Here is a 56,988-nt window from a genome sequence, read left to right on the forward strand (position 1 = left end):
TCGTGGGCAGCCTGGCGCCGTCCACCTGGGCGGCCTCGATGATGGAGACAGGGACGTCGGCGAGGAAGGACTGCAGCATCCAGACCGCGATCGGCAGGTTCATCGAGGTGTAGAGGATGACGAGGAGCCAGATGTTGTCCAGCATCCCGACGTTCTTCGCGAACAGGTAGATCGGCAGCAGGCCCGCCACCACCGGCAGCATCTTCGTGGAGAGGAAGAAGAACATCACATCCGTCCACTTGCGGACCGGCCGGATGGACAGGGCGTACGCCGCCGGAAGGGCGAGCACCAGGACGAGAACCGTGGAAACCAGGCTCGCCGTGGTCGAGTTGATGAGCGAGGGCCACGGGTCGGCGCCGCCGCCCGCGCCGAAGAACTTCTTGTAGCCGTCCAGGGTGAGCGCCGCGCCGAGCGAGGGCGGGTTGGTCGCCGCGTCCGGCTCGGAGTGCAGCGAGGTCAGCACCATCCAGGCGACCGGCAGGCAGAAGAGGATGCCGGCGCACCAGGCGACCACCCCGAGCCCGGCCGAGCGGCGCCGTGCCTTGCGGGCGGCGGGCGGGAGCGAAGCCTCGCGTACGGAAGGGCGTGCGGGGGCGAGCGCGGTCATCGGCGGGTCACCTCTTCGTTGAACAGGGACGAGACCACCCGCAGCGCGAAGGTCGCGATCACGATCGTGCCGATCACGACGAGCACCCCTGCCGCAGAGGCGAGACCGTACTCGTGGGCCTGGTAGAAGGTCTGGTAGATCGTGTACGGCAGGTTGGCGGTGCCGAGGCCGCCCGAGGTGATGGTGAACACCGCGTCGAAGTTCTGCACGATGTAGATCGAGCCGAGCAGCACACCGAGTTCGAGGTAGCGGCGCAGATGCGGCAGCGTCACGTACCGGAACATCTGCCAGTCGGAGGCCCCGTCGAGACGGGCCGCCTCCATCACCTCGGCCGGCCGGCTCTGCAGCCCCGCCAGCAGGATCAGCATCATGAACGGCGTCCACTGCCACACAAGCGCGCCCACGACGGCGAGCAGCGGCGAGTCCGAGATCCAGTCCGGCTGCGCGGGGGTGTCGTCGCCGAACAGGCCGGCGACCCACGTCCACGCCCCGTTGAACAGACCGTACTCGGGGTTGTAGAGGGCGTGCTTCCACAGCAGCGCCGCGGAGACCGGCACCAGCAGGAAGGGCGTGATGAGCAGGGTGCGGACGAAGCCCCTGCCCACGAACGTACGGTCCATGAGCAGGGCGAGCAGCAGCCCGAGGACCACGGACGCCACGACCACGGAGGCGGTCAGCACCATGGTGGTGAGGACCGACTCGCGCAGGGCGGGATCGGTCGCCACCGTCGCGTAGTTGCCGAACCAGCTGAGGCTGCGAGCGTCCGGGTCCAGCGAGTTCCAGTCGAAGAACGAGATCACCAGGGTTGCCACGAAGGGCAGTTGGGTGACCGCGATCAGGAACACCAGGGCGGGCAGCAGGGGCGCGCGGGTCGCCCAGGCGGAGGGCCCGCCCTTCCTCCCCGAGCGCTTCGCCGGGCCGGTACGGCGTCGGGGCGGGCCCGCCGTCGCCGGTGGGGACGTGCTGACCGAGGTGGTCACCGGTACTCCTCCGCGACCTTCTCGGCGAACGCCTGGCTCTTCTCCAGGGCCTCGTCCACGGACTGACGGCCCGCGATCGCGGCACTGATCTCCTGGGAGACCTTGGTGCCCAGATCGGTGAACTCGGGGATGCCGACGAACTGGATGCCGGGTGCGGGGCGCTCCTGGACACCGGGGGCCTCGGGGCGCGCGGACTCGATGGCCTTGAGGGTCACGTCCGAGAAGGCCGCGGCTTCCTTCTTGTACGCGGGGTTCTGGTACGTCGAAGCCCGCTTGCCGGCCGGGACGTTGGCCCAGCCGATCTGCTCGCCCACCAGCTCCTCGTACTTCTGGCTCGACGCCCAGGAGATGAACTTCCAGGCGTTGTCGGAGTTCTTGGAGGCTTTCTGGATGCCCCAGGCCCACGTGTAGAGCCAGCCCGAGCTCTCGGTCCTGTCCACGGGGGCCTGGACGTACCCGATCTTGCCCTTGACGGGGGAGTCCTTGGCCTCCAGGGACCCGGCCGCCGCGGTGGCGTCGTACCACATGGCGGTCTTGCTCTGGGTGAGGTTGTTGAGGCACTCGGCGTAGCCCGCCTGCGGGGCGCCCGCCTCGCCGTGCTCGCGCACCAGGTTCACGTAGAACGAGGTGGCCTTCTTGAACTCGGGCGAGGTCAGCTGCGGCTTCCAGTCCTTGGTGAACCAGGTGCCGCCCATGGTGTTCACGACGGTCGTCAGCGGGGCCATGACCTCGCCCCAGCCGGGCAGCCCGCGCAGACAGATGCCCTTCATCCCCGGCTTCGCGCCGTCGGCCTTGGCCGCGAGGTCGGCGACCTGCTGCCAGGTGGGCCGCTCCGGCATGGTCAGGCCCTTCTCGGCGAAGACGTCCTTGCGGTACATCAGGAAGGACGATTCACCGTAGAAGGGTTCGGCGTACAGCTTGCCGTCGGCGGCGGTGAGGGACTTCGTGAGGGGTGCGAGGACGTCCTTCTGGTCGAAGGCGGTGTCCTTCGCCACGTAGTCGTCCAGGGAGTGCAGCCAGTTGTTCTTGGCGTAGATGGGGACCTCGAAGTTGCTGATGGTCGCCACGTCGTACTGGCCGGCCTGGTTGGAGAAGTCCTGGCTGATCTTGTCGCGGACGTCGTTCTCCGGGAGCACCGTGAAGTTGACCTCGATGCCGGTGTCCTTGGTGAAGTGCGCCGCGGTGAGCTTCTGCAACTCCACCATCTGCGGGTTGTTCACCATCAGGACGTTGATGGTGTCGCCGCCGGAGGAGGCGGAGCCGCCCGCGCCGCTGCAGGCGGCGAGGAGCGCGCCGGCGGCGCCGGCCGCCGCGACACGCGCCCCGACGGCACGGCGTCGGCGGCTCCGGGGGACGGCAAGGGAACGGTTCTGGACAGACATGGCTGCCTCCTGCGGGTGACTGCTGCGGGTTGAGGTGAAGTGAGGGGTGCGGGTGATGGGTGTGTTCACACCCGGATGACCTGCGGGCCGAGCAAGGAGTAGCGCTGGGCCTCGGCCGACGGCAGGCCGGTGTCGGTGACGATCGCCTCGACGTCCCGGATCTCGGCGAAGCGGCAGAAGCTGACGACGCCGAACTTGGTGTGGGCACCCACGAGCACCCGACGCCGGGAGCCGCGTACCGCCTGCTTCTTGACCTCGCCGACGGCCGGATCGGGCGTGGTGAGCCCGTACTCGCGGGAGATGCCATTGGCGCCGATGAAGCACAGGTCGATGACGAGGCCCGCGAGCATCCGGGAGGCCCAGTGGTCGACCGTGGCCAGCGTCCCGGGCCGTACCCGGCCGCCGAGCAGCAGGACCGTGGTCTGCTCCGCGTCGGTCAGGGTGTGGGCCACCGCGAGGGAGGCGGTGACGACGGTCAGCGGACGGTCGCGGGGGAGCGCGGCGGCGATCAGCTGAGGGGTGAAACCCTCGTCGATGAAGACCGTCTCCGCCTCGCCGAGCAACTGGGCGGCCGCCGCGGCGATCCTGGTCTTCTGCGGAACGTGCTGGGTGGTGCGCTCCACGAGGGTCGTTTCGAAGCCGGCGCTCTCCACGGGCCGCGCACCCCCGTGGTTGCGGCGGATCAGTCCCTTACGCTCCAGGGCCTTCAGGTCGCGGCGGATCGTCTCCCTGGCGACGGTGAACTGAGTGGCCAGATCCGACACTTCCACGGATCCCGAGCTGCGTGTGATGCGCAGGATCCTGCGTCGGCGCTCGTCCGTGTCCACGCCACACCTTCCACCAGGGGTCTGTCACTGCCTGCACTGCCTGTCGCTGCCCGTTCGGGCCCGTGGTCCGTTTTTACAAGGGCTTCGACTGAGGTGACCAGGCTGTTCGCTGTGTGGATGCTGCCCGTTCATGCCCGATTGCCCGCCGCCGTTTCCGCTGATCAGCTGGCCGACGGCGGTGGGAGCGGCCGGTGCGCCTGTCCGTTGGAGGGGTGCGCGGGGCCCATTCCCTGCCCGAATCGCCCGGGCGACCCGCTCCGACGTGCGGCGGCAGCCGTAGATTCTCGGTCATCCTGCCGATGTCCCCGGCGTTCCGCGTGTCACATGATGGTGCGCGGTTGGGCCACGACCCGGGGCCTCCCTAGCGTCGAGGTGGTGAGGGCTGTGACAGCCGAGGACCGTCGCCATGCGATTCTCACGGCCGCCCGCCGTGAGGGAGCGGTGCAAGTGGTCTCCCTGGCGGAGAAGTTGGCGGTCTCCCTGGAGACCGTCCGCCGTGATCTGCGGGTCCTCGAGGACCACGGGCTCGTCCGCCGCACGCACGGCGGGGCGTACCCGGTGGAGAGCGCCGGGTACGAGACCACCCTCGAAGCCCGCACCGTGCGTCACGTGGCGGAGAAGGCGCGGATCGCGCGGGCCGCCGCCGAACTGCTCGGCGAGGCGGAGACCGTCTTCGTCGACGAGGGCTTCACGCCTCAGTTGATCGCGGAGGCCCTGCCCCAGGACCGTCCGCTCACCGTCATCACGGCGTCGCTCGCGACCGCCTCCGTGATGGCGGCGCGGGACCGGGTCCAGGTGCTGCTGCTCGGCGGGCGGGTGAGGGGCGGCACGCTCGCCACGGTGGACCACTGGGCCACGGAGATGCTGGCCGGTTTCGTCATCGACCTGGCGTACGTGGGGGCCAACGGGATCTCCCGTGAGTACGGGCTCACCACCCCCGACCCCGCGGTGGGCGAGGTGAAGGCGCAGGCGGTCCGCTCGGCCCGGCGGCGGATCCTGTCCGGGGTCCACACCAAGTTCGGGGCCGTCAGCTTCTGCCGGTTCGCCGAGGTACGGGAGTTCGAGACGATCGTGACCGACACCGCGCTGTCCTCGGCGGAGGCGCAGCGGTACTCGTTGCTCGGGCCTCAGGTCATCCGCGTGTAGCCGCGCCTCGCCGCGCGGCCTCGCTACGCGGAAGGCGCCGCCCCGCGCGAAAGCGCAATCTTCGCGTAACTCCTGAATCCTGCTTGCTTGTTAAGTAGGTTGGTCCGATGCTGGGTCCGACGAATCCAGGTGGGATTCACCGCAGAAGGAGGCCTCCTCATCAACGCCATACCTCGCTTCGCGGAACTGCTGCGCCGGCATCGGCACGCCGCACGCCTGACGCTCGAGCAACTCGCCGCACTCTCCGGAGTCAGCGGCCGCACCCTGTCGGACATGGAGCGCGGCCGCAGCAAGGGGCCCCAGCACCGGACCGTCACCGCCCTCGCGGACGCGCTCGCACTGGAAGGGCCCGACCGCAAGGAACTCATCGAGCTGGCGCGCGACGGGCGCCTGCGGGACCACTGGAAGCGCCCTACCGGCCTGTGCGAACTACCGCGGAACATCGACGACTTCACGGGCCGCGCGGCGGAGCTGGCCTGGACGCGGAGCCTCGTCCGCGACGAGGACACCGAGGCCGTCGCGCAGGTGGGACTCATCACCGGTGCCGCCGGTCTGGGCAAGACCGCGTTCGCCATCCACGCGGGCCACACCCTGCGCCCGGACTTCCCTGACGGGGTGTTCTTCCTCGACCTGTTCGGCATGTCCTCGCGCCCTCTGCCCGTCGACCAGGCCCTGGCGCTGCTGCTCCGCGCCCTGGGCGTTCCGGACCAGCAGATCCCCGCCGACCTCGCCGAAGGCGCGTCGCTGTACCGGTCGCTGCTGAGGGAGAGACGCGCGCTCGTCGTGCTCGACAACACCGCGTCGGAGGAGCAGATCCGCCCCCTGCTGCCGGGGGGAGGCCAGGGCAGAGCCCTGGCGACCAGCCGTCGGCTGCTCGCCGGCCTGGAGGGCGTACGCCGCCTGAACCTCGGCCCCCTGCCCCTCCTCGACACCACCCACCTGCTGAGCGGGATCACGCGGGACCGAGGCGCCTCGGACAGCGAATCCGTGCTCAGCGAGCTCGCGCAGCTGTGCGGCGGCCTGCCCCTCGCGGTACGGATCATCGGCAACCGGCTGGTCAGCCGCCCCGCATGGAGCGCCGCCGAACTCATCGCCCGGCTCGCCGACGAGGAGCGCCGCCTCGACCAGCTCAAGGCCGGCGACCTGAAGATCGCCAACGCCTTCGGGATGTCGTACGAGCAACTAGCCCCGTCCGCGCGCAAGCTCTTCCGCCGGCTCGCCCTGGTGACCGGGCACGACTTCGACGCCGCCCTCGCCGCCGTGGTGGGCGAGATCTCCGTCGAGGACGCCTGGAACACGCTCGACGAGCTCATCGACCTCGGCCTCCTCCAGGACAGCGGGGCCGGACGCTACCGCTTCCACGACCTGGTCGGGCTGTTCGCGCGCGAGCGGCTCAAGGCCGAGGACCCGGCGGACGAGCGGGAGGCCCTCGGGAGGACGATGACGGCCTGGCTGCTGCGGAAGGCCACCGTCGCCGGGCGCTGGTTCGAGCGGGATCGCGGCCGGCCCGAGCAGTCCTCCGGCGCCGACTTCGCCGACCTGACCTCGGAGGAGGAGGCCGACCACTGGCTGCGCGTGAACGTGGACAACTGGCTGGGCGCCCTTGGCGCGGCGGTGAGCGACGGCCGGTACTCCGCCGTCCTCGACTGCTCGGAGTCCCTGCACTGGTTCTCCGACCGCTGGATGCACGCCCCGCACTGGCACGAGGTCTTCACCCTCGGTGTCGAGGCCGCCGGAGCCCTGGGCGATCCGGCCCGGCAGGCCGAGCAGTACAACCTGTTGGCGTGGGTCCACCTGGTGCCGCGCGACGACCCGGAGACCGCCCTGCGGTACGCCGGCCAGGCGATGGACCTCGCCACGCGGAGCGGCGACACGCAGAACACCGCCTCCGCCCTCCACAACGCGGGCGGCGCGCTGCGCAGACTCGGACGGCTCGACGAGGCCACCGCCTCGGAGACCCGGGCGGCGGAGCTGTTCAAGGCCTGCGGTGACATCGACTCGTACAGCCAGTGCCTCGCCGCACTCGGCACCTGCCTGCGCGACGCCGGGCACCATGCCGAGGCGCTGCGGCGGTACCTCGACGTGGAGGCGCTCCTGGACGACCCCGCGTCGGGGGTGCGGCCGAGCGTGGCCGCGTTCACCCGGCCCATCGTGCTGGCCCGGGTCGGCGCGTGTCTCGGCTCGCTCGGCCGCCGGTCCGAAGCGATCCCCAAGCTCGTCGAGGCGATCGGCCTCATGGAGCAGGCCCAGTTGCCCTCCCAGCAGGCCCCCACCCTGGAGACACTGGGGTCCCTGCTCGCCGACGAGGGCCGGCGGCACGAGAGCGGCGACGCGTACGCGAGGGCGGCCGAGGTGTTCGAGGAGCTCGGTGACGCCGAGGCCGGCCGTCGTTGCCGTGACCTGGTGTCCACCGGTCCCTGAGGTGTCGAGCGGGTTACGGCACGCAGAACTCCGCGTGCTGTTCTGCGTGCTGTTCTGCATGGGCTCCGGACCGCCGTGAGCGTTGACTGGAGGGAGTCGGACGGGCCTGTGGGGGCCCGTCCACCCACTCCGGGAGCGCCCATGTCGACCATCGGGAACATCGTGCTCGTGCACGGTGGCTTCGTGGACGGGTCCGGCTGGCGGGGCGTCCACGACGAGCTCGCCCGGGAGGGCTTTCGCATCCGGATCGTGCAGAGCCCGACGCGGTCGCTCGAGGGTGACGTCGCCGCGACCCGCCAGGTCCTCGACACGCTCGACGGTCCTGCCGTCCTGGTCGGCCACTCCTACGGCGGGGTCGTCGTCACCGAGGCGGGTACGCACCCCAACGTCGCGGCCCTCGCGTACATCGCCGCCTTCGCCCCGGACACCGGGGAGTCGGCCGGCACGCTCATCGCCGAGGCGGCGCCCGGGGCGCCTGTGCCGCCGCTCCTGTCGCAGGGGGACGGCCTCCTCTTCCTGGACCGCGACAGGTTCCACGACGCCTTCGCCGCCGATCTGCCCGTACGGCAGACCTCGTTCATGGCCGACGCCCAGGTCCCCTGGGGCGTGGCCGCCCTCGGCGGGGCGGTCACCGAACCTGCCTGGAAGCACAAACCCAGCTGGTACCTCGTCGCCACCGAGGACCGCATGCTCCCGGCGGCGGCCCAGCGGGCCATGGCCCGGCGCACCGGCGCGACCGTCGTCGAGGCCATCGGCAGCCACGCCGTCCACATCTCGCAGCCCGGCGCGGTCGCCGGCCTCGTCCGCGAGGCCGCCACCGCCTGACCGCAGGAGCCGCGCCTCTCGCGTCTTCCACCGCCGCTCGCAGGGGAAATCATGACCACTCTTCTCACGTCACACTCCGCCGGCGGCTCCGCGACTGCCGCCCCGTCCAACGTCGTCCCCCTGGCCGAGCACGCCCCCGCTCAGATCCAGCTCCAGGGCGGCACGAGCGCCCTCGTCGGGCGGTCGGCGGAACTCGCTCTGGTGGACAGGCTTTTGGCCGAGGCGGCGCACCGGAGTGCCTCGCTGTTCCTGACCGGAGCGGCCGGCGTGGGCAAGAGTGCGCTGCTCGACGAAGCCGCGCTGCGGGCGGAGCGGGATGGATTCCGCGTGGTGCGGGCCGCCGGCGCCCGCTTCGACCAGCACGTCGGCTTCGCGGGGCTGAACCAGATCCTGCTGCCGCTGGCGGGCGAGCTCGCCTCCCTGCCAGCCCGGCAGGCGCGCACCCTCGAAGTGATCCTCGGCCTCGCGGCGGGCGAACCGGAGGAGCTGTCGACCGTCGCGTACGCGGTACGGGAGCTGCTCTTCCGCACCGGTACGGCACGCAGCCCGCTGGCCCTCGTCGTCGACGACTACGAGTGGCTGGACCGGCCCAGCGCGGTGGTCCTCGCGACGGTCGCCCGCCACGCGGGCATCGGGCGCGTCGCGCTGCTGGCCGCCTCCCGGCGGGGCGAGGCGTTCATCCCCGGTACGGGGACCCGGACCCACAAAGTCCCGCCCCTCGACGCGAAGTCGGCGACGAAGCTGGTGGCGGAGCGGTTCCCGGACATGACCTCCGCGGTGCGCCGACGGCTGCTCGCGGAGGCCGGAGGGAACCCCCTCGCGCTGCTGGAACTGCCCGTCTCGCTCAGCCTCGTACAGCAGACGCGGGTACGTTCCCTGCCGGCGGTCCTCCCGCTGACCGAGCGCCTGCGGACGATCTTCTCCGAGCGGGTCGGAGCCCTCCCGGACGCCACCCGGAAGCTGCTCCTGCTCGCGGTACTGGACGACACGGGCGACCTGCACGTCCTGCGCGGGACCGGCGACGCGCCGGCAGGGACGGGCGAGGCAACAGGGACCGGTGAGGCGCCGGCAGGGATGGGTGAGGCAACAGGGACGGGCGGGGCGGCAGGGACCGGCGACGCGCCGGGGACGCACCCCGAGCTCGTCCCCGCCGAACGCGCGGGGCTCGTACGGGTCGACGCCGCCGCCGGGCGCCTGGTCTTCCGGCACCCGCTGACCCGCTCGGCCGTCATGGAGCTGTCGACCGGCGCCGAACGCCGCTGGGCGCACCGGGCGCTCGCCGACGCGCTCCCGGAAGGGTCCGAACGCCGAGCGCTGCACCTGGCCGGCGCGACCGTGGGCCCGGACGACCAGGTGGCCGCTCTGGTGCACGAGGCCGCCTACACCACCCTGCGCCGCGGCGACTCCGTCGGCGCCGTCTCCGCCCTGCTGCGCGCCTCGGAGCTCAGCGGCTCCGGTACGGCCAAGGGGCGGAGGCTCGCCGAGGCCGCCTGCCTGAGCGCCCACGTCACCGGCGACCTGCGCGCCGTACGCGCACTGCTCGACGATGCCGCGACCGTCGACCCGTCGAGCGCCACGTCCCCGGCCGCCGCCGCGGCGGCGGCGGGGGAGCTCCTGCACTGGGACGGCGACGCGGACGGTGCTCACCGGCTGCTCGTCGGAGCGATCAACGACCACACGCCCGGGAGCCCGGCCGACGACATCATGCTGCGCGAGGCGCTCCACACCCTGCTCCTGGTGTGCGCGGCCGGCGGGCGGCCCGACCTGTGGCAGTCCTTCGACGCGATCCTGGCGCGACACGGCGCCCACACCCCCGACCCCCTGCTGCCGGTCCTGCGCGGCGCCCTCGGCGACCCGGCGCACGCGGCGCTGCCGGTCCTGCCCCGCCTCGACGAGCTGGTCGCCGGGCTCCACCGGCAGACCGACCCCACGGTCATCGTCCGTACGGCCGCCTCCGCAACCTACGTCGACCGCCTCCCGGGCTGCCGGAGCGCCCTGCTGCGCGTGGTCGACAACGGCCGCAACGGAGGAGCCGTGGCCTCGGCCATTCCGGCGCTCCTCCTCCTCGCCGACGACGCGTACGCCGGGGGACGGTGGGACGAGGTCGCCGAACTGACCGACGAGGCGCTGCAATGGTGCGCCGCCCACGACTACCGGCTCCACGCCTGGCGGGTCCGCCTGCCGCAGGGCCTGCTGGCCGCCGCGCGCGGTGACGACGAAGGCGCCCGGAGCCTCGCGGACGGCCTCGCCTCCTGGGGCAACCCGCGCGGCCTTGCCGCGCCGCGCGTCCACGCGGCCCACATCAACGCCCTGTCCGCCCTCGGCCGCGCCGACTTCGAGAGCGCGTATCGGCACCTGGCGCCCGTCAGCCCGGCGAACCGGCCCGCGCCGCACGTCCCGCACGCTCTCAGGCTCATCTGGGACTTCACCGAGGCGGCGACCCGTACCGGTCACTACGTGGAGGCGGCGGCGTTCCTGGCGGCCGTCCGGGACGCCCGCATCCCCGCCCTCTCACCGCGCCTTGCCATGATCACCGAGGCGGCGACCGCGCTGGCCGACCCGAACCGCCTCGATCGCGATCTCTTCGACAAGGCCCTCGCGGCACCCGGCGCCGAGCAGTGGCCCTTCGATCTGGCCCGGATCCGCCTCGGCTACGGCGAACGACTCCGCCGCGCCCAGGCGAGCGTCGCCGCCCGCCCGCATCTCGAAGCCGCCCTGCACACGTTCGAACGCCTCGGAGCCGCCCCGTGGAGCGCACGCGCGTCCGGTGAGCTGCGGGCGAGCGGCCAGGCCCCGGCCGCGCCCCTCACATCCGTAGCGGGTGCCGAGCCGCCGCTGACTCCGCAGGAGGGGCAGACCGCCCAACTCGCCGCCACAGGGCTGACGAACAAGCAGATCGCCGCCCAGCTCTTCCTGTCCCACCGCACGGTGGCGGCCCACCTGCGAGGCGCGTTCCGCAAGCTGGACATCACGTCCCGCGGCGGGCTGCGCGACGCGCTGACCGGTCTCGGTCAGCTGCCCGTGGACAGCCCCGGACGGCGGGCCGTCTGAGACATCTCCTCAAGAGGTGAGTGACGTGAAGCGAATGACATGGAGGCACATCGCCTGGCTCTACGAAGCGGCTGACGACCCGTCAGCATGCTTGAACACGTGGGCGAGCGACCCCCGGGCGCCGTATCCCCTGCCCACGGGTCGCACCTTCGACGTGGTGTCGGTCGACCAGCGGCTCGGCCTCGAGGCGCTCGGCCAACTCCTGCACCGCAGGCTGCCCTTCGGCCCGATCGTCCTCGACCACCGGGCGCGACGAATGGGCTTCCTTCTGGCCCCGCGCAGCCGGCAGGCCTTCACCCGCCAACTCGGGCGGGAGGAGCGAGCGGTTCCCGCGTACCGCTACCTGAGTCACGGCTCCGTGGTCGTCGTGCCAGGACCCCGGCACGTGTGCGGCGACCGCTACGAGTGGCTGCGCGCCCCGACGCGGCGACCGCCGACCGGGCCGTACCTCCCGGTCGCCCTGGCCGCCGCGTTCGTCGCCTCCGTCGAGGCACTCACCTGCGCGGACCGGTACGGCACTTTGCTCAGCCCCCTGTATGGCGCAGCCTGATCCAGGCGCTCTACGGTCAGGTGACCGGTGCCTGAAGGGAACGTGGGATGCGGGACGCAGTCGAGGCGGCGCGTGTGGAGGATGCGATGCTCACGCGGGCGGCGCAGGCCGGTGACATCGCCGCACTGGGGTTGCTCCTTGAACGCCACAGGGCGGGCATGCGCGCGGTGGCGTTGAGCCTTCTGGGGCCGGGCGCGGACGCCGAGGACGTGATGCAGGACGCGGCGCTGACGGCGCTCCGGCGGATCGGGGACGTACGTGACCCGGGGGCCGTCGGCCCCTGGCTGCGGATGATCGTGCGCAACGCCGGCCGGTCCCTGCTGCGGGGCCCGGTCGCGGCGCCCCAGCTGGTGGACGAGCTCCCTCTGCCGTCGCCGGAGGACGGCCCGGAGCAGTGGCTCGAACGCAGCGCGGTACGGGACTGGGTATGGGAGGCGTTGGAGCAGCTCTCGCCGCTGCTGCGCCTGCCGTTGGTGCTGCGGCACTTCACCACCGTGGTCACCTCGTACGAGCAGATCGCCCGCGTGTGCGGCGTCCCGGTCGGCACGGTCCGCAGCAGGCTGAGCATGGGCCGGGCCAAACTGGCCGCCGCTCTCGCCGCCACGGCCGACTCCGCGCACGGTGACACCGAGCAGCGGGTGACGGCCAGTCGCACCGAGGCCCGCGAGACGCTCGCCGCCGCCGAGAGCGGACACTTCGGCCGCCTGATGACGGAACGCTGGTCCCCCGACATCTCCCTGCTCCGAGGTCTCGACCGGGTGGGCGGCTGGGACCTTCTCGTACGCACCATGGACGACGACGTCGAGGACGGCGTGCGGCAGCGCCTCGTCCATGCCGTGTCCTCCCGGTCGCTCACGGTCTGGGAGATGGACATCATCAACCCACCGGACCACCCCGACCACTGCCCGCCGTCCGTGGCCTGGCTCATGACCCTGGACGCCGCCGGCCGCGTACGACAGCTACGGCTCGCCCACCCCCGCCCCGTACAACGCCTGGACCTGCTGCCCGCCGCCTGAGGCAGGCCGGTGCTACGTCACCCCCCCCTGAGCTGCCACTAGGTCATTCGACCGAAGCGCCGCAAGGGCGCCGCTGGCTAGTTTCAGCTGCATCGGAGGTTCGTCACAGATCACAGGAGCCATGACATGAGCCCCCTGAAGAACGTCGTCCTCGTCCATGGGGGCTTCGTCGACGGTTCCGGCTGGCAGGCCGTGCACCGCCTTCTCACCCGCGATGGCTTCCAGGTCAGCGTCGTGCAGCACTCGACCCACTCCCTCGACGGCGACGTGGAGGCCGTGCGGCACGTCCTCGACGCACAGGACGGGCCGGCCGTGCTCGTGGGCCACTCCTACGGTGGCGTCGTGATCACCGAGGCCGGTCGGCACCCCAAGGTCGCCGCGCTCGCCTACGTCGCCGCCTTCGCGCCCGACAAGGGCGAGTCGGTCAGCGCGCTGATCGCCGACCCGCCGCCGAGCGCGCCCGTTCCGCCGATCCTGCCGCCCGAGGACGGCTTCCTCTTCCTCGACCGCGACAAGTTCCCGGACTCCTTCGCGGGCGATCTGCCGCTGGAGGACGCGCTGTTCATGGCGGACTCGCAGGTGCCTTGGGGCGTCGACGCCCTCAACGGCGTGGTGGGGGACGCCGCTTGGCGGTTCAAGCCGAGCTGGTATCTGGTGGCGACCGCCGACAGGATGATCCCCCCGTCGGCGCAGCGCGCGATGGCGGAGCGGGCGGGAGCCACCACCAGCGAGGTCCTCGCGAGCCACGCCGTCTACATCTCCCGCCCCGACGCCGTCGCGGAGCTGATCAGGCATGCCGCCGCGTGAGCGCGTCCCGTAGTCCGGCGCGAGAGGTGACGTTCAACTTCGGGAAGACACCGCGCAGATGGGCGGCCACGGTGCGGGGGGACAGGAAGAGCTGGGCCGCGATCTGCTTGTTGGTCAGCCCGGTGGCGGCCAGCTGTGCGATCTGCTGCTCCTGAGGGGTCAGCGGCGAACGGCCGTCCTCGGCCGATGCCGCGGCCGGGGCGTGGACGTTCACGCCGCTCGCCCGTAGTTCGTTCGCGGCGCGTGCGCACCAAGGCTGGGCCCCCAGACGCTGGAACGTGCTGAGCGCGGCCTCCAGGTGGACCCCGGCGGCCCCTCCTGCCTTGGCCCTGCGCAGCCTCTCCCCGTAGGCGAGGCAGATCCGTGCCCAGTCGAAGGGCCATCGTTCGGCGCCGGGGGTGGCGATGGCCCGCTCGAACAGCTCGTGGTCGACGGCGTCCGGGTTGGCGACGGCCTCGGCGGCGTCGGTCAGCATGGCCAGGCGCGGCGAGATGGACGGGACACCGGATGCCCTGACCGCCGCGATGTGCTCGATCGCCTCGGCATGGTGCCCGGTCCGGGCCGCCGATTCGGCGAAGTCCCAGAAGAGCGCGAGGGCATGGGGCATGTGCGAGGGGAGCAGACCCGGCGTGCCCAGGGACCTCAGGCAGCGGTACGCACCCTCGAAGTCGGCGCCGCCCAGCGCGGACAGCGCCCGAATGTGGGAGGCGTAGACGTGCAGCATCCCCAGTCCTCTGGGGTTCCCCCACGAATCGAGCCGATCGGCGACGTCGAGGGCCGTACGGTCGTCACCTCGCGCGGCTGCCAGGATGCCCCGCAGGAACTGTCCCGAGCAGCCGAGCAGACGGTAGTTGTGCGTCTCGCACCAGCGCAGACCTTCGTCGGTGAGGTCAGGGACGTCGTCCCACTGCCCGCCGGCGTAGGCGTCGTTGGCCAGCAGGAAGTGGGCCTCGATCGCCGTGGCGATGGCTCCTCCGTTGCGCCCGTCCTCCGCGACACGGCGCAGGGCGCTGCGGCAGTCGGGCAGCCGGTCGACATAGACGCCCGCGATCGCGGTCCGCACGATGCGCCGGGGGTCGGTCTCCCGGGTGAGGCCGAGGATGAGGTCGTCCAGCACGTCCAGGACCGCCACCGCGGAGTGGGCGGGATCGCCGAAGGCGGCGCGCACCACGCTCAGCAGGGGATCGGGCGCGTGCCGCAGCACATCCGCCACCGCGCTGTCGAAGGCCGGCCAGTGGTCGGCCCGGCCGCTGAAGAAGCACACCATGAGCAGTGTGTGCAGGGCCTCGCGGAGAATGTTCTCGTCCGTCAGGCCGGGTTGGGCATGGCTGCGGATCGCGCCGACGAGAAGCCGGTGGGCGGTGTCCGCGTCGCCTTCGCCGTTGAGGAGCTGACTGGCCGCGGCCGCCGCCACCGCCGGCGAATCCGCGCCCACGGGATCGGCGGACATGGCGTTGTCCAGCAGGGACCGTACGTTGCGCAGATCCCCCGTGATGTTGGCGCCGAGGACCGCCGCCTCGGCCAGCATGCGCCCCTTCGTCGTCCCCGAACCGCTCAGCTCGGAAGCCCGGAGCAGGGTGGTGAGGGCGCCGACGGCGTCGCCGCGGCGCAGCGTCCGATAGGCCACGTCGTGCAGGAGGGCGGCCACCTGGTCGTCAGGGCCGCCGGCCGCGGCGGCCAGATGGCGGACCCGGCGCTCCGAACCCTCAGGGAACTCCTCGGCCAGGTCCAGGTGCATCCGCTGCCGCTCGGCGCGGGTGGACAACTCGATGACCGCGGAACGGGTGAGCGGGTGCCGGAAGACCAGGCGGCCCGTCAGGGAGTCCACCCACACCAGGCCTGCCCGCTCGGCGGGACCCAGTCTGGTGAGGACGTCCGAGCCGGCCAGGGCTCGTTCGAGTACGTGAAGGTCACCGGAGCCCTCCAGGACGGCGAGCAGGAGCAGCTCCTGCGTCGCGCGCGGCAGGCCACCCACCCGTACGGAGAAGATCTTCTTGAGGCGCTCGGAGAGCGGCAGCACGGCCGGCAGCGGCCCCCGTTCCGTCTGCTGGGCCTCGTTGAGGGGGACGGGCAGTTCGAGCAGGGCCAGGGGGTTGCCGGCGGCCTCCGTGACAAGACGCTGCCGAACCCGGGGCGTCATGGCGGGGAACCGTTCCGCCACCAGCGCCGTCGCGGACGCCTCGTCCAGCGGCTGAACCTCGTGCGTGGGTATCCCGGTGCCGCTCAGGAAGGACTCGTCGCCGGTCCGGGACGCCGCGAGCACGACCAGAGAACCGGCCCTGACGTGCCGGGCGACGGTGCCGAGAACCATGGCGCTGGGGCGGTCGAGCCAGGCCGGGTCATCGATGACCAGCGTGAGGGGGCCACGCTTGGCCGCGGTCCGGGACAACAGGACCTGTACGGCGTTGGAGATGGTGAGCAGCTCGGCCGGCTGCTCGTCGGAGAGGCCCCGCACCGCCTGGAGGGTCTCCGCCTGCCGGGCCGGCAGAGCCGGGATCTCCTCGGCCAGCGGCTGGAGCAGTTGGGCGAGGCCGGAGAAGCTGACGTCCTGCCCGAACTGCGAGCCCACGATCCGCACGACGGTGAACCCCGCCTCGGACGCGCGCTCCGCGGCGATGTCCAGCAGGGCGCTCTTCCCCACCCCTGCCTCTCCCGTCAGCATCAGCGCGGTGCCCCGGGACGCGGGATCGAAGAGATCGTCGACGAGCGCCTGCTCCACCGACCGCCCGACGAGGCCGTTCGGGGCTGGTGACATGGGGATCGACATGAGGACCTTCCAATCTGCTCGGGCTGGATCAAGGGCATGACGGAAGGGGCAGCCGGAAGTTCGCTCGATGGGACGTGAGCCGCATCACACTGCCAGATGTCGTGTCGTGAGCCAAGACCCGAGGTCGCCCGTCAGGCGACGCTCCCTTACTACGTCGTGACCAGCCCCGGAGGACGGTTGTGCCGGAACGCGCCCTTGATGAAGGCGAGTTCGTCGGTTCGTGCGGTCGCCCGGGTCAGCTCGTCCACCGTAGTCGCGTCCAACCACTCAACGGCTTTAGTGGTCTTAACGGTCTCGGCGGTCTCTCCGGTCTCTGCGGTCTCTGCGGTCTCTGCGGTCTCTGCGGTCTCGGGGGTCTTGGCGGTCTCCGCGGTCTCGGCGGTCTCCTGGGGAAACATCTCACGCATCATCACGCGGGACCCACGGCCGTCGACCGTGTCGACCACCTTGAGGACCTTGAACCGGGTGCCGGGAGTGAACACCAGCCGTCCCGGGGCGTAGGGATCGACGGAGTCCGTACGGCGCCCGGTGAGCGACCACACCAGATACCCGGGCCCACCGGCGCCGAGCGCGGCCGGGGACGAGGACGCGTGCCAGAAGCCCTGGTCGACGACCACGGGGTGCTGCCGGTACCACCTCACCAGACTGCCTGCCACACCGGTGCGCACGATCGCGGGTCCTCGGTACGCGGGCAGCCTGCGCAGCCCTGACGCGACGCAACGCGCGAGCGGCATGTGCACACCGGGTTCCCCGGCGAGCATCAGCGGATCCACCCAGGCCCACTCCTCGTCCAGGTAGAGACGGACGGCGGCCAGATCGGCGCGAGCACTGACGTCGAGGCCGCGCCGGCCGGGCAGGGCGGCCTTCGGAAGTGCGCCACCCACATCAGACATGGCCCGCCGGAATGGATGGCCGTACTGACTCGACAACTGGAGCCGATCCCGGGCGATTCCGCGCCCGCCGGTGGAGACGATCCGGGCGGCTGCGCGCGGGGTGGGCTGCGCGCGGACAGAGGGTTCGGTCCTGGGTTCGTACGGGACGGCTGTCTTGGGCGGATTCATGGCGTCGCTTCTCCCTGGGCCGCGGAGGATGGAGGAGTCGGCAGGAGCGCTGCGCTGCGTCAGTGTCTTTGTCGTCTTTGTCGAGGACTGTAGGAATGCCAAGGGGCCCGGCAGTCAGGCGTGAGCCACGTCCGCGCGAAAGGGCACCGACGCTTCCTGTTCGTACCGACAGGTGAACTAGGCGATGCCGGCAGGGCCTTGGGGAGGCAAGGTGAGCTCACGGGGTGAGGAGCGGGGCCATGTGGTCGACGCAAACCGCCCAAACCAGATCAACCAACCTCAAATCCTACTGGGTCATTTGACCGAAGCTGCGTCACCGGCGGTCGCCGTACTGTGCCGATACGGCTCGAACTCCACTCGCACGGGGTGGGGGTGTAGAGCGGGCATGTCGGTTCTAGCTGGGGATTGCTGAAGTGACTCTGACTGTGACTCAGACGGGTGGAACGGGATCCGCGACGCTGGCTGATCCGATCCGAGTTGTCCTGAGGGCGAGCGACGCCTTCCTGGAACATGCGACCAGCGCCTACCTGCAGTCGCGTTCCGGCGTGAACATCGTCGCCCAGCAGGGACTTCCCGACGCGGACGTGTCGGTCATGCTGCTCCACTCCCTGAACGACGACTGGCTGAGGGTGCTGCGGCAGGATGCCGCCCGCGCCGGCGGCGCGCCGGTCCCCGTCGTGGTGATGGCGGATCGCGTCAGCGAGCAGCAGCTCACCCAGGCGGTCGAGTACGGGCTGACCAGCTTCCTCTACCGGAGCCGCTCAAGCCTTGAGCACCTGCTCGACGCGACCGTCGCGGCGAGCTCCGGTCGCAGCCGCTTCCCGAACGAACTGGTGGGACATCTGATCGCCGAACTGGGCCACCAGCAACGGCAGCAGACGCTCGCGCAGTTGTCGCGGAGAGGCGGCCTCGCGGCGCGCGAGATCGAGGTGCTCCGCATGCTGGCCGAAGGCATGAACACCCTGGAGATATCGGAGAAGATGAGCTACTCGGAGCGGACGATCAAGGGCATCATCCACGAGACGGTGAAGCAGCTGAACTGCAAGAACAGGACGCAGGCCGTCGCGCGTGCGGTCCGGACGGGCCTTCTCTGATGATGGAACAGCTGCTCGCCAACTGCCGTGACTACTGGCTCGGCTGGGGCTCCGCCGAGCGCGTCGACGGTCAACTGGCCTACTACCGGAGCGGGCTGGCGAACGGCCAACTCAACGGAGTGCTACGACTGGGCGACATCGACCGGCTGGAACAGTCCCTCAAGGACGCCGCCGAACGGTTGGCCGGAATCCCGTGGATGTGCTGGGTGGGCCCCGACAGTGCCCCCGGCACCGCGGAGAGACTTCCCGGCCTCGGTGGTGTGAAGCTCGGCGCGATGCCCATCATGGCCATCGACACGAAGGACGTGGTTCCTGCCGAAGGGCCCGCGGACCTGGAGATCGAGACGGTGCACGGCCTGGCCGCGCTGAAGGAGTGGGTACAGACCTACACGCCTTCCTTCGGCGTCCCGCCGGAGCTCCTCGACGACGTGCTGCGCAACGAGCTGGACCGCCGTGACACCGCCCGCGTCGTCCGATTCATCGGTCGCCGCGCGGGGCGCCCGGTGGGCACGTCGCTCCTCTACGAAGCGCACGGTGTGGCCGGCATCTATGTCGTCACGACCGCGGAGGACCAACGACGCCAGGGCATCGGCGCGGCACTCACGGTGGCGGCCCTCGAAGCGGGCCGCGAACGCGGCCTACCCGTCGGCACCCTCCAGTCCAGCCCGGCCGGCTTCCCGGTGTACGAGCGCCTGGGCTTCGAGACCGTCGCCACGTACGAGCTCTTTCAGCTCGCACCGGCCCATCCGTGACGAACGGGTCGTTCACGGTCCGGGCGGAGTGCCCAGGGCCGTGTTCAGGAGCGTCTCGGCGGCCTGCCGGGCGTCCGTGAACGCCTGAGCGTCGTTGCAGGACGCGGCCAACGCGTTGGCGCCCTCGAAGACGACAGCGAGCTGCCGGCCGAGCGCCTCGGGGTCGGCAGCTCCGGCCTCCGCGGCCGTGGCCACCAGACGATCGCGGAAGGCCCGCTTGTGCCGCTGGGCGAGGCGGGCGACCTCCGGGAGCTCTCCGGCGCCCTCGATGACGGCATTGTGGAAAGGGCATCCGCGAATGAGCGCCGAGGAGCGTCCCCCGAAGGGGCCGAAGATCGCCAGCAGACGCTGAGCCGGGCTCAGGTCGTCGCGCTCCAGCTCCGCTTCGGCGGCGATCGGGTTCTCCGCTTCGAACCGGCGGAGGTACTCCTCCACCAGTGCGTTCTTGGTCGGGAAGTGCACGTAGAAGGTGCGCGGCGAGACGTGCGCGGCTTCGATGAGCGCCGCCACGCCGGTGGCGTGGATGCCGTGCGCGTAGAAGAGCTCCGCCGCGGCCCGCAGGATGCGCTCACGCGCACCGCGCCCGCCACGAGGCGCCCCGGTGGTCGATGTCGATGGCGATGCCCCCATGGCTCAAGTATAGCGAACGCTTTACATGCGCTCGGGACGGGCGTAGCGTGAGGTGAAAGGTAAAGCGATCGCTATACTTTTGAAGGTGTCCAGGTCGTCCCCCGCCCGCCGTCATGGCGAGCCACGCTGGACGCCTGACCGCACCGAGTCACGGGAGAGACCATGTCGACCACCAGTGACATCGCCTATGACGTATTCGTCGCGGACCCGCTGCCGATGAGCGGTCCCGGGCCGCTGCCCAACGGAGAGCCGCGCGCCTTCCAGCCGCTCGCGGTCACGCTGATCCACGGCCACCGCGACGCCGTGCTCGTCGACCCACCGCTCACCCGGGCGCAGGCGGAGCAGGTCGCGGACTGGATCGAGGCGAGCGGGAAGCGGCTGACGCACATCGTCGCCACCCACGGGCACGGAGACCACTGGTTCACGGCCGGTGTACTCGCCGAACGGTTCGGCGCCCAGGTGGTCGCCTCGGCCGGCGCCGTCGCGCAGATGTCGAACAACGTCCAGGCCCGGGAGGTGCTGTGGGACGTGCTGTGGCCGGGCCAGATCCCGCCGTCCCCGGTCACGGCCGTCACGCCACCCGGCAACCGCCTCTCCCTCGAAGGCCACGACCTCCACATCGTGGACGTCGGACACGCGGACAGCGATGACAGCGCGGTGCTCCATGTGCCGGATCTGGGCCTGGTGATGGCCGGCGACGCCCTCTACAACGGCGTGCACATGTACCTCGCCGAGTCGGCCGACGGCGACTTCGGCCCCTGGCGCAAGGCCATCGACACCGTCGCCGCGCTGGAACCCCGCAGCGTCGTGGCCAGTCACCAGAACAGCAAGCTCGACGCCGACGCCGCACGGCTCATCGCCGAGACCCACCGCTACCTCGACGACGCCGAGGCCGCCCTGGCCGTACACGAAACCCCGGAGCAGTTCTTCGACGCCATGCTGGCCCACTACCCGGACCACCTCGGCCCGACCGTCCTCTGGGTCAGCGCCCGCGCCCTGTACCTCGCACGCGAGGGCGGCGACCCCGTGCGGAACCTCGTCGCTGCGTGGCGCGGGTGAGTCGAGCGGCGACGAGGCTCGGCCGACGTTGAGCGGAACCGGAGGTGGAGGCCGGGCGTGACAGGGAAAGTAGGGGAGAGACCAGGGGAGTTGGGGACCGGCGGGGGAGTGTTTCGAGATGCCCGACGAAAGTACGTTGCGCGAAGCGCGGCGCGAGGCCGCCGAGTTGCGGGAACTCGCCCGTGCCGAGCCGGCGCGGTATCTGCCCCGGCTCGCGGTGTGTCTGCACGGGCTGGCTTCGGTGCTCACCGAGTCTTCCGAACGGCTCGAGGAGTCGGCCGAGGTGCTCGGGGAGGCCGTTGACGTCTTCCGGCAGCTCGTCGAGCTCGATCCCGAGGGCCACCGTCCCGGTCTCGCCGCCACGCTCGGCCGGCGCGCGCTCGTCCTCGGCCTGCTCGGGCGGCGGGCGGAGGCGTGCGACCTCGCCCGCGAGGCCACCGGTCTGCTCCGGGAACTCGCCCGTCGGGAGCCCGACCTCCATCTGCCCGATCTCGCCTGGTCGCTCACCAACCTCGGCAACCACCTCGCGGAGCTGGGGCGCCACCACGACGCCCTGGAGTCGATCCGCGCGGGTGTCTCCATCCGGCGCCGGTCGGGCGACCGGGACGGCCTCGCCTCCGCGCTCGGTGACCTGGGCATCAAGCTCGGCGAGATGGGGCGCAAGGACGAGGCGGTCGTCACCCTCCGCGAGGCCGTCGACCTCTTCCGCGCCGCCACGCCCCACACCAGGCCGGGGGAGCACTACGCGACGGTCCTCGCCCTCATCCACGAACTGCACCAACTCGACCGCGAGGCCGAAGCCGCCCCGTACGTGGCCGAGTTCGAGGCCCTGCGTACTTCCATCGCCGCAGCCGATGCTGGCCAACTCCGCCTCATGGAAGCCCTGTTACGCAGGTACGGGTACACGGTCACCGCAGAGGGCCGGTTCCGGCGAAACCAGTCGACGACGGGATCGACCACCCCCACCCCCACGTCCCCCTCCCCGCTCGACCGCGTGCACGCCATGAACGACCAGGCCCTACGGCTCGTCTCCGCCGGTAACCTCGACCTGGCCGCCGAGACCCTGCGCGACGCCGTCGTCCTGTGCCGTACCTCTCCCACCATGACCACCGACCGGGCCCTGGCGCTCGCCCGGTCCCTGCACAACCAGGGCCTGACCAACGGCTGGCTCGGCCGTCACACCGAGGCCCTCGGCTCCGCCGACGAGGCCGTCCACATCTACCGGCGGTACCTCAAGGCCAACCCGGGTCGCATCCGGCCGGTTCTGGCCGACGCGCTCGACAGCCTCGGCAACCGGCTCGCCGCCCTCGGCCGCCACGCCGACGCGCTCGTCGCGGCCGAGGACTCCGTCGTCCTCTTCCGGCAGCTGGCCGAGGACGACCCCGCCACCCATCTGCCCGGTCTCGCCCGGGCGATGAACAACCTAGGCATCCGCCTCACCGACACCGGCCGCCACGACGACGCCCTGCGCTCCTCGCGGGAGGTCGTGGCGATCTACCGCATGCTGCGCGCGTACGACCCCGAGAAGTACGTCTACGGGCCGATCCACGCCCTCTCCAACCTCGCCCTCCGGCTGGCCCGCGCCGAGCGCGAGGACGAGGTCCTCGCGCCCACCATGGAGGCCGTCGACCTCCTCTTCGACGCCCGAGGCCCGCACCACGCGAGCAACGACGTCGCGAGCCTCGCGGAGTCCCTCACCTGGCTCGCCTGGTACCTGAGGAAACACGGCCACCGAGGCGAGGCCCGCACGGTACGCAGGGCGGTCGACGCGCTGCGCCGCTGAGGGGCGGAGAGCCAGAGGGCCCGGCATCATCCCGCGGGCGGGCCCTAGCCCTGTCTGCGTACCATCTCGTTGATCCACACGGGTGCGTACGGAGACGTGCACCCAGGAGACGTCGGGTAGTCCTTGAGGACCTCCAGCTCCTCGCCGATGCCGAGCGCGCGGCCGCGGTACTCGGGGTGCTCGATCCCGATCTGGGCCAGGCACATGTTCATCGCCCACTGCAGGCGGTCCGGGGCGTCCTTCATCTCCGTCTCGATGACGTCGAGCAGCCCTGCGAGGTCGAGGCCCGCCGGCTTCTTCACCACGCGCTCGGAGGTCAGCGCCCAGCCGGCGCTCGCGACCGCGGGATTCGGATCGGCGGACCAGGCGACACGCAGCTCCTCGGCGTGCGGGTTCTTCTTCACCACGTAGTTCACGAGCCAGTCGTGCACCTTGGGGGCGCGCGCCTCGCGCACCATGGTGTCCAGTTCGTCCCGCCCGTACGCCTTCGGGTGGCTGATCAGGATCGCCAGCAGCCGCGCCGCCGTGTCGTCCGTCTCCCAGAGCTCGCGCGAGAGCTCCTGCTGCGTCTTCAGCCGCTTCGCGACCGCCCGCAGCTTTCCGAGGTTCACGCCGTGATCGTCACCGTGCTTCTCGTTGACCGCGCGCGCCTTCGGGTCTTCGAGCGCGGCCAGCTCGGCCATCACCTCGGCGACCGTCGTCCCGTCCGAGCCTGTCCCGGCCACCTCGGCCTCCTCTCGCCACCTGCCCGATCAGCCTACGACGGAGGTCCGACAGCGGGCGCCCGTGACCCTGCTGACAAGGAGGCTACTCTCCAGTAGGGTCGCGGCAGCCGAAGAGATGAGGGGGCTGCCATGGCCGTGGCCGACTACACCGGACTGGCCGAACAGGCAGAGCAGTTGAGAGAGGGCACGGTCACCTCGACCGCCCTCGTACAGGCGGCCCTGGACCGCATCGCGGCCACGCAGCCCACCCTCAACGCCTTCCGCTGCACGCGGCCCGAGGCCGCCCTCGCCGAGGCCGCGGAGGCCGACCGCAGGCTCGCCGCGGGGGAGCGGCTGCCGCTGCTCGGCGTCCCGATGGCCGTCAAGGACGACACCGACGTCGCCGGGCTGCCCACCCGCTTCGGCTGCGCAGGAGACATCCCCGACGCGGCCGAGGACGGCGAGGCGGTACGACGGCTCAAGGCCGCGGGCGCCGTGATCGTCGGCAAGACCAACTCCTGCGAGCTGGGCCAGTGGCCGTTCACCGAAGGCCCGGCCTTCGGCGCCACCCGCAACCCGTGGCACACCGGGCACACCCCCGGCGGGTCCTCCGGCGGCTCCGCGGCCGCCGTCGCCGCCGGGATCGTGCCCGCCGCGCTCGGCTCCGACGGCGCGGGCTCCATCCGGATACCCGCCGCCTGGACCCATCTGGTCGGCATCAAACCGCAGCGCGGCCGGGTCTCCGTCCACCCGTACGACGACTGCTTCCAGGGCCTCACCGTCAACGGACCGCTCGCCCGGACCGTCGGCGACGCCGCCCTGCTCCTCGACGCGGTCGCCGGGCCGCATCCCGGCGACCGCTTCCAGCCGACCGTCGTGGACGCCTCGGCGGCGGCCCGCCGGGAGCCAGGACGGCTGCGGATCGCGCTCGCCTGGCGGGCGCCGTTCACCGCCACGTACAACCCGCTCGACCGCTCCATACGCCGCGCCGTCGCCGATCTCGCCGACGCGCTCACCGGGCTCGGCCACACCGTCGAGGAGGCGCGCCCGCGCTACGGGCTCATCGGGCTGAGCTTCCTGCCGCGCGCGACCGCCGGCATCGCCGAGTACGCCGACCGCCACCCCCAGCCCGAGCTGCTCGACCCGCGCACCCGCAGCGCGGCCGGCAACGGCCGCCGCCTCGCCGGGCGGGCCCTGCGCGCGGCCCGCGCCCGAGAGACCCGCCAGCACCGCAGGATCGGCGCGCTCTTCGACACGTACGACGTGCTGCTCGCCCCGACGACGGCCGTGCCGCCGCCCCGGATCGGCACCTTCGACACGATGCCGGCCTGGCGCACGGACCTGACGATGGCCTCCGCCTGCCCGTACGCCTGGCCCTGGAACGTCCTCGGCTGGCCGGGCGTGAACGTACCCGCCGGCTTCACCCCCGAAGGCCTCCCGATAGGCGCCCAACTCCTCGGCCCCGCAGGCAGCGAGCCACTGCTGATCTCCCTCGCGGCCCAACTGGAGTCCGACCAGAAGTGGTTCGCCCACCGCCCGCCGGAGCCGGAGCCGGCCGTCTAGCTCTCCGCGTCCGGGGCCCAGCCGGGAACGTGCTCGGCCACCGCCGTCTCCCAGGCCGGTACGCCGCCGGGCAGCGGCCAGGCCCTCGTGCGGTCGGGAGCCGTGGCGATGCTCCGCAGGGTGTCCGCCAGGCGACGCGACTCCGCGGAGGCGCGCACAGCCGCCAAGGGGCCGTCGAGGGCCGCGACCTTCTTCTCGTACTCCAGCACCGGCCGCTCGGCGCAGAGGGCGATCCAGGCCTCGTCCACCGCCCGCGCCAGCTCCAGGACGCGAGGCCGGGACCCCTCGGCGAGTGCGGCGGTCAGCCGGTCGTGACCGTCGAGCACCACAGGGGAGTTCAGGCCGCTGATCCACCAGACGAAGACCGGCGGCAGGATGCCCTCGCGGTGCTGACGGCGGTACGCCTTCACCCGCGGCGCCTCCCGATGCGACAGCGCCCGCAACGGCAGCAGATCCCGCGCGTCCTCGACGGGATCGCCGTAGCCGAACCAGGTGAGATGGCCCCGATCGGGGTCGTGGGAGAGGAGTTTGGGCCAGTTGACGTCCGCGAACCAGCTGGAGGATCCAGGCGTGATGTGCCAGTCCCCTTGATGGAGAGGCCCGTTGGCGGCCGTACGCAGTCCCGCCTCGGCGTACGCCGCCCACCGCTCCGTCCACGCCTCGCTCCCCGGCGCGGCGAACTCTCCGAAGGTGCGGGCCTGTTCGGCACGCAGCGGCCCGAGCGGGGAGACGTACCTGCCGGTCCTCGCGTAGTGCAGACCGCGGAGAGTCGCACGCTGCCGCGCGAAGAGCACGGGAACGTCCTCCTGGAACAGCACCAGCCGCCGGTCGTCGGCGCACTCCATCCGCAGCCCCGGCCGTACCGGGCGTTCGACACGCATGGCCCAAGCCTACGGACCCCGTTCTACGGCACCCGGGCCGTCCACTCCCGCGTCGAGAACTTCGCCGCCGCCAGCTCCTTCGCCCGTGCCAGCTCCTCCTCAGTGACCCGGCCCTCCGAGAGGCCGTAGCGGTCGCGGAAGGAGGTGATCATGCGGGCGATGACCGCCTCGCGGGGGAGGCCCGTCTGCCGGCGCAGGGGGTCCACGCGCTTCTTCGCGCTCTTCGTGCCCTTGTCGGAGAGCTTCTCGCGGCCGATCCGCAGGACCTCCGTCATCTTGTCGGCGTCGATGTCGTACGCCATCGTCACGTGGTGCAGGACCGCGCCCTCGCCCGCCACCACGCGCTTCTGCGCCGCGCCCGCGATCTTCCCGGCGTCCGTGGCGATGTCGTTCAGCGGCTGGTACCAGGCATTGACGCCCATGTCGCCCAGCGCGCCGAGCACCCAGTCATCGAGGTAGGCGTAGCTGTCGGTGAAGGACAGGCCCTGGACCAGGGCGTCGGGCACGGAGAGGGAGTACGTGATGGTGTTGCCGGGCTCGATGAACATCGCGCCGCCGCCGCTGATCCGGCGCACCACCTCGATGCCGTGCCGCTCGGCCGCCTCCGGATCCACCTCGTTGCGCAGCGACTGGAAGCTGCCGATCACCACGGCCGGCGCGCCCCACTCCCAGACCCGCAGGGTCGGCGGGCGGCGGCCCGCCGCGACCTCGGCGGTCAGGACCTCGTCCAGGGCCATGTGCAGGGCGGGCGACTGCGGCGGCTCGTGGATCAGCTGCCAGTCGTAGTCGGTCCAGTCCGTGGCGTGCGCGAGGGCCCGGCGGACCGCCACGCCGATGCCCTCCGTGGTGAGCCCGTACATCTCCGTGCCCGGAGGCAGCGCCGCGTCTATCCGGGCCGCGAGGCCCGAGGCGTCGGTGTCCACGGGGGCGCCCTCCAGGGCGCGGTCGATCGCGAGGATCGCCTCGTCCGGCTCCAGGAAGAAGTCGCCCGCGACCCGCACGTCCGCCAGGACCCCGTCCCGCGCCTCCAGGTCGACGACCACCAGCTTTCCGCCGGGAACCTTGTACTCGCCGTGCACGGACCCTCCCTCGCGACCGCTCACCTGTAAGGGGTGAACCGGTCAAAAGCGTACTCCGCGGGTGAACGGAGGGTTACGGCGGCGACGCTTCGGGTGTCAGACCGCCGTGCTTAGCTGGACGCATGACTGCAGTGACTGGACGCATGACCGAAGAGTTCCTCGACCACGTCCTCGCCGGTGGTACGACCGAGGTGGAGGAGGCGATCCGCAAGGCCGCCGCCGCCGAGATCACACCCCGCTTCCGACAGCTCGCCGCGCATGAGATCGACGAGAAGAACGGGCCGCACGACCTCGTGACGGTCGCCGACCGGGCCGCCGAGGCACACCTCACCGCCTCCCTCACGGCGCTGCTCCCCGGCTCCGTGGTCGTCGGCGAGGAGGCCGTCCACGCCGACCCGACGGTGTACGAAGCGATCCAGGGCGACGCCCCGGTGTGGATCGTGGACCCCGTCGACGGCACCCGCCAGTTCGTGCGCGGCGAGGCCGGATTCTGCACCCTCGTTGCCCTCGCGGTCCGCGGCGAGCTGCTCGCCTCCTGGACGTACGCCCCCGCGCTCGACGAGATGGCGATCGCCGTGCGCGGACGCGGCGCGACGCTCAACGGCGCGCCGATACGGTCCGGTTCGCCGACCCCCGGGGCCACCCTCGAGGTCGCCGCCTCCCACCCCGACTACACCACCGACGACGAGAAGGCCGCCCTGCTCCGCCTCGACGTCGAGGGCGTACGGCCGCGTCCCTGCGGCTCCGCCGGACTCGAGTACCTGGCCGTGGCGCGGGGAGCCCTCGACGCCACCGCCTTCTCCTGGGAGTACGCCTGGGACCACGCCGCCGGACTGCTCCTGGTCGCCGAGGCGGGCGGCGCGGACACGACCGTCGCGGGCGAGCCGTTCCGTATCACCGGAGGCAACGCGCTGCCGTTCACCGCGGCGCGCGACCAGGCCACCGCCGAGCGGATCCGGACACTGCTCAGGGGTCGGTGAACGGCGCCGACGCGCCGGAATATCCTGGAGTCTTGGCCACCGGCTGACCGACGAAGGAGTCCAAGGTGCCGTCGATGCTCGATGCCGTCGTCGTGGGGGCGGGACCCAACGGACTGACGGCCGCGGTGGAGCTCGCCCGACGGGGCTTCTCCGTCGCCGTGTTCGAAGCCAAGCCCACCGTCGGGGGCGGCGCCAGAACCGAGGAGCTGACCCTCCCCGGCTTCCGCCACGACCCCTGTTCCGCCGTGCACCCGCTCGGGATCGGCTCGCCCGTCTTCAAGACGATGCCGCTCGACCGGTACGGACTTGAGTGGCTCCACCCGCGCCTGCCCATGGCCCACCCGTGGGACGACGGCACCGCCGCCGTGCTCTCCCGCTCCGTCGCCGAGACCGCCGCCTCCTTCGGGCCGCGCGACGCCGGCACGTACCGCCGCCTGGTCGCCCCGTACCTCGGCAAGTGGGACACCCTGACACGGGACTTCATGTCCCTGCCGCTCACCGCGCTGCCCCGGGACCCCGTCACACTGGCCCGGTTCGGCCTCGACGGGCTGCGTCCCTCGACCTGGCTCACCCGCCGCTTCCAGGACGACAAGGCGCGCGCCCTGTTCTCCGGCCTCGTCGGCCATGTCATCGCCCCGCTCGACGGCTTCGCCACCTCGGCCGTCGGCCTCGTCTTCGCGCTCGCCGCGCACGAGGGCGGCTGGCCGCTGCCCCGGGGCGGCTCCCAGTCCATCTCGGACGCCCTCGCCGCGTACCTGAAGGACCTGGGCGGCGCGGTCCACACCGACTACGAGGTCAAGCGGCTCGACGACCTCCCGCCGGCCCGCGCGTACGTCTTCGACACCTCACCCACCGCTCTCGCCCGGATCGCCGGCTTCGGCGGCTACTACGACCACTACCGGTACGGCGCCGCCGCCTTCAAGATCGACTACGCGCTCGACGGCCCCGTGCCCTGGACGGCCGAGGAGGCCCGCGACGCCGGAACCGTACAGGTCGGGCCCACCAGCGGCGAGATCGGCACCGCCCTGCGCCAGGCCTCCTCCGGCACGGCCCCCCGGACCCCGTTCCTCATCACCTCCCAGCCCAGCCTCGTCGACCCCGGCCGCGCCCCCGAGGGCAAGCACGTGTTCTGGGCGTACGGCCATGTGCCGAACGGCTGGGACGGCGACCTCACGGACGCCATCGAGCGCCAGATCGAGCGCTTCGCCCCCGGCTTCCGCGACCGCGTCCTGGCCCGCGCCACGGCGGGCCCGGCGGAACTGGCCGCCCGCAACGCCAACTACGTGGGCGGCGACATCGCCTGCGGCGCGGCGCGCGGACTCCAGCTGGTGCTTCGCCCCAAGCTCTCCCTCTTCCCGTACGCGACCCCGCACCCGGCCGTCTTCCTCTGCTCCTCCGCGACCCCGCCGGGCCCGGGCGTGCACGGCATGTCCGGACACAACGCGGCGAAGGCGGTCTGGCGCAGGCTCCGGGCGACCGGGCGATGACGGGCGAGGTCGGGGATGACGGGCCGGGACGGGCGAGGTCGGGTGATGACCGCGATCACGGTCGACGACCGGGAGATGATGACCGTATGACGACACACCCGGGCATCGTCCTCGTCTTCGGCGACATCACGGACCAGGACGCCGACGCCGTCGTCAACGCCGCGAACTCCTCCCTCCTCGGCGGAGGCGGCGTCGACGGCGCGATCCACCGCAAGGGCGGCCCCGAGATCCTGGCGGAGTGCCGCGCGCTCAGGGCCGGCCACTACGGCAAGGGCCTTGCCACCGGTCAGGCCGTCGCCACGACGGCGGGCCGACTCGCCGCGCGCTGGGTGATCCACACGGTCGGCCCGGTGTATCAGGCTTCCAGCAGCGACCCGTCGCTGTTGGCCTCTTGCTACAGGGAGTCCCTGAAGGTCGCCGACGAGCTGGGGGCGCGCACAGTGGCCTTCCCGGCGATCTCGACCGGCGCGTACGGGTGGCCCATGGCCGACGCCGCTCGCATCGCTGTCGAGGCGGTGCGGGACGCGATTACCAGCGTCGAGGAGGTCAGGTTCGTCCTTTTCGACGAGGAGGCGTACCGGACGTTCGCCCAGCGGATCCGCTCCTCTTAGTTCGGTTCAGTTGCGAAGGTGTTCCACAGGATCTGTCCGTGGTCGCGATCGCGGCATTTCTGTAGGGGCACTCCGCGTGCGGGACCGGCACCGGCGACGAACTTGTAGCCGGCCCCCCGCACTGTGACGATGCTCGCCTGTCGGAAGGGTCTGTCGATCTTGCGGCGCAGGGCGCTGATGTAGACCTCCACGATGTTGGTCCGCCGCGGTGACTGCTTCTCCCAGATCCGCTCGATGATCTCGGGCTTGGTGACCACCCGGTCGGCCTCGCGGGTCAGGCATGCGAGAACGCTGAATTCCTTCGCCGTCAGCCCGATCTCCACCCCGCCCCGCCACACCCTCATGGAGACCGGGTCCATCCGCAGATCGCCCACCTGCCAGCCCGCCGACGTGTGCAGCCCGCTCCGGCGCAGCAGGGCGCGCAGCCGGGCGACGAGGACCGGGAAGGCGAACGGCTTCACGAGGTAGTCGTCAGCGCCGCTCTCAAGACCTTCGGCGATGTCGTGCTCGCCGTCCTTGGCCGTGAGGATCAGGACCGGGGTGGTGCGGCCCGCCGCGCGGATCCGCGCGCACACCTCGTAGCCGTTCAGGCCGGCCAGGAGGACATCGAGCACGATCACGTCGTGGTCGCCGTCCAGTGCCCGTCGGAGTCCCGAGCGCCCGTCGGGGGCTCTTTCCGTGTGGAATCCCTCTGCCGCCAGCTTCTGCCGCAACGTATTCGCGAAACGGGCACGGCGTTCGATCAGGAGGATGCGCACGGAATTCCCTTCGGAGTGGGGGTGACTTCACCGCTCTTCTAGGGCAAGAAACTAGACCGGAATCAGTGCCCGCCCGGCCGCCACTCTCCCGATCGGATGCTTTCGGTCACTTTTTGTGGACGGAGGTGAATTACCCGGTGGCCTCGTTCACTTTCGTCGCCGCGATCCCTGGCGATGGTGAACGGTGTCGACGAAAGTGAATGCCTGGCGTTGAAGCTCCGCGATGTGGCCCGCGTCACTGATTGGTCTAGTCCTCTCTGGTAGGGTCTGCCGCTCTTCTGGTGGAATCACACGAACTGAACAAGGACCCTTGTGACTGCCCTCGCCGCTCCGGACGCCTTCGAGCGCTGGTACGCCACGCTCGTGACCCCCGTCGGCCGCACCTGGCTGCTGCGGAGCGACCTGGTGATCGTCACTGTCGTGGCGGTCGGGTCGCTGTCCAGCGCCCTGGATCCGCACACGGGACTGGTCAGCGGAACCCTGCCCGGCGCCGTGGTCGCGGTCATCGTCTCGGCCGGCTTCCTGTGGCGTCGCCAGGCGCCGTTGACGGTCGCCGTGCTCGCCGCCGCAGGCCTGGTCGTCGACGGGTCGAGGGTCCCGGTCTTCCTCGCCCTGTACTGCCTGGCCCGGGACCAGAGCCGCCACCGGACCGTCGTGATCGCCCTCGCCTGGGTCGGCTTCACCATCCTCAAAGCACTGTTGCCCGGCCACGTCGGCATCACCCTCGCCGGTCAGTTCGCGTGTGCCGCTCTCTATGGCGTCTTCCCGGTGGTTTTCGGCCTGGGTTCACGGGCGTACGAGCGCGCACTCGCGGCCTTGCGCGAGGAGCGGGAGCGGAGGGCCGAGCGGACGCGCACCGAGGAACGGCTCCGGCTGGCCCGGGAGATGCACGACGTACTCGGTCACCGCATCGCGATCATGGCCATGCACGCCGGCGCGATCGAGGCCGCGGGAGGCCCTCGCCCCGAGGGGCGACAGCTCGCCCGGGCCATGGGCGACACCGCGAGGGCCGCCATGCGCGACCTGCGGCACGTGGTGGGCACGCTGCGGGACGGTGAGGGCTCGGTGGTGGCAGGCCGTCGGCTGAGCGACCTCGACCACCTGGTCGAGGAGGCGCGGTCGGTCGGGCTCCCTGTCGACTACGAGACGGGACCGGCGGGGGAGGTCCCTTCGGAGGCCGCGCTGACCGTCTACCGGACGGTCCAGGAAGCGCTGACCAACACCGTCAAGCACGCGCCCGGGGCCCGTACGACGGTCCGGGTGGACCGCGAAGGCTCTTGTCTGTCGGTGCGAGTGACCAATGCGCCGGCTCTCACCGGTGCTCTGGCACGGTCCCCCGACACCGGCGGGGGCTTCGGCATGACCGGACTGCGCGAACGCGTCTCCCTGTTGCGTGGCACGTTCGCCGCGGGTCCCACCGCGGACGGCGGCTGGCGGGTCTCCGTGTCGTTGCCCGTCGAAGGCGACCCCTGCGCCCCGCCGCCCCGCGTCGGACAGGCTCTGACGGAAGGATGCGCACGGTGATCCGCGTGATCGTGGCGGACGACGAACCCCTGATGCGGTTCGCTCTGCGTACTCTGCTGGAGAGTCAGGACGGCATCGTCGTCATATCGGAGGCCGGCGACGGCGCCCAGGTACTGGAGCAGGCCCGCGAAGGGCGGCCCGACATCGTGCTGACCGATCTGCGGATGCCGGGCATGGACGGCATCGCGGCCACCCGGCGGCTGATGGAACTGCCCGAACCGCCCGCGGTCCTCGTGCTGACCACCTTCGACACCGAGGACGGCATCGCCCGCGCCCTCAGGGCGGGAGCCACGGGTTACCTGCTCAAGGACGCTCCTCCCGAGCAGGTCGTGGCCGCCGTACGTCTGGTGGCGTCGGGCGCCACGGCGCTCGCTCCCGGCCCGGCCTCTCGGCTGGCCATGGCGGGTGCCGGGGGAGGGCCGGAGGGCCGTTCGGTACCCGCCCCCGAGGAGCGCCGGCGGTTGGCCGGCCTGAACGAACAGCAGCGGGAACTCATGCGCCACCTGGGAGCCGGCCTGTCCAATGCCGAGATCGCCCGGTCCATGCACCTGTCCGAGGGGACGGTCAAGGCCTACGTGTCGCGGCTCCTGACAGCACTGGAAGTCGACAACCGCACCCAGGCCGCGATCCTGGCCCACCAGGCAGGCCTGACCGGTACGAGGTGACGCGCCCGACGGCAGGGGACGACGACCTGGCCACGCCGTTCTCGCACGGACGGAGCCATCAGGGTCAGACGTCTGTGCGCGCCGCGCTGCCGAGGCCGACGAGCGACCCCTGAGCCGGGACGGGCGGGGGCGGCGGGGCGAACAGCGCACGGTGGAGCGCGTGGATCCGGTCCTCCCGAATCCGCAGGGCGACCGCCGCCCCGGGGACCGAGGCGGAACCGTGGAACGTGCCGGGGTAGTGGTGGAGTTCGGTGGACACCCCGGCCCGTATGAGCCGTTCCGCGTAGGCGATGCCCTCGTCCCGGGCCGGGTCGAACTCGCACACGGACAGGTGCGTGGGCGGCAGCCCGGTCAGGTCGTCGGCGCGGCCCGGTGCGGCGTACGGCGAGACACGTGGACCGCCCGCGGCGGCGCCGATGTAGTGGAACCACATGTTGGCCGCCTGGACGCGGTCGAGGACGGGCGTGTCCACGAACGCCTCGGCGGAGAGGGACGCGAGCCGGTCGTCCAGCAGGGGATCGGCCAGCAGTTGGAAGCAAGGGCGCACGCCCGCGCGCTCCCGGGCGAGCAGGCACAGGGACGCCGCGATGCCCGCGCCCGCGTCCTCGCCCACGACGGCGATCCGGTTGGGGTCGACGCCCAGCGGCTCGCCTTGCGTGGACAGCCAGTACAGGACGGCGTGGGCGTCCATGAGGGCATGGGGGTAGGGGTGTTGCGGAGCCAGCCGGTAGCCGACGTTGACGACGACGACGCCGAGCGCGCCGGCGGTCCGGACGCATTCGTCATGACCGGTCTCCAGGTCGCCGGTGACGAAACCGCCGCCGTGGAAGTAGAGGACCGCGGGCAGTGCCGTCCACGGGGCCGCGGGGCGGACGGGCGCGTACACGCGAACAGGAACGGCGGGGGCACCGACGGGGCCCGGCACGTCGATCTCCGAGATCCACAGATCCTCGGGAACGGATCGCAAAGGCTGCTGGAACCGGGCCTGGCGCACCTGCTCCCGGGCGCTGTCGGGATCGCTGTGGTCGACCGGTGGGAGCATGGCGGCCCAGGCCGCGAGTTCCCGGTCGTAGGCGTAGGTCATGGGACGTCCTTTCGGTGGATGGGGAACCGCGGGCCCGCGGACTGTGGCCGGCAGGTCAGACGGGGCCGTCCACCGACGGCGTCCGGCGCAAGGCGCTCCACCCCGTCGTGGCAGCCGCCATGGCGCTCGGGCGGGCATCCGGCTGCCTTTCGTACCCGTGGGCCCGCGCCGCGGTACCGCCGCGGGAAGGCGGTGTCTCCGGGGCCGTGGGAGCCCCCGCAGCCTCCCGCTGCGGGCGGCGGCGTTGGCAGCCGAGTACGGAGGAAGTCGCGAGGGCCCGTCCGAGCGAAGGCACGGGGCGCCTCGGCGGCGGACACGTTCGGTCGGCTGCCGGATGCGGCGGATCGAGACACCGTTTGTGTCCCCTTTGCTGAGGTCCTATAGCGTGCGTCCCGAATATGCCTGTGCGTGTGGCCTGCCGGGCTGTCTGCTGAAGGCCGTTTCAGCAGACAGTCCGGCAGGCCGCCGCCGGGGTGGGACCCGCATCTCCAGGTCGTTTGACGAGGGAGTCGTCGGCGCCGGCTCCAGCCCTTCGGTCACGGAGCCGGTCCGGACCCAGGGCATGAGGAACGGCGACGTGATCGCGCTCATGCCGCCCGAACCGTGGACGCCGTCCGACGGACTGCCGACGGTTCACCGCATCGCCGCCATCACGGTCGGTGTGATCATGCTGTGGTGCGCCGCCGGGAGGGCGCTCACGCTGAGGCGACGCGGGAGTGCGGAGACGGTCGTTCGTCCGGCGCCGACAGGCTCGGAGTCCGCGTCCTCCTGACCGCAGCGCCGTCGCAACGCCGCGCAGCCGCCGATCGCAGTCGTGCGATCGGCGGCTGCGCGTATGACGAGGACGCTCAGCGCACCCGGCCGTACAGGTTCGGGTTGTAGTTGCCGAACGAGGAGATCCGGACGTTCTTTCCGGGCCGCGGGGCCTCCAGGTACTGGCCGCCGCCGAGGTAGACGGCGACGTGGTGGATGCCGGAGGCCCGGCCGTTGCTCGACCAGAACACCAGGTCGCCGCGGCGCAGTTCGGACCGCGAGATCGGTGTGGTGGCCCGGTACTGGCTGTCCGCGACCCGCGGGAGGCTGATCCCGGCGCTCTGGTACGCCGCCTTCACCAGGCCCGAACAGTCCCAGCCGTGCGGCCCGTTGCCGCCCCAGACGTACGGGTCGCCCAGGTGGTTCATCGCGTAGGCGATGGCCGCCTCGGTGCCGTACCGGACGGGCGTCCCGGTGCCTCTGGAGCTGCCCGAACCGCCGGACCCGCCGCCGGCCGGCCGGGCGGAGCCGCCGCCTCCCGCGTGACGCTCGTACTTGTCCCGGTGGCTGGTCCACCACCAGGCGCCGTTCCGCTCGTACCAGTACACGCGGTCGACGGGATCCCAGCCCTGGCGGCCGCGGAACACCGGCTCCGAGGTGCGCGTACCGCCGGAACCGCCGGCCTGTTGCCTCCCGTTGTTGCTGCTGCGGCCGCCCGCCTGCCCGGACTTGGCGCGGTACTTGTCGTAGTGCGAGGTCCAACGCCACCAGCCGGTCTCGTCCTTGTACCAGTACTTCGAGCCGTCCCAGCCGGCCCGGCTGGGCGCGGGCTCGGCGGCGGCGGTACCGGCTGCCGCGCCGACCAGCACGGCCGCGCCGACCGCCGCGACCACGGCGCCGCGGACGGAGCAGCGCTGCCGTTCCGTCCGGGCCGCGGTCCTGGACGCGGTACGGGCGCAGACGACGCAGTCACAACGGTCGGGTACGGCCTCGGTGAACTCGGGGGTACGCAAAGGCAAGGCTGCTTCCTTTCGGGGGTGGGGAGGGGAAGGCCGCGGAACGGAGAGGCCGTTCAGCGGCGGGCGTCCGCGGCGCTGCCGCGTGCCGTGTAGAAGGCGACCGTCAAGTCCTTGACGAGTGCCTTGCGTTCGTAGTCGTCGAGACCGACGAGCCCCCGGTCGGCCATGCGGTGCACGGCGTCGTCGACGGTGTCGATGACGGAGGTGAGGACGGAGTCCCGGTGGCGGGCGTCGATCGCCGCGACACGGCGGCGTTGCATCGCCTCGGCCACCTCGGGGGCGTACGCGATCTGCAGCGGGCGGGCGGAGAACACCTCGACGCCCACGGCCCGGCATTCGGCGGCGAGCACCCGCGTGAGCTCGTCGCCGACCGCCTGCATGTCGCGCAGGGTCGCGATCGTGCTGTCCGTGGCGGTGCCGGCGGCCTCGTGGACGGAGTCGCCGAAGGAGTCGGCCGGCATCCGGGAGACGACCCGGGCGGCGCTCGACTCGACCTGCTCCCGGAGGTAGGCGAGGTGGTCGTCGACGGCGAGCAGCGCCCGCGCGGTGTCCTTCACCCTCCAGACGATCAGGACGACGGTGTGCAGCGCGGTGCCCTCGGCGTCCACCACGGCCAGCGGTTCGCTGCGCCAGTGCCGTAGTCGTACGTCGATCCGCGCGTGCCGGCGGAAGGGGGAGGACCACAGGAGGCCGGTACGGCGGATCGTGCCGCGGTAGCGGCCGAACAGGGTCACCACGTGGGCGTGTCCGGCCCGGCCGCGCCGCAGCCCGGCGGCGGCGAGCAGGGTGACCAGCAGGCACCCGGCCACGGCCGCGGTCGGCCAGGACGCCGGCTCGATCCGGGTGGGCAGACCCCGGTTCCGGATCAGCCAGGTGGCCGCCGTACCGGCCGTGACCAGGGACGTTACGGCCCACCAGCCGGAACAGGCGTGCGCCCGGCGCTCGGCGAGTCCGGGGTCCAGGACCGGTGGCAGCGACCGGTGGGCGGCGGGGCGGGAGGGGGCATCCGACTCCGGCCGTGGTGGCCGTTCCGGCCGTTCGAGCCGTGGTGGCCGTTCCGGCCGGGGCCCTCTGCCCACGGCGGGTTGTTCCAGGGTGTCGGGCTCCGGTGCCTCGTCGCGGAACAGCGGTCCCAGTGCGACGGGGTGCCGGTGCGAACGCACGACCAGCGTGGGCATGGACGGAGGCGTGGGCGCGGATGCGGCGGTGGGCGCAGCCTCCGCGGCCGCCTCCGCAATCGATGGGGGGACCTGGGGAGTTCGGTCCTCCGCGGCCCCCGGTCGGGGCATGCCCGGCTCTCCCGAGGTACGCCCCCCGGTTCCGCTCGGCGCGTGAGTCAAGGCCACCTCAGAGGTTCGATAACGATCATGAATGGATCGATCCTCTGCGCTCCGCGCGGCCCGTTCATCCCCGCAAAGGTCCCGAAGGACGGGACCTTGGTCCCTTTTCCTGTCGTGTCGTCATGAGACCTGGCCGCCTCCTGAAGTGGCCCTCAGGCTTTCCGTGTTCGGGGCGCGCCTGCAGGCATGCTGACGGCGGGAGGAGTGCAGCGACTCAACAGATAGAGACAGTTCTGCCCTTGGAGGAGCGGCGGGCGGGTCAGGATCCGCTTCTGCTCCACCAACGGACAGCGCATGCTGTCGCTCGACGCGACGGACGTCGACGTCTGGTGCCGGCGGATGACCGGCCTCGTGCCCGCCGGCAGCGAAGAGGACCACTTCGATCTGGACGAGCAGGTGCGGCGCTTCTTCGCCTGACGCCGTCCTCCGACGGCCTCCGCCGCCGCACACCGGCCAAGAGACCGCCGTCGAGGAGGTCAGCTTCGTCCTCTTCGACGAGACGGCCTACCGGGTTTTCGCGAGTCCGTATCCAGGAGGGCGGCCGCGGCCGAATACCGTATGCGGAACATCGTTTGTCGTCCTCGTCCGGAGCTGAGGGAAAGAGGCGGTCGCCCATGAAGTGCCTGGTCACCGGCCCGGGTGGGTACATCGGCGGGCGGCTCGTGCCCGAGTTGCTCGACGCCGGGTATGCCGTCCGCTGTCTGGCCCGCACCCCCGCCCATCTCCGCGACCACCCGTGGGCGGGCCGCGTCGAGGTGGTCCGGGGTGACGTCAGGGACGCGGACAGCCTGCGGCCCGCCCTGCGCGAGGTGGACGTCGCGTACTACCTCGTGCACTCGATGACCTCGGGGCGGGACTTCGAGGAGACGGACCGGCTCGCCGCCCGTACCTTCGCCGCGGAGGCCCGGGCGGCCGGGGTCCGCCGCATCGTGTACCTCGGCGGCCTCACCCCCGCCGGGATCCCGGACGACGAACTCTCCACGCACCTGCGCTCCCGGGCCGAGGTCGGCCGGATCCTGCTCGCCTCCGGGGTGCCGACGACCGTCCTGCGGGCGGCCGTCGTGGTGGGTTCCGGCTCCGCCTCCTTCGAGATGCTCCGCTACCTCACCGAACGCCTCCCCGTCATGGTGACGCCCAGCTGGGTCAGCACCCGGGTCCAGCCCATCGCCGTCCGCGACGTCCTGCGCTACCTCGTCGGCAGCGCCCGCATGCCCGCCGACGTCAACCGGAGCTTCGACATCGGCGGCCCCGACGTCCTCACGTACCGGCAGATGATGGAGCGGTACGCCCAGGTCGCCCGGCTGCCCCGGCGCCTGATCCTGCCGGTGCCCATGCTCACTCCGGGACTGTCCAGTCATTGGATCGGCCTGGTCACGCCCGTACCTGCCGCGCTGGCCCGGCCCCTCGCCGAATCCCTGCGGTACGAGGTCGTGTGCGCCGAACACGACATCGCCCGCCATGTGCCCGACCCGCCGGGCGCGCCCCTGCCCTTCGACCGGGCCCTCGCCCTCGCCCTCCAGCGCGTGCGCGACGCCCAGGTCGTCACCCGCTGGTCCTCGGCCGCGCTGCCCGGCGCCCCCAGCGACCCGCTGCCCACCGACCCCGACTGGGCGGGCGGCAGCCTGTACACCGACGAACGGGAACGGGACGTCGAGGCCGAGCCCGAGGCGCTGTGGCGGGTCATCGAGGGGATCGGCGGCCAGAACGGCTGGTACTCCTTCCCGCTCGCCTGGGCCGTACGCGGCTGGCTCGACCGCGTCGTCGGCGGGGCCGGGCTGCGCCGAGGGCGCCGCGACGCCGCCCGGCTGCGCGTCGGCGACGCCCTGGACTTCTGGCGCGTGGAGGAGATCGAGCGGGGGAGCATGCTCAGGCTCCGGGCGGAGATGCGGCTGCCGGGCAAGGCCTGGCTGGAGATGTACGCGGAGCGGGACGGCGACGGCCGGTCCCGGTACCGGCAGCGCGCCCTCTTCCACCCGCGGGGTCTCGCCGGGCAGCTCTACTGGTGGAGCGTCGCCCCCTTCCACGCGGTCGTCTTCGGCGGCATGGCCCGCAGGATCGCCCGTACGGCCGAGGAAGGCACCGGGAAGGCCGGGGAGGAAGCCGTCGAGCGGCGGCGATAGACGAGGCGCGGGCGCGGAGGCGTTCGTACGGCAGGTGTGCTGGCGGGACTTCCACCACCAGGTCCTGAACGCCCGCCCGGACACCGCCACGGAGGACTACCGGCCGAGGCACGACCGCTGGCGTCGCGGGAAGCGGGCCGAGGCGGACCTCCGCGCCTGGCGGGAGGGCCGGACCGGCTACCCCGTGGTCGACGCGGCCATGCGGCAACTCGCGTTTCCACGAACCGTGGAAACTCGGCCCGAAGGAGAAGGCGTCACGCGACTATCCGGAGCCGGTCGTTGGCCTCGCGGACGGCCTGGCGCGGTTCCGCCGCGCCCGCGAGCGTGACTGAGGACGGCTGAGCGCTCGGTGCGCCGTCCGGGGGACGCCGGGAACTCGCGGGTGCGCGTCGGAGTTCTCAGGGGGACCGCGCGGTACTCGCGCGGAGGAGCGAACGCGTACGCGAGGTGGCACGGATGGCGATGTGGGACCGGATCAAGGACCAGGCCAAGGGGCTGCAGCAGCAGGCGCAGGGAGCACGCGGTTCCGGCGCCGGCTCCGGGGGTGCGCCGCGGCCCGGTCCGCGCGCGGGCGGGGGGTCGAAGGCGCAGCTCGTGGGCGTGCTCAAGACCCAGCTGGCCTCCCTCAAGACGGAGCTCAAGAGCGGCGCCTACCGCGACGCCAGCATGGCCATGTGCGCGCTGGTCGCGGCCGCCGACGGGTCCGTCGACCCGGCCGAGCGCCAGCACGTGGAGTCGCTCATCCTCCAGAACGACGTCCTGAAGAACTTCCCGCCGGACCAGCTGCGGCAGCGGTTCAACAAGCACGTCGACCAGCTCACGTACAACTTCCAGCAGGGCAAGGTCGAGGCGATGCAGGAGATCGCCAAGGCGGCGAAGAAGCCCGTGGAGGCCAAGGCGGTCGTGCAGACCGGTTTCGTCGTCGCCGGCGCGGACGGGTACGTCGCCCCGGCCGAGGAGCAGGTCCTGCGCGAGGCGTGCGCGGCGCTCGGCGTGTCCCCGCAGGAGTTCGGCCTCTGACGGCCCCGCGCGTGCCCGGTCCAAGGCCTCAGGCCGGGCGGGGGTAGATCTTGGACTGCTTCACGCTGCCGTAGGCGAAGCTGGACTCGATCGAGGCGATGCCCGGGATGGCGTGGATCTGGTGGCGTACCAGGGATTCGTACGCCTCCAGGTTCTCGATCACGACTCTGAGCAGATAGTCGCTGCTGCCCGCCATCAGATAGCAGTCCTGGATGTGCTCGATCCGGCCGACGTGGTCCTCGAAGACGTCGACGATCTCGCGCGTGTGCCGCTCAAGCCGGATCCGTACGAAGACGGTGATCGGCAGCCCGAAGGTGACCTGGTCCACCACGGCCGTGTAGCCGCGGATCAGGCCCGCCTCCTCCAGGCGCCGCACCCGGCGCAGGCACGGTGACGGGGAGAGTCGGATCCGGTCGGCGAGGTCCTGGTTGGACAGGCGGCCGTCCGCCTGCAACTCGCGGATGATCTGGAAGTCCACGGCGTCCACGTCCACTCCTTCGCGCGTTCCCGGCCGACTTTCGTAGACCCTCGGCCGATCCTTGGCAGATTCTGCCCTCACGCTAGGTCTGGAGGGCAGAACTGGCAATCGGCTGCCCCGCCGCAAGCCCTACCGTTGCTCGAAGCAGTGGATTCGATGCAGTGGATGCGAGCGGGAGGCTCCTCGTGGGGGGTATACGGACGGCGGGAGCACCGCCGCTGGGGCAGGCGCGTCGGACCTTCAGGACCGGCCGCGCCACCCGGACCGGCATCACGCTCTCGCCGCAGGCCGTGGGCCTCGTCGCCCTGCTCCTCACCGTCGCCATCTGGGCCGCCTTCGCGCTGAGCGCCCGCGCCCTCGGCGCCTCCACCCTCCTGCCCGCCGACGCGGCCCTGCTGCGCTTCGGAGTGCCGCTCGTGGTCCTGGCCCCGGCCCTCTGGCGGCGCCGACGGCAGCTCGTCGCGGTACGCCCCGCGACCGCCGCCAAGATCGTCTGCGGGGCGGGCGTCCCCTTCTTCCTCGCCGCCATGTACGGCGGTTCGCTGACCTCGGCCGCCTTCGTCGGCGCGATCGTCCCCGGCATGGTCCCGCTCTTCGTCTCCGCGCTCATGGTCGCGGGCGGCAAGAGCGTCCCGCGCGGTACGCAGGCGGCGGGACTCGCCCTGATCGTGGCCGGAGTCGGCGCCCTGGTCTGGCGGTACACGGCAGCCCTGGACGCGGACGTCCTGCTCGGTGCAGGAACGTTGCTGCTCGCCAGTGGCCTCTGGGCCCTCTACACCGTGGGCCTGCGCGAGGTCGATCTCGACCCGGTCGGCTCCATCGGCCTGCTCTGCCTGCCGTCCTTCGCCGTCGTCGCTCTGCTCGCCCTGACCGGCGTCCTGCCCACCGGGATCGCCCACGCCGCCGCCGGTGACATCGCCCTGTTCCTCGTCGTCCAGGGCCTGGGCGTCGGGCTGTGCGCCGGACTGCTGTACGCGTTCGCCATCCGCCGCCTCGGCCCCGAGCGCAGCTCGGTCGTCGGCTCACTCAGCCCGGTCGCCGTCGTCCTGCTCGCCGTACCCCTCCTCGACGAGTCGCCGACCCTGTCCGTCCTCGTCGGCGTCCCCCTCATCACCCTCGGCGTCGCGCTCGCCAACCGGCGCCCCCGAACCAAGGTCGCCGCCCATGCTTGAGCTGCTCTCCGCCCCGCCCGTGGACCCGCTGTGGGACCTGTCGGCCGAGTTCGCCGCCGACCCGCGCCCCGAGCGCCTCGACCTCGTCCTCGGCGTCTACCGCGACCACACCGGGACCACCCCGGTCATGGCCGCCGTCAAGGAGGCCGAGATACGCCTGGCCGACCGGGCCGCCTCCAAGGAGTACCGGGGCCTCTCCGGCAACACCGCCTTCAACCGGGCCATGCTCTCCATGGTCCTCGGCACCGAGGCCAGGACCGCCCGCGCGACGGCCGTGCAGACGGTGGCCGGCACCGGGGCCCTGCGCCTGATCGCCGATCTCGTACGCCAGACCCGCCCCGGCACCACGGTGTGGATCAGCGACCCCGCGTACGTAAACCACCGCCCCATCCTCGAAGGCGCCGGGCTCACGGTCCGGACGTACGGACACGGTGAAGGGCTCCTGGAGGACCTGCGCGCCGCGCGCCGGGGCGACGTGGTCCTGCTCCAGGGCTGCTGCCACAACCCCACCGGAACCGACCCCGACGCGGAGACCTGGGAGGCGCTGGCCGGGCTCGCCGAGGCGAACGGCTGGGTCCCCTTCGTCGACCTCGCGTACCACGGGCTCGGCGACGGCCTCGACGCCGACCTGTGGGCCACCCGGATGCTCGCCGACCGGCTGCCCGAGGTGCTCATCGCCGTCAGCTGCTCCAAGAACTTCGGCCTCTACAGCGACCGCACCGGCTGCGCCATCGTCCTCGGCCCCTCACGGCAGACGCTGCGACACGTCGAGACGGCCCTGCAGAACGCCGCCCGCGTCCTGTACTCGATGCCGCCCGACCACGGCGCCGCAGTCGTCGCCACCATCCTGGAGGACGCCGGGCTCCGGGCCACCTGGCGGGCCGAACTCGACGCCATGCGTGGCCGGATCACCGCCAACCGGGCCGACCTCGTCGCGCACCTGGAGGCCCTCGGCTGCCCGGACGTCGCCGCCTCGCTCCGGCGCCAGAAGGGCATGTTCTCCATGCTGCCTCTGACGCCGGAGCAGATGCGCCGGATGCGCGGACAGTCCGGCGTCTACGGGACGAACGCGGGACGCATCAACATCGCGGGCGTCTGCGCGCACCGGATCCCGTTCCTCGCGCAGTCCATCACCGCCTCCCTCGACTCTCCCGCTAAGCCTCCGGTCGGCACAGCAGCGCGGCCGGCGACGGCCGGGCACCGAACCGCGTGGTGAACGCGATCCCGGCCGCGTACTCGCCGGGCGCGCACTGCCCCTTGTAGTGGCCCTGCGCGTACTCCCCGCCGGGCGCGCCGGCCGGGCGGTTGTCGCCGCGGTCGAACCACAGCGTCCGGCCCGCGGCCGCCGGGAGCGCCGTGCCCGCGGGGGTGCACAGCGCGGCGGAGACACGGGTGCCCCGCAGGCTGTACCCGATGAGGAACTGCCCTGCAGGGCACTGGTACTTGGTGTAGCCCGAGGCCCAGTCGCCGCCCGCCGGGACCTGCGACTCGTCGCGGACGACGGTGTGCCCGCCGGAGGCCGCCCGCAGCCCCGAGCTCACGCAGAGGCCCCTGCCTCCGGTGTGGCTGAGCCCGGCGATCCGCGACCCGTCGGGGCAGACGGCCTTACGGGCGCCGCTGTCCCAGTCGCCACCGGCCCGCACCCGCAGCGAGGCGTTGTGGTCACGGTGGTCGGTCGTCAGCTGGTACCAGGCAGTGTCGACCGGAACGGCCCCGGTGCGACCGGGCGCGGACGTCAAGCCGCTCCAGGCAGCAGTGCGCCAATCGCCCGCGTCCAGGACACCGGTCCGCCGGCCCTCGGAGTCGTACCGCAGCAGCGCCCAACTGTCGCCGCCACCACTGCTGTTGTTCCAGCCGACCAGCGGCCAGTACGCGTAGTCCACATCGGCGTCCCGAAACAGCTCGGTCAGGTTGCCGAACCAGGCGCGCGGCTTGTCGACGCGCTCGTCGGCGCCGATGCCGAACTCGCTGACCCAGACCGGGGCGGTGAAGTGCGTGCCGGTCTCTGTGGAGACGTAGAGCGCCTGGTCGTGGACGACCTGGCGGAGCTGCTCGCGGGTGAGGTCCTGGTAGCGGGGGTCGGTGGTCTCGCCCATGCCCGTGGCGCCGCTGTGGTTCGGACCGGTGTATCCGTAGAAGTGGGCTGAGTAGACAAGCTTGTTGGACACGACGAGGGTGTGCGAGAGGGTACGGACCGGGCTGAGGGTGGGGCGGCCGTGCGGGAGGCCGTCCACCGGAATGCCCTGCCAGTTGATGCCCTCGACCACGATGAGCAGGTCCGGGTTGGCCTCGGCCAGAATGCGGTCGCCCGCCTCCTGCGCGGCGGCGTGCCAGTCGTGGTTGTCGCCGAGGCCCCAGTTGGGGTCGTCCCAGATGTCGCGGCGGACCTCGTTGTACAGGTCGGCGCCGACCACGCGCGGGTTGGCGCGGTAGCGCTTCGCCATGAAGACCCAGTCGTCGGCCCACTGGGCGGTGGACTGCCCGCTGCTGTTCCAGCGCTCGTTGCCGTCCACGGCGCAGCACCAACGGGTCGTCACCGTGTGGTTGTTGAGGACGACGGCGAACCCGCCGTCGGTGAGGGCGGCGACGACGGAGTCGAAGACCTGGAGCGGGGTTTTGCCGCGCAGCCCCGGGTTGGCTGCGACGGCCGAGTCCGGCACGGGGGTCGTGGCGCGCAGCATCTCGTTGGAGAACGGCAGCCGGATGCTGTTCAGGCCGAGGGCGCGGAAGTCGGCGAGGAGCGTGGGCAGCGGGGTGCGGTCCAGGCCGATCGGAATGCCGTTCGCGTTCTGCCCGGCGTGGTGGTTGGCGGGGTCGGCGATGTCGCCCGAACCGTTCCACGAGCCCTGGGCGCCGTCCCAGTTGGCGGAGCGGAGCCGGAAGCGGTCGCCGTCGGCGTCGACGATGTACCGGCCGCGTGTGGACAGCGGCGGCGTCCAGTCGATCGCGGTCGCGGCGGGCGCTGCGGAGGGCGCCGCCGAGGGGGTCACGGAGGATGGGCCGGGCTGCGCCGCGGCGGCGCCCGGCACGACGGCCGGGGCCAGCAGGGCGCCCACGAGCAGGGCGCCTCGGGCTGTGCGTAACAAGCTCTGCATCTCGTACCTGCCAGGACGGTGGGGGAGTGGGCGGCGCCAAGTTACCGGCGGGTCGGTGACTGCGGAACCCCCAGGGCGTCGAGGCGGGCGCGGTGGTGGGTGAGGCGGTGGTGGAAGTCGTGCCAGGGGGCCGGTCCCGACCAGGCCGACTCGGCGAGGGCGGCGAGCCGGGGGAAGGCGCGGTACTCGATGAGGTGAGGGGTCGGCAGGTACTCGGTCCACAACTGCGCCTGGGTGCCGAGCACTCGGTCGTGGACGTCCGGGTCGTACGCCTGGACCGCGCGCAGCGGGATCGAGTGCCCGGGCTGAGCGGGCGGTTCACCGGGCCTGTCGGTGTTCTCGGGGTATTCGGCGTAGTCGAGGTACGTGGTGAGGTGCGGGGCCATCACCACGTCCTGGCCCCGGCGGGCGGCGGCCAGGCCGTGGGCCTCGTCCCGCCAGGCCATCACCGTGAACGAGGACGGCAGCGCGGGGCCCGCGCCCTCCGCCCAGGCGAGCGGCCGGCGCCCGGCGCGCAGCACCACCTCACCCGCGCGGGCCATGAACCAGCCGTGGAGCGCCCCGGTCCCCGCGAGCCCCGCCTCGCGGACCCGGCGCGCTCCGCAAGCTCGATTCCGGCCTCGGCGGTGTGGTGCTGTACCACGGCAACGTCACCGGTCCCGAACAACTGGCCAGACTCGGCGGCCAGTTGAGCGCCGTGAACCCGGCCGCGCTGATCGGCATCGACGAAGAGGGCGGCGACGTCACCCGGTTGGAGATCGCCCGAGGCAGCTCCTGGCCGGGCAACCACGCCCTCGGACACGTCGACGACCCCGAACTGACCCGGGCGGTCGCCACCGAGATCGGCCGCAGTCTCGCCGTCGCGGGCGTCAACCTCAACCTGGGCCCGGTCGCCGACGTCAACAACAACCCGGCCAACCCGGTGATCGGCGTACGGTCCTTCGGCTCCGACCCCAAGACGGTCGCCGCGCACACCGCCGCGTACATCGAGGGGCTCCAGTCCGTCGGCGTCGCCGCGTGCGCCAAGCACTTCCCCGGCCACGGCAACACCACGACCGATTCCCATCACGAGCGCACGGTCGTCGACGACACCGGCGCCGAGTTCGAGGCCACCGCCTTCCCGCCGTTCCGCGCCGCCATCGCCTCGGGCGTACGGTCCGTCATGACCGCCCACATCACCGCCACCGCCTTCGACACCGAGCCGGCCACCCTCAGCGCGCCCATCGTCACCGGCCTGCTGCGCGAGCGGCTCGGCTACGAGGGCGTGGTGATCACCGACTCCATGGAGATGGCCGCCGTCCACGACACCGTCGGCCTCGTGGAGGGCTCCGTCCGGGCGCTCGTCGCGGGCGTCGACGCCCTCTGCCTCGGCGTGAAGCACGGCGAGGCCCGCACGGCCGCCCTGCGCGAGGCGATCGTCACCGCCGTCCGCGCGGGCCGGCTGCCCGAGGAGCGGCTCGCCGAGGCCGCCGACCGGGTCACCGCGCTGGGGGAGTGGACCCGTACCCGCCTCGACCGCTCCACCGCGCCCGACCACCGGATCGGCCTCGCCGCCGCCCGGCGCGCGGTCCGGTCGGCCGGCGTCGAGCCGCTGCCCGCCGCACCCGTCGTCGTCGAGCTGGGCGCCGAACCCAATCCGGCCGTCGGCCACACGTCCTGGGGCGTCGGAGAGCTGCTCGCCTCCGTGCTGCCCGGCACGGTCGTCGTCCGGCACGACACCGAGCCCGCGGACCTCCTCGCGGACGTACCGCGCGGGGCACCCCTGGTGATCACGGTCAGGGACGCCCACCAGCACCCCTGGATCACCGCCGCGGTCGCCCGGCTCACCGCCCTGCGGCCGGACGCCGTCCTGGTCGAGATGGGCCTCCCGCACGGCACCCCGCCCGCCGCCCGGTACGTACTGACCCACGGGGCGGCCCGGGTCTGCGCCCAGGCGGCGGCCGAGCTCCTCGTCGGCCGGGAGCTGCCGATGCTCTAGACGCCCCTGGCGCCCTCCTGGAGCCGTACCGCAGGGCTCCGTGACAAGGGCTCGGATAGGGTGATCGGGTAGGAAAGCACCCCCCGGGGTTAGGTCGAACCGTTGGACACTACTGAGTCGGCGAGCCAGAGGCCGGAGCGACCGCCGGCGGCCATCGGTTACGCCGGTGTCCTGCGGGAGGTCCTCCCGATCGCCCTCTGGCGGGAGGACGAGGACGGGCGCGTCGTCGAGTGGTCGCTGGCCGCCCAGGACCTGCTCGGATACCGCCCCGAGGACGTGATCGGACGCCCCGCCGCACCCATTCTGGTGCCCGACGCCAACCAGGAACTCGCCGACCAGCTGACCCGGCGCGTCCAGTCCGGCGAGACCGTCGTCGGCACCCTGCCCGTGCGGCACCGGGACGGTCACGAAGTGACCATGGAGATGTGGATCGTCCCCGAGGTCGACCCACAGGGGCGGCCGGGGGCCATGCTCATCGCGGTCGAGACCTCCGAGGTCCTGCGCATGCGGGACTCGCTCGCCGCGCTCCAGAGCCTCTTCACCCAGTCGCCGATCGGCCTCGCCACCCTCGGCACCGACCTGCGGTTCATCCGCGTCAACGACGCCCTGGCGCGGATGAACGGCCTGCCGCCCGCCGAGCACCTCGGAAAACGGCTCACCGAGGTCGTGCCCGGCGTCAACGCCGTCGCCCTGGAAGCCACCATGCGGCAGGTCCTGGAGAGCGGCCGGGCCGTCGTCGACGTACGCCGCACCGGCCGGACCCCGGCCGACCCCGACCGCGACCGCACCTGGTCCTGCTCCTACGCCCCGCTGGTCGACGGCTCGGGCCGCAGGCTCGGCCTGATCGCCTCCCTCATCGACATCACCGAGGGCCAGCGGGCGCTCGTCGAGGCCGAACGGGCCAACCGGCGCTTCGCCCTGCTCGCCGAGGCCGGCACGAGGATCGGCACCACCCTCGACCTGCGCCAGACCGCCGAGGAGGTCGTCCACCTCCTCGTACCGCAGCTCGCCGACTCCGCCGACGTCCAGCTGCTCGAATCCGTGCTCGAACCCGACGAGGCGGGCGCCTCCGCCCACGGCCTGCTGCGCCGCCTCGCCGCCGTCTTCCCCGACCCGACCGCCCCCACCGCGATGCTCGTCCCGGGACAGACCTTCCAGATCCCGCTGGGCACGGCGTACGAGCAGGTCATCACCGACGCCCGGCCGATGAACCTCTACCACTCCGACCTGCCCGCGCTCTTCCCCGACCCGCGCACCGAACCCCTGCGCGCCTACTTCGAGGCCAGCATCGGCTGCGCGCGCATCGTTCCGCTCGTCGCCCGCGGCAAGGTGCTCGGTACCGTCTCCGTGACCCGGCTCTACGACCGCGAACCCTTCGACGAGCAGGACTTCGTCCTCATCGACGAACTCGTCGCCCGCGCCGCCCTGAACATCGACAACGCCCGCCTGTACACCACCCAGCGCGAGGCCGCCCTCACCCTCCAGCGCAGCCTGACCAACAACGCCCTGCCCAAGGCCGAAGGCCTGGAGCTGACCGGCCGCTACCTGCCCGCCAGCGACCACGACGTCGGCGGCGACTGGTACGACGTCATCGCCCTGCCCGAGGGCAGGACCGCGCTCGTCATCGGCGACGTCATGGGCCACGGCATCCACGCGGCGGCCGTCATGGGCCAGCTCCGTACGGCCGTACGGACCCTCGCCCGGCACGGCGTGCCCCCCGCCGAGCTGCTCCGCTCCCTCGACGCCGTCGTCGCCGACCTGGGCGAGGACGAGATGGCGACCTGCGTGTACGCCGTCCACGACCCGGCCACCGGCAGCGTCGTCCTCGCCCGCGCCGGACACCCGCCACCGGCCGTGGCCACCGCCGACGGGGCGATCACCTTCCTGGAGGGGCCGCCCGGCACCCCGCTCGGCACCGGCGGCCAGGACTTCGCCACCGAGGAGGTCCTGCTGCCGCCCGGCAGCCTCCTGGTGCTGTACACGGACGGCCTCATCGAGGCGCGGGACCGCGACCTCGACGAGGGCATGGACCAGCTCGCCGAGGCGCTGGTCGACCTGGAACGGCCGCTCAGCCAGGTCTGCGAGGCCATCCTCGACCAGCTGCTGCCCTGCGCTCCGGGGGACGACGTGGCGGTGCTGCTGGCCCGTACGTCCCTCTGAGCTGACGTCCGCCCGCAGGGGCCGGGCCCCGGCTCACCAGGCCAGGTCCTCCAGGGCGTCCAGGTCCGGCACCGGCAGCGGTCGCAGCTCCGAGTCGGCCGTGGTCAGGGGCAGTTCGGCCCAGATGACCTTGCCCCGGTCGGTGTAGCGGGTGCCCCACCGCTCGGCGAACTGCGCCACGAGGAAGAGCCCGCGGCCGCCCTCGTCGGTGGTCGCCGCGTACCGCAGGTGCGGAGCCGTACTGCTGCCGTCGGAGATCTCGCAGATCAGCCGGCGGTCGCGCAGCAGCCGGACCCGGATGGGCTCGGCGCCGTACCGGATGGCGTTGGTGACCAGCTCACTGAGGATGAGCTCGGCCGTGAACGCGACCTCGTCCAGGCCCCAGGCGGCGAGCTGCGCCGCGCCCTCGCCCCGGACCCGGGAGACCTGGGCCGGGTCCGGCGGAACGTCCCACTCCGCGATCCGTTCGGCCTCCAGACGGCGGGTGTCGGCGACGAGCAGCGCGATGTCGTCGTCCGGCGCGGGCACGAGCACCTTGGTCAGGACGTCGGCGCAGGCCTGTTCGGGGCTGCGGCCCGTGGTGGCCAGCGCCTCGCGCAGCAGCGCGAGACCGGTGTCGAAGTCCCGGTCGCGGTCCTCCAGGAGGCCGTCGGTGAACAGCACCAGACGCGAACCCTCGGGCAGGTACAGCTCGGTGGTCTCGAACGGCATCCCACCCACCCCGAGCGGAAGCCCGGCGGGCAGGTCGAGGTACTCGACCATGCCGTCCTGATGGACGAGCGCGGGCCCGGGGTGCCCGGCCCGGGCCATGGTGCAGCGGCCGTCGGCGGGGTCGTAGATGACGTACAGGCAGGTGGCGCCGGTGATCCGCTCCTGCCCCTCGCCGCCCTGGGCGGCTCCCGCACCGCCGTCCGCCGGGGTTCCGCCCTCGGGGCCGCCCTCCGCCGGGCCCCGGTCGATCCGGTCGATCAGCTCGTCGAGGTGGCCCAGGAGCTCGTCCGGCGGCAGATCCAGGGTGGAGAAGTTCAGGACCGCCGTCCGCAGCCGGCCCATCGTGGCCGCCGCGTGCAGCCCGTGCCCGACCACGTCGCCGACGACGAGCGCCACCCGGGCCCCCGGCAGCGGGATCACGTCGAACCAGTCGCCCCCGACCCCCGCCTTCGCGGGCAGATACCGGAACGCCACGTTCACCGCCGACAGGTCGGGCAGGATCCGGGGGAGCAGGCTGCGCTGGAGGGTCACCGCCATCTCGTGCTCGCGGGTGAAGCGGCGGGCGTTGTCGATGGAGACCGCGGCGCGCGCCGTCAGCTCCTCGGCGAAGGTCAGGTCCTCCTCCCCGAACGCCTCCTCGGTCTCGGAGCGCCAGAAGTTCGCCATGCCCAGGACCACGCCCCGGGCGACCACGGGCACCGCGACGAGCGAGTGCAGCCCGTAGTCGAGGGCCCCCTGGGCGCCCTCGGGGTCCTGGGCCCGCCAGCCGTCCGCCTCGGCGAGCTCGGCCACCAGGACGGCGTGACCGCTGTCGAGCGCCTGCGCCATCGGAGTGGTCGGCACGACGCACCGGATCCGGTCGCCCACCGGCTGGAACGGATGCTCCTCGCGGATGCCCCGCAGCGCGGTCCGCCGCATCTCGCTGAGCGCGCGCGACGGCTCCTCGCCCCGCAGCACCGTTTCCGGCAGCTCCACCGTGACGAAGTCGGCGAAGCGCGGCACCGCCACCTCCGACAGCTCCTCGGCGGTCCGCACCACGTCCAGGGTGGTGCCGATCCGCACCCCCGCCTCGTACAGCAGCGACAGCCGCCCCCTGGCGACCTCGGCGCGGCCGGAGAGGCTGGCGAGCTCGGTCGAGTCCCGCAGCGTCATCACGGTGCCGGTGGGGCGGCCCCGGTACGGCTTCGTGGGGCGTACGTTGACGGCGAGCAGCCGGTCGCCCGCCAGGTGCACCTCGTCGTTGACGACCCGGTCCGAGGAGAGCAGCGCGGCGGTACGGGGATCGAGCCCCAGCTCGGTGACGTGCCGCTGCTCGGCTTCAGGGCCGAGGTCCAGGAGCCGCCGGGCCTCGTCGTTGGCGAGCAGCAGCCGCCGGTCCGCGTCGATGATGAGCACCCCCTCGCGCACGGCGTGCAGGACCGCCTCGTGGTGCTCGTTGATCCGGGTCATCTCGACCGGCCCGAGCCCGTGCGTCTGCCGGCGAAGCCGCCGGCTCACCAGCGCCGCGCCGCCCACCGCGAGCAGCAGCGCGCCCCCGGCGGTGCCGAGCAGCAGCGGCAGCTGGCCCTCGACGACGTTGCCGACGTTCTCGACCTCGATGCCGGTGCTGACGAGGCCCACGATGTCACCGTCGTCGGTGCGCACCGGGACGATGGCCCGGACCGCGTCCGACGGCTCACCGTGGAAGATCTCCGTGAACGACTCCCCTCCGCGGGCCCGCGCGATGTCACCGGTGGTGCGTTCCCCGATCAGCTCGGGCCTGGAGTCGGTGTAGCGGATCCCGTCCGGGGTCATCACGGCGAGGAAGTCGAGCCCTGCGGCCGTCCTGGCGCTCTCGGCCCGCGGCTGGAGCTCGGCGCTCGGGTCGGGGGCCCGCAGGGCCTCGAGGAGCCCGGGGGCGTGCGCGAAGGCCTCCGCCGCGGCGAGGGAGCGGTTGCGCGCGTCGGTCTCCGTGTCGTACCTGGCCTGGAAGATCAGGGCGAGCGTGCCCACGGTGACCAGCACCAGGACGATGACCGCCTGGAGGGCGAACACCTGCCCCGCGACACTGCGCAGCCCCAGCCCCCTGGGCCGGTGGCCAAGCCGTCCGCTCATGGGGTGCTTCTCGGTGATTCGGCTGTCGTCAGGGTTTCTGCAGTCACCCGTCCACTTCCTCGGTTCCTCGGCCCGCCGGCGGCCTCGGGGATCCACTGCTTCCATGCTGCTCCCCTCGCGGGCGGATATCGAGGCGGACCGGGCCACCGGCGGGACCCGGGGACGTACGGAAGTCGCCCGGAGGCGTCCGGCGGGTCCCCGCTCACGGAAGGTCCATGTCGTTTTCTCGCCAGCGGACGCGTCCGCCGTCCTCGACCATGGAGCCATGTACACCGAAACCGAGCGCTGCGTACGGGCCGTCAGGTCGAAGGACGCCCGCTTCGACGGCGTGTTCTTCACGGCCGTCCTGACCACCCGGATCTACTGCCGTCCCAGCTGCCCGGTCGTCCCGCCCAAGGCCGAGAACATGGTGTTCCACCCGAGCGCCGCGTCCTGCCAGCGCGCCGGGTTCCGGGCCTGCAAGCGCTGCCGCCCCGACACGAGCCCCGGCTCCCCGGAGTGGAACGTCCGCGCCGACGCCGTCGCCCGGGCCATGCGGCTGATCCAGGACGGCGTCGTGGACCGCGAGGGCGTGCCCGGGCTCGCCACCCGGCTCGGCTACTCCACCCGCCAGATCGAACGCCAGCTCCTCGCCGAACTCGGCGCCGGACCGCTCGCCCTGGCCCGCGCCCAGCGCGCCCAGACCGCGCGGCTGCTCATCGAGACGACGCCGCTGCCGATGGCCGAGATCGCCTTCGCGGCCGGGTTCGCCTCGATCCGGACCTTCAACGACACCGTCCGCGAGGTCTTCGCGCTCACCCCCGGGGAGCTGCGCGCCCGAGCGGCCCGGTCACCTGTCACCGCCGACACACCCAGCACCCCGGGCGTGATCGCGCTCCGGCTGCCGTACCGCGCCCCGCTGAACCCCTCCAACCTCTTCGGCCATCTCGCCGCGACCGCCGTCCCCGGCGTGGAGGAGTGGCGGGACGGCGCGTACCGGCGGACCCTGACCCTGCCCCACGGCCACGGCATCGTCGCCCTCACCCCGCGGCCCGACCACATCGCCTGCCGGCTCTCCCTCACCGACCCCCGCGACCTGACCCTCGCCATCAGCCGCTGCCGCTGGATGCTGGACCTCGACGCGGACCCGGTCGCCGTCGACGAACAGTTGTGTACGGACCCGCTGCTCGCGCCGCTGGTCGAGCGGGCGCCCGGACGGCGCGTGCCGAGGACGGTCGACGCGGCCGAGTTCGCCGTACGGGCCGTCCTCGGCCAGCAGGTCTCCACTGCCGCCGCCCGCACCCACGCCGCCCGGCTCGTCGCCGCGCACGGCGTCCCCGTCGACGACCCCGAGGGGGGCCTCACCCACCTCTTCCCGACCCCTGAGGCGCTCGCCGGTCTCGACCCCGACTCCCTCGCGCTGCCCCGCAGCCGCCGCACGACCCTCCTCACCCTCGTCGGGGCCCTCGCCGACGGCTCCCTGAGCCTCGGCCCGGCCACCGACTGGGACGAGGCGCGCGCCCGGCTCCACGCCCTGCCCGGCTTCGGCCCCTGGACCACGGAGGTCATCGCCATGCGGGCGCTCGGCGACCCCGACGCCTTCCTCCCCGGCGACCTGGGCGTCCGCCGAGCCGCCGAGGGCCTGGGTCTGCCCTCCACCCCCGCCGCGCTCACCGCCCGGGCCGCCCGCTGGCGACCCTGGCGCGCGTACGCCGTCCAGTACCTCTGGGCCACCGACAGCCACCCGATCAACCACCTCCCCGCATAAGGACCCTCGATGCCCGACATCCGGCACACCGTCATCGACAGCCCGTACGACGCGCTGACCCTGGTCGCCGTCGACGGCGTCCTGAGCCGCATCCACATGACCGGCCAGCGCCACCGCCCCGCCGAGGAGACCTTCGGCGCACCGGACCCGCGCCCCTTCGGCGAGACGGTCCACCAGCTCGACGCGTACTTCGCCGGTGAACTCACCCAGTTCGCGCTGCCGTTGAACCTGATCGGCACCCCGTTCCAGCTCCGCGTCTGGGAGTCGCTGTGCCGGATCCCGTACGGCGAGACGCGCACCTACGGCGAGTTGGCCGAGGAGCTCGGCAACCCCGGGGCCTCGCGCGCCGTCGGGCTCGCCAACGGCAAGAACCCGGTGAGCATCGTCGTACCGTGCCACCGCGTCGTCGGCGCGAGCGGCTCCCTGACCGGGTACGGCGGCGGCCTCGACCGCAAGCGGCGACTCCTCGCCTTCGAGTCGGGAGCCGCCGCACCGGAGGACGCGCTCTTCTAGCGCGGGGTCGTCAGCGGAGCCGCTCCAGGAGCGCCGGCAGCGCCGTGCCGATCGGCTCGCGCACGATCTCGTCGGCGAGTTCGTCGTACGGGGTGGGCTGGGCGTTCACGATGATCAGCCGCGCCCCGTGCTCGGCCGCGATCCCCGCGAGGGAGGCGGCAGGCTGCACCTGGAGGCTCGTCCCGACCGCGATGAACACCTCGGCGGCCTTGGCGATCGACATCGCCCGGCCCAGGACCTCCGGGTCGAGCCGCTGCCCGAACATCACCGTCGCCGACTTCAGGATCCCTCCGCACACCGGGCACTTCGGGTCGTCCTCACCGGCCCGCACCCGGTCGAGCGCCTCCTCCATCGAGGAGCGGGCGTGACACGCCGTGCACACCACCGACCGCGCGGAGCCGTGGAGTTCGAGGACCTTGCGCTCCGAGAGCCCGGCGATCTGGTGCAGCCCGTCCACGTTCTGCGTGATCACCCGCACCGGCTGCCCGGTCCGCTCGAACCCGGCGATGGCCCGGTGCGCCGCGTTCGGCTCGGCCCGCAGCACCGGGCCGTCGAGCCGCATGCGCCAGGCACGGCGCCGGACGTCGGCGTCGGCCATGTAGTGCTCGTACGTGGCGAGCTTCTCGGCCTCCGGGTCGCGGGTCCACACCCCGTCGGGGCCCCGGTAGTCGGGGATGCCGGAGTCCGTGGAGATACCGGCTCCGCTGAGAATCGCGACCATGGTCATGCGGCCGAGGGTAGGCCGGTCCGAACGCCTCCCGCGAACGGATTACCGACAGAGGACCGTCGGCACCCCGCGCTGATCCGGGAGCGAGGCGGCATCATCGGGAGGGAGGCGGCCGGCTCCCTCGTGAGAACGGAGCGGAGCGGTGCCGCACCGGTCGAGGCGGACGAAGGAGTGCGGTGTCATGCGCGTCCTCATGGTCGGGGCGGGCGGCGTGGGTACGGCGATCACCAGGATCGCGGCCCGCCGTTCGTTCTTCGAGCACATCGTCGTCGCCGACTACGACCCGAGGCGGGCGGAGGCCGCCGTCGCCGCCCTCGGCGCGGACGAGCGCCGTTTCACCGCCGCCCGGCTCGACGCCTCGGACCCGGCAGCGGTACGAGCGGCCCTCGCCGAGCACCGCTGCGACGTCCTCCTCAACGCCACCGATCCCCGCTTCGTCCTGCCGCTCTTCGAGGCCGCCCTCGCCGAACGCGCCCACTACCTCGACATGGCGATGTCCCTGTCCCGGCCGCACCCCACGCGTCCGTACGAGGAGTGCGGAGTGAAGCTGGGGGACGCGCAGTTCGACCGGGCCGCCGAGTGGGAGGCGGCGGACCGGCTCGCCCTGGTCGGCATGGGCGTGGAACCGGGTCTCGCGGACGTCTTCGCCCGCCACGCCGCCGACACGCTCTTCGACGAGATCGAGGAGATCGGCGTCCGCGACGGCGCGAACCTGATCGTCGACGGCTACGACTTCGCCCCGTCCTTCAGCATCTGGACGACCATCGAGGAGTGCCTGAACCCGCCCGTCGTCTACGAGGAGGGGCGCGGCTGGTTCACCACCGCGCCCTTCAGCGAGCCGGAGGTCTTCGACTTCCCCGAGGGCATCGGTCCTGTGGAGTGCGTGAACGTCGAGCACGAGGAGGTGCTCCTCGTCCCCCGATGGGTGAAGGCCCGCCGCGTCACCTTCAAGTACGGCCTCGGCGAGGAGTTCATCGGCGTCCTGCGCACCCTCCACAAGCTGGGCCTCGACCGCACGGACCCGGTCACCGTGCACGGCGCCGACGGCGAGGTCGCCGTCTCCCCGCGCGATGTCGTCGCGGCTTGTCTGCCCGACCCCGCGAGCCTCGGCGACCGCATGCACGGCAAGACCTGCGCGGGCACCTGGGTGAAGGGCACCAAGGACGGACGGCCCCGGGAGGTGTACCTGTACCACGTGGTCGACAACCAGTGGTCGATGCGCGAGTACGGCAGCCAGGCCGTCGTGTGGCAGACCGCCATCAACCCGGTCGCCGCCCTCGAACTCCTCGCGACCGGGGCCTGGCACGGCCGGGGCGTCCTCGGCCCCGAGGCGCTGCCCCCGGCCCCCTTCCTCGACCTGCTCACGGAGTACGGCGCGCCCTGGGGCATGCGCGAACAGTGACCGTCGGGCCCGGCCGCCCGCACATGCGGGGCGGACCGGGCCTCCTTACGATGAAGGCAGCAGTCTCCCTGTTCTGTCCGGGTACGACCGGGGCGAGGGACTTATGGCCACTGAAGATGCCGCCACCGAGGACGCCGGGCCCGCCGGGCGCCCCGCGGGTCTGAAAGCGAACGCCATCGGGTTCGTCGACGCCCTGGTGATCGGACTCAACTCGACCTCGCCCGCCTACTCCCTCGCGGCCGTCATCGGCCCCGTCGTCGCCCTGGTCGGGATCTACGCGCCCGGCGTGATGTTCGCGTCCTTCGTGCCGATGCTGCTCATCGCGTCCGCGTTCTACTACCTGAACAAGGTCGACCAGGACTGCGGCACGACCTTCTCGTGGGTCACCCGCGCCATGGGCCCCTGGGCCGGCTGGCTCGGCGGCTGGGCCATCGCGATGACCGGCGTCCTCGTCGTCGGCTCGCTCGCCGACGTGGCCGTGAGCTTCGCGCTGCTCGCCGTCGGGCTCGACAGCTGGGTGGACAACGCCTTCGTACGCCAGCTGCTCACCGTGCTCCTCATCCTC

At 72.3% G+C, this 56,988-nt stretch carries 48 protein-coding genes and 1 pseudogene (2 of these 49 only partly in view); 30 read left to right on the plus strand and 19 right to left on the minus strand.

Annotation, left to right across the window (positions count from 1 at the left end; translation table 11 throughout):
- From ACFWRO_RS03415 to ACFWRO_RS03430, 4 genes are all read right to left on the minus strand, one after another.
- Positions 1–607: the 5' portion of a carbohydrate ABC transporter permease gene (locus tag ACFWRO_RS03415; RefSeq protein WP_384503864.1), read on the minus strand. 281 nt of this gene lie to the left of the window's left edge; 607 of the gene's 888 nt are visible here — the first part of the coding sequence; its start codon is at positions 605–607; the stop codon falls past the left edge of the window.
- On the minus strand, positions 604–1,587 hold the full coding sequence (locus tag ACFWRO_RS03420) for a carbohydrate ABC transporter permease (RefSeq protein ID WP_384503866.1): 984 nt from the start codon (positions 1,585–1,587) through the stop codon (positions 604–606). The genes ACFWRO_RS03415 and ACFWRO_RS03420 overlap by 4 nt, the downstream gene beginning before the upstream one ends.
- Positions 1,584–2,969, minus strand: a complete 1,386-nt coding sequence (locus ACFWRO_RS03425) for an ABC transporter substrate-binding protein (protein ID WP_384503868.1) — start codon at positions 2,967–2,969, stop codon at positions 1,584–1,586. The genes ACFWRO_RS03420 and ACFWRO_RS03425 overlap by 4 nt, the downstream gene beginning before the upstream one ends.
- A gap of 65 nt (positions 2,970–3,034) precedes the next feature.
- Complete coding sequence (locus ACFWRO_RS03430; RefSeq protein ID WP_384503869.1) at positions 3,035–3,796, minus strand: DeoR/GlpR family DNA-binding transcription regulator; 762 nt, start codon at positions 3,794–3,796, stop codon at positions 3,035–3,037.
- A 384-nt stretch (positions 3,797–4,180) separates the two neighbouring features.
- On the opposite strand from ACFWRO_RS03430, the gene ACFWRO_RS03435 reads away from it, so the two are divergent.
- From ACFWRO_RS03435 to ACFWRO_RS03465, 7 genes are all read left to right on the plus strand, one after another.
- Positions 4,181–4,942, plus strand: a complete 762-nt coding sequence (locus ACFWRO_RS03435; protein ID WP_384504480.1) for a DeoR/GlpR family DNA-binding transcription regulator — start codon at positions 4,181–4,183, stop codon at positions 4,940–4,942.
- A gap of 129 nt (positions 4,943–5,071) precedes the next feature.
- Positions 5,072–7,363 carry a helix-turn-helix domain-containing protein gene (locus tag ACFWRO_RS03440; RefSeq protein WP_384503871.1) on the plus strand — a complete coding sequence of 764 codons (2,292 nt, stop codon included), beginning with the start codon at positions 5,072–5,074 and terminating at the stop codon, positions 7,361–7,363.
- A gap of 141 nt (positions 7,364–7,504) precedes the next feature.
- On the plus strand, positions 7,505–8,188 hold the full coding sequence (locus ACFWRO_RS03445; RefSeq protein WP_384503872.1) for an alpha/beta hydrolase: 684 nt from the start codon (positions 7,505–7,507) through the stop codon (positions 8,186–8,188).
- A 51-nt stretch (positions 8,189–8,239) separates the two neighbouring features.
- Positions 8,240–11,239 (plus strand): AAA family ATPase, encoded by a 3,000-nt coding sequence (locus tag ACFWRO_RS03450; protein WP_384503873.1) that lies wholly within the window; start codon positions 8,240–8,242, stop codon positions 11,237–11,239.
- A gap of 34 nt (positions 11,240–11,273) precedes the next feature.
- Positions 11,274–11,789, plus strand: coding sequence for a bifunctional DNA primase/polymerase (locus tag ACFWRO_RS03455; protein ID WP_384504481.1), 516 nt, complete (start codon positions 11,274–11,276; stop codon positions 11,787–11,789).
- 47 nt (positions 11,790–11,836) lie between these two features.
- The gene (locus tag ACFWRO_RS03460) at positions 11,837–12,805 is read left to right on the plus strand and encodes an RNA polymerase sigma factor (protein WP_384503875.1); all 969 of its coding nucleotides are present in this window, start codon (positions 11,837–11,839) and stop codon (positions 12,803–12,805) included.
- Between the two features lie 126 nt (positions 12,806–12,931).
- The gene (locus ACFWRO_RS03465; RefSeq protein WP_384503877.1) at positions 12,932–13,612 is read left to right on the plus strand and encodes an alpha/beta fold hydrolase; all 681 of its coding nucleotides are present in this window, start codon (positions 12,932–12,934) and stop codon (positions 13,610–13,612) included.
- On the opposite strand, the gene ACFWRO_RS03470 is transcribed toward ACFWRO_RS03465, so the two are convergent.
- Together ACFWRO_RS03470 and ACFWRO_RS03475 are read right to left on the minus strand one after the other, a co-directional pair.
- A complete protein-coding gene (locus tag ACFWRO_RS03470) occupies positions 13,593–16,379 on the minus strand; it encodes an ATP-binding protein (protein WP_384503879.1) in 2,787 nt (928 codons plus the stop codon). The genes ACFWRO_RS03465 and ACFWRO_RS03470 overlap by 20 nt on opposite strands.
- 149 nt (positions 16,380–16,528) lie before the next feature.
- A complete protein-coding gene (locus ACFWRO_RS03475) occupies positions 16,529–17,272 on the minus strand; it encodes a hypothetical protein (protein WP_384503881.1) in 744 nt (247 codons plus the stop codon).
- A gap of 713 nt (positions 17,273–17,985) precedes the next feature.
- Here ACFWRO_RS03475 and ACFWRO_RS03480 point away from each other — a divergent pair.
- Both ACFWRO_RS03480 and ACFWRO_RS03485 read left to right on the plus strand, forming a co-directional pair.
- The gene (locus ACFWRO_RS03480) at positions 17,986–18,534 is read left to right on the plus strand and encodes a LuxR C-terminal-related transcriptional regulator (RefSeq protein WP_384503883.1); all 549 of its coding nucleotides are present in this window, start codon (positions 17,986–17,988) and stop codon (positions 18,532–18,534) included.
- A complete protein-coding gene (locus ACFWRO_RS03485; protein ID WP_384503885.1) occupies positions 18,534–19,286 on the plus strand; it encodes a GNAT family N-acetyltransferase in 753 nt (250 codons plus the stop codon). The genes ACFWRO_RS03480 and ACFWRO_RS03485 overlap by 1 nt, the downstream gene beginning before the upstream one ends.
- 12 nt (positions 19,287–19,298) lie before the next feature.
- Here the strand turns inward: ACFWRO_RS03485 and ACFWRO_RS03490 are convergent, their stop codons facing one another.
- Positions 19,299–19,916 carry a TetR/AcrR family transcriptional regulator gene (locus ACFWRO_RS03490; protein WP_384503887.1) on the minus strand — a complete coding sequence of 206 codons (618 nt, stop codon included), beginning with the start codon at positions 19,914–19,916 and terminating at the stop codon, positions 19,299–19,301.
- A 162-nt stretch (positions 19,917–20,078) separates the two neighbouring features.
- Here ACFWRO_RS03490 and ACFWRO_RS03495 point away from each other — a divergent pair, with 162 nt between their 5' ends.
- Positions 20,079–20,975 carry an MBL fold metallo-hydrolase gene (locus tag ACFWRO_RS03495; protein WP_384503889.1) on the plus strand — a complete coding sequence of 299 codons (897 nt, stop codon included), beginning with the start codon at positions 20,079–20,081 and terminating at the stop codon, positions 20,973–20,975.
- 118 nt (positions 20,976–21,093) lie between these two features.
- Positions 21,094–22,758 carry a tetratricopeptide repeat protein gene (locus ACFWRO_RS03500; RefSeq protein WP_384503891.1) on the plus strand — a complete coding sequence of 555 codons (1,665 nt, stop codon included), beginning with the start codon at positions 21,094–21,096 and terminating at the stop codon, positions 22,756–22,758.
- 44 nt (positions 22,759–22,802) lie between these two features.
- On the opposite strand, the gene ACFWRO_RS03505 is transcribed toward ACFWRO_RS03500, so the two are convergent.
- Positions 22,803–23,441, minus strand: a complete 639-nt coding sequence (locus ACFWRO_RS03505; protein ID WP_384504482.1) for a DNA alkylation repair protein — start codon at positions 23,439–23,441, stop codon at positions 22,803–22,805.
- Positions 23,442–23,612: 171 nt separating this feature from the next.
- Between ACFWRO_RS03505 and ACFWRO_RS03510 the strand changes: the two genes are divergently transcribed.
- Complete coding sequence (locus ACFWRO_RS03510; RefSeq protein WP_384503893.1) at positions 23,613–25,025, plus strand: amidase; 1,413 nt, start codon at positions 23,613–23,615, stop codon at positions 25,023–25,025.
- Here ACFWRO_RS03510 and ACFWRO_RS03515 read toward each other — a convergent pair.
- A complete protein-coding gene (locus ACFWRO_RS03515; RefSeq protein WP_384503895.1) occupies positions 25,022–25,906 on the minus strand; it encodes a hypothetical protein in 885 nt (294 codons plus the stop codon). The two genes, ACFWRO_RS03510 and ACFWRO_RS03515, sit on opposite strands and share 4 nt — an antisense overlap.
- A gap of 23 nt (positions 25,907–25,929) precedes the next feature.
- Positions 25,930–26,985 (minus strand): biotin/lipoate A/B protein ligase family protein, encoded by a 1,056-nt coding sequence (locus ACFWRO_RS03520; RefSeq protein WP_384503897.1) that lies wholly within the window; start codon positions 26,983–26,985, stop codon positions 25,930–25,932.
- Positions 26,986–27,128: 143 nt separating this feature from the next.
- On the opposite strand from ACFWRO_RS03520, the gene ACFWRO_RS03525 reads away from it, so the two are divergent.
- The 3 genes from ACFWRO_RS03525 to ACFWRO_RS03535 all read left to right on the plus strand — a co-directional run bounded on the left by ACFWRO_RS03525 (position 27,129) and on the right by ACFWRO_RS03535 (position 30,063).
- Positions 27,129–27,965 (plus strand): inositol monophosphatase family protein, encoded by an 837-nt coding sequence (locus ACFWRO_RS03525; protein ID WP_384503899.1) that lies wholly within the window; start codon positions 27,129–27,131, stop codon positions 27,963–27,965.
- A gap of 74 nt (positions 27,966–28,039) precedes the next feature.
- On the plus strand, positions 28,040–29,452 hold the full coding sequence (locus ACFWRO_RS03530) for a phytoene desaturase family protein (RefSeq protein WP_384503901.1): 1,413 nt from the start codon (positions 28,040–28,042) through the stop codon (positions 29,450–29,452).
- Positions 29,453–29,538: 86 nt separating this feature from the next.
- Positions 29,539–30,063: an O-acetyl-ADP-ribose deacetylase gene (locus ACFWRO_RS03535; protein ID WP_384503902.1), complete on the plus strand. Its 525-nt coding sequence runs from the start codon at positions 29,539–29,541 to the stop codon at positions 30,061–30,063.
- Here ACFWRO_RS03535 and ACFWRO_RS03540 read toward each other — a convergent pair.
- Complete coding sequence (locus ACFWRO_RS03540; protein WP_384503904.1) at positions 30,060–30,821, minus strand: response regulator transcription factor; 762 nt, start codon at positions 30,819–30,821, stop codon at positions 30,060–30,062. The two genes, ACFWRO_RS03535 and ACFWRO_RS03540, sit on opposite strands and share 4 nt — an antisense overlap.
- 312 nt (positions 30,822–31,133) lie before the next feature.
- Between ACFWRO_RS03540 and ACFWRO_RS03545 the strand changes: the two genes are divergently transcribed.
- Complete coding sequence (locus ACFWRO_RS03545; RefSeq protein WP_384503905.1) at positions 31,134–32,345, plus strand: sensor histidine kinase; 1,212 nt, start codon at positions 31,134–31,136, stop codon at positions 32,343–32,345.
- On the plus strand, positions 32,333–33,010 hold the full coding sequence (locus tag ACFWRO_RS03550; protein WP_384503907.1) for a response regulator: 678 nt from the start codon (positions 32,333–32,335) through the stop codon (positions 33,008–33,010). The genes ACFWRO_RS03545 and ACFWRO_RS03550 overlap by 13 nt, the downstream gene beginning before the upstream one ends.
- Before the next feature lie 64 nt (positions 33,011–33,074).
- On the opposite strand, the gene ACFWRO_RS03555 is transcribed toward ACFWRO_RS03550, so the two are convergent.
- Entirely contained in the window at positions 33,075–34,094 is a 1,020-nt protein-coding gene (locus ACFWRO_RS03555) for an alpha/beta hydrolase (RefSeq protein ID WP_384503909.1), read from the minus strand.
- A 562-nt stretch (positions 34,095–34,656) separates the two neighbouring features.
- On the opposite strand from ACFWRO_RS03555, the gene ACFWRO_RS03560 reads away from it, so the two are divergent.
- The gene (locus ACFWRO_RS03560; protein WP_384503911.1) at positions 34,657–34,866 is read left to right on the plus strand and encodes a hypothetical protein; all 210 of its coding nucleotides are present in this window, start codon (positions 34,657–34,659) and stop codon (positions 34,864–34,866) included.
- A gap of 76 nt (positions 34,867–34,942) precedes the next feature.
- Here ACFWRO_RS03560 and ACFWRO_RS03565 read toward each other — a convergent pair whose 3' ends face one another.
- Both ACFWRO_RS03565 and ACFWRO_RS03570 read right to left on the minus strand, forming a co-directional pair.
- Positions 34,943–35,866 carry a C40 family peptidase gene (locus ACFWRO_RS03565; protein WP_384503913.1) on the minus strand — a complete coding sequence of 308 codons (924 nt, stop codon included), beginning with the start codon at positions 35,864–35,866 and terminating at the stop codon, positions 34,943–34,945.
- A 53-nt stretch (positions 35,867–35,919) separates the two neighbouring features.
- A complete protein-coding gene (locus tag ACFWRO_RS03570) occupies positions 35,920–37,044 on the minus strand; it encodes an SPFH domain-containing protein (protein ID WP_384503915.1) in 1,125 nt (374 codons plus the stop codon).
- 456 nt (positions 37,045–37,500) lie between these two features.
- Between ACFWRO_RS03570 and ACFWRO_RS03575 the strand changes: the two genes are divergently transcribed.
- The 4 genes and pseudogenes from ACFWRO_RS03575 (at position 37,501) to ACFWRO_RS03590 (ending at position 40,346) form a co-directional block, all read left to right on the plus strand.
- A complete protein-coding gene (locus ACFWRO_RS03575; RefSeq protein WP_384503917.1) occupies positions 37,501–37,623 on the plus strand; it encodes a hypothetical protein in 123 nt (40 codons plus the stop codon).
- 197 nt (positions 37,624–37,820) lie between these two features.
- Positions 37,821–39,326, plus strand: a complete 1,506-nt coding sequence (locus ACFWRO_RS03580) for an SDR family oxidoreductase (protein ID WP_384503918.1) — start codon at positions 37,821–37,823, stop codon at positions 39,324–39,326.
- Between the two features lie 4 nt (positions 39,327–39,330).
- Positions 39,331–39,658, plus strand: a pseudogene (locus ACFWRO_RS03585) (FAD-binding domain-containing protein); the annotation flags it as partial.
- Between the two features lie 124 nt (positions 39,659–39,782).
- Entirely contained in the window at positions 39,783–40,346 is a 564-nt protein-coding gene (locus tag ACFWRO_RS03590; protein WP_384503919.1) for a tellurite resistance TerB family protein, read from the plus strand.
- 28 nt (positions 40,347–40,374) lie between these two features.
- Here the strand turns inward: ACFWRO_RS03590 and ACFWRO_RS03595 are convergent, their stop codons facing one another.
- Positions 40,375–40,833 (minus strand): Lrp/AsnC family transcriptional regulator, encoded by a 459-nt coding sequence (locus tag ACFWRO_RS03595; protein ID WP_384503921.1) that lies wholly within the window; start codon positions 40,831–40,833, stop codon positions 40,375–40,377.
- A gap of 176 nt (positions 40,834–41,009) precedes the next feature.
- Between ACFWRO_RS03595 and ACFWRO_RS03600 the strand changes: the two genes are divergently transcribed.
- Both ACFWRO_RS03600 and ACFWRO_RS03605 read left to right on the plus strand, forming a co-directional pair.
- Entirely contained in the window at positions 41,010–41,996 is a 987-nt protein-coding gene (locus ACFWRO_RS03600; RefSeq protein WP_384503923.1) for a DMT family transporter, read from the plus strand.
- Positions 41,989–43,212 (plus strand): aromatic amino acid transaminase, encoded by a 1,224-nt coding sequence (locus ACFWRO_RS03605; protein ID WP_384503925.1) that lies wholly within the window; start codon positions 41,989–41,991, stop codon positions 43,210–43,212. Before ACFWRO_RS03600 ends, ACFWRO_RS03605 begins: the two co-directional genes overlap by 8 nt.
- On the opposite strand, the gene ACFWRO_RS03610 is transcribed toward ACFWRO_RS03605, so the two are convergent.
- Together ACFWRO_RS03610 and ACFWRO_RS03615 are read right to left on the minus strand one after the other, a co-directional pair.
- Positions 43,151–45,091 (minus strand): cellulase family glycosylhydrolase, encoded by a 1,941-nt coding sequence (locus tag ACFWRO_RS03610; RefSeq protein WP_384503927.1) that lies wholly within the window; start codon positions 45,089–45,091, stop codon positions 43,151–43,153. The two genes, ACFWRO_RS03605 and ACFWRO_RS03610, sit on opposite strands and share 62 nt — an antisense overlap.
- A 41-nt stretch (positions 45,092–45,132) precedes the next feature.
- Positions 45,133–45,633, minus strand: a complete 501-nt coding sequence (locus ACFWRO_RS03615; protein ID WP_384503929.1) for a family 20 glycosylhydrolase — start codon at positions 45,631–45,633, stop codon at positions 45,133–45,135.
- Positions 45,634–45,719: 86 nt separating this feature from the next.
- Between ACFWRO_RS03615 and ACFWRO_RS03620 the strand changes: the two genes are divergently transcribed.
- Positions 45,720–47,069 (plus strand): glycoside hydrolase family 3 protein, encoded by a 1,350-nt coding sequence (locus tag ACFWRO_RS03620; protein WP_384503931.1) that lies wholly within the window; start codon positions 45,720–45,722, stop codon positions 47,067–47,069.
- A 102-nt stretch (positions 47,070–47,171) separates the two neighbouring features.
- Positions 47,172–49,229 carry a SpoIIE family protein phosphatase gene (locus ACFWRO_RS03625; protein ID WP_384503933.1) on the plus strand — a complete coding sequence of 686 codons (2,058 nt, stop codon included), beginning with the start codon at positions 47,172–47,174 and terminating at the stop codon, positions 49,227–49,229.
- A 33-nt stretch (positions 49,230–49,262) separates the two neighbouring features.
- Here the strand turns inward: ACFWRO_RS03625 and ACFWRO_RS03630 are convergent, their stop codons facing one another.
- Positions 49,263–52,034, minus strand: coding sequence for a SpoIIE family protein phosphatase (locus tag ACFWRO_RS03630; RefSeq protein WP_384503934.1), 2,772 nt, complete (start codon positions 52,032–52,034; stop codon positions 49,263–49,265).
- Positions 52,035–52,299: 265 nt separating this feature from the next.
- On the opposite strand from ACFWRO_RS03630, the gene ACFWRO_RS03635 reads away from it, so the two are divergent.
- Positions 52,300–53,781 (plus strand): AlkA N-terminal domain-containing protein, encoded by a 1,482-nt coding sequence (locus ACFWRO_RS03635; RefSeq protein ID WP_384503936.1) that lies wholly within the window; start codon positions 52,300–52,302, stop codon positions 53,779–53,781.
- Positions 53,782–53,790: 9 nt separating this feature from the next.
- Entirely contained in the window at positions 53,791–54,294 is a 504-nt protein-coding gene (locus ACFWRO_RS03640) for a methylated-DNA--[protein]-cysteine S-methyltransferase (protein WP_384503938.1), read from the plus strand.
- A gap of 10 nt (positions 54,295–54,304) precedes the next feature.
- Here ACFWRO_RS03640 and ACFWRO_RS03645 read toward each other — a convergent pair whose 3' ends face one another.
- Positions 54,305–55,021, minus strand: a complete 717-nt coding sequence (locus ACFWRO_RS03645; RefSeq protein WP_384503940.1) for an NAD-dependent deacetylase — start codon at positions 55,019–55,021, stop codon at positions 54,305–54,307.
- Between the two features lie 181 nt (positions 55,022–55,202).
- Here ACFWRO_RS03645 and ACFWRO_RS03650 point away from each other — a divergent pair, with 181 nt between their 5' ends.
- Positions 55,203–56,423 (plus strand): saccharopine dehydrogenase family protein, encoded by a 1,221-nt coding sequence (locus ACFWRO_RS03650; protein WP_384503942.1) that lies wholly within the window; start codon positions 55,203–55,205, stop codon positions 56,421–56,423.
- A gap of 103 nt (positions 56,424–56,526) precedes the next feature.
- On the plus strand, positions 56,527–56,988 hold the 5' portion of the coding sequence (locus tag ACFWRO_RS03655; RefSeq protein WP_384503943.1) for an APC family permease. It continues 1,092 nt past the right edge of the window; the window shows 462 of its 1,554 coding nt (coding positions 1–462); it begins with the start codon at positions 56,527–56,529; its stop codon lies beyond the right edge, outside the window.

The sequence above is a fragment of the Streptomyces sp. NPDC058579 genome (assembly GCF_042718575.1).
Classification (GTDB): domain Bacteria; phylum Actinomycetota; class Actinomycetes; order Streptomycetales; family Streptomycetaceae; genus Streptomyces.

Bases quoted from the DNA above. Each gene is read 5' to 3' on its own strand.
- ACFWRO_RS03605 (WP_384503925.1), top strand. From the start codon at position 41,989: ATGCTTGAGCTGCTCTCCGCCCCGCCCGTGGACCCGCTGTGGGACCTG.
- ACFWRO_RS03530 (WP_384503901.1), top strand. From the start codon at position 28,040: ATGCTCGATGCCGTCGTCGTGGGGGCGGGACCCAACGGACTGACGGCC.
- ACFWRO_RS03495 (WP_384503889.1), top strand. From the start codon at position 20,079: ATGTCGACCACCAGTGACATCGCCTATGACGTATTCGTCGCGGACCCG.
- ACFWRO_RS03610 (WP_384503927.1), bottom strand. From the start codon at position 45,091: ATGCAGAGCTTGTTACGCACAGCCCGAGGCGCCCTGCTCGTGGGCGCC.
- ACFWRO_RS03510 (WP_384503893.1), top strand. From the start codon at position 23,613: ATGGCCGTGGCCGACTACACCGGACTGGCCGAACAGGCAGAGCAGTTG.
- ACFWRO_RS03590 (WP_384503919.1), top strand. From the start codon at position 39,783: ATGGCGATGTGGGACCGGATCAAGGACCAGGCCAAGGGGCTGCAGCAG.
- ACFWRO_RS03470 (WP_384503879.1), bottom strand. From the start codon at position 16,379: ATGTCGATCCCCATGTCACCAGCCCCGAACGGCCTCGTCGGGCGGTCG.
- ACFWRO_RS03650 (WP_384503942.1), top strand. From the start codon at position 55,203: ATGCGCGTCCTCATGGTCGGGGCGGGCGGCGTGGGTACGGCGATCACC.
- ACFWRO_RS03505 (WP_384504482.1), bottom strand. From the start codon at position 23,441: ATGGCCGAGCTGGCCGCGCTCGAAGACCCGAAGGCGCGCGCGGTCAAC.
- ACFWRO_RS03445 (WP_384503872.1), top strand. From the start codon at position 7,505: ATGTCGACCATCGGGAACATCGTGCTCGTGCACGGTGGCTTCGTGGAC.
- ACFWRO_RS03490 (WP_384503887.1), bottom strand. From the start codon at position 19,916: ATGGGGGCATCGCCATCGACATCGACCACCGGGGCGCCTCGTGGCGGG.
- ACFWRO_RS03575 (WP_384503917.1), top strand. From the start codon at position 37,501: ATGCTGTCGCTCGACGCGACGGACGTCGACGTCTGGTGCCGGCGGATG.
- ACFWRO_RS03450 (WP_384503873.1), top strand. From the start codon at position 8,240: ATGACCACTCTTCTCACGTCACACTCCGCCGGCGGCTCCGCGACTGCC.
- ACFWRO_RS03535 (WP_384503902.1), top strand. From the start codon at position 29,539: ATGACGACACACCCGGGCATCGTCCTCGTCTTCGGCGACATCACGGAC.
- ACFWRO_RS03455 (WP_384504481.1), top strand. From the start codon at position 11,274: ATGACATGGAGGCACATCGCCTGGCTCTACGAAGCGGCTGACGACCCG.
- ACFWRO_RS03555 (WP_384503909.1), bottom strand. From the start codon at position 34,094: ATGACCTACGCCTACGACCGGGAACTCGCGGCCTGGGCCGCCATGCTC.
- ACFWRO_RS03645 (WP_384503940.1), bottom strand. From the start codon at position 55,021: ATGACCATGGTCGCGATTCTCAGCGGAGCCGGTATCTCCACGGACTCC.
- ACFWRO_RS03550 (WP_384503907.1), top strand. From the start codon at position 32,333: ATGCGCACGGTGATCCGCGTGATCGTGGCGGACGACGAACCCCTGATG.
- ACFWRO_RS03640 (WP_384503938.1), top strand. From the start codon at position 53,791: ATGCCCGACATCCGGCACACCGTCATCGACAGCCCGTACGACGCGCTG.
- ACFWRO_RS03570 (WP_384503915.1), bottom strand. From the start codon at position 37,044: ATGCCCACGCTGGTCGTGCGTTCGCACCGGCACCCCGTCGCACTGGGA.
- ACFWRO_RS03515 (WP_384503895.1), bottom strand. From the start codon at position 25,906: ATGCGTGTCGAACGCCCGGTACGGCCGGGGCTGCGGATGGAGTGCGCC.
- ACFWRO_RS03635 (WP_384503936.1), top strand. From the start codon at position 52,300: ATGTACACCGAAACCGAGCGCTGCGTACGGGCCGTCAGGTCGAAGGAC.
- ACFWRO_RS03560 (WP_384503911.1), top strand. From the start codon at position 34,657: ATGAGGAACGGCGACGTGATCGCGCTCATGCCGCCCGAACCGTGGACG.
- ACFWRO_RS03525 (WP_384503899.1), top strand. From the start codon at position 27,129: ATGACCGAAGAGTTCCTCGACCACGTCCTCGCCGGTGGTACGACCGAG.
- ACFWRO_RS03465 (WP_384503877.1), top strand. From the start codon at position 12,932: ATGAGCCCCCTGAAGAACGTCGTCCTCGTCCATGGGGGCTTCGTCGAC.
- ACFWRO_RS03630 (WP_384503934.1), bottom strand. From the start codon at position 52,034: ATGAGCGGACGGCTTGGCCACCGGCCCAGGGGGCTGGGGCTGCGCAGT.
- ACFWRO_RS03475 (WP_384503881.1), bottom strand. From the start codon at position 17,272: ATGTCTGATGTGGGTGGCGCACTTCCGAAGGCCGCCCTGCCCGGCCGG.
- ACFWRO_RS03615 (WP_384503929.1), bottom strand. From the start codon at position 45,633: ATGGCCCGCGCGGGTGAGGTGGTGCTGCGCGCCGGGCGCCGGCCGCTC.
- ACFWRO_RS03500 (WP_384503891.1), top strand. From the start codon at position 21,094: ATGCCCGACGAAAGTACGTTGCGCGAAGCGCGGCGCGAGGCCGCCGAG.
- ACFWRO_RS03460 (WP_384503875.1), top strand. From the start codon at position 11,837: ATGCGGGACGCAGTCGAGGCGGCGCGTGTGGAGGATGCGATGCTCACG.
- ACFWRO_RS03485 (WP_384503885.1), top strand. From the start codon at position 18,534: ATGATGGAACAGCTGCTCGCCAACTGCCGTGACTACTGGCTCGGCTGG.
- ACFWRO_RS03425 (WP_384503868.1), bottom strand. From the start codon at position 2,969: ATGTCTGTCCAGAACCGTTCCCTTGCCGTCCCCCGGAGCCGCCGACGC.
- ACFWRO_RS03580 (WP_384503918.1), top strand. From the start codon at position 37,821: ATGAAGTGCCTGGTCACCGGCCCGGGTGGGTACATCGGCGGGCGGCTC.